Origin of the sequence: Enterococcus sp. AZ103 (genome assembly GCF_051714685.1) — a bacterium.
In the GTDB taxonomy this organism is placed as follows: domain Bacteria; phylum Bacillota; class Bacilli; order Lactobacillales; family Enterococcaceae; genus Enterococcus_A; species Enterococcus_A alishanensis.
Genome location: NZ_JBIOSI010000004.1, coordinates 1 through 43,979, shown reverse-complemented (window position 1 = coordinate 43,979; position 43,979 = coordinate 1). Strand labels below are relative to the sequence as shown.

Below are 43,979 nucleotides of genomic sequence, written 5' to 3'. Positions count from 1 at the left end.
TGAAACATTGTAACAAAATGAGATTCATAAAGAAGGTGATTAAAATCGCAACTAAAGCGTTGAGTAGTAAAAAAGAATTGTTACTAGCAACAATAGATCGCTTTGGTGTTATGACAAAAAAACAAATAAAGCATTTTATTAGCTATACAAATAAAAATTTGAATAATGCACTATTTGATTTAGAAGATTTAAAATTGATAAATGCCTATCAATTTAAAAATGCCAATGTCTACTATATTACAAAAAAAGGAAGTCGTTTAATTGGTTTAATCAATTTCGGCTATGTGAAATCGGAAAATAAGAATCCTTATTTTCCAACATTGGTACATGATTTATTAGTGGTTGATTGTGTGATTCAAGAATTGTCTGATATTCGCCAGTCGCTAGGTGATGAGGTGCCATTGAAAATAATCACAGAAAGAGAATTGTTGGCGAATAAATTCTTGTCTATTGATTTTTCACAACAAACCAAAAAACAAATTCGGCGTGTCAAAATGATTGAAACAAAGAGGATACCAGATTTTCTTATTGAATTTCCCTTGGAAGGGGAAATTCTTACCAATGCTTACGAGGTGGAATTAACTAGAAAATCCAAACAGGCTTTAATGGCTAAGCTTAATTGGTTACGACAAATGCAGGTACAAGGCAACTACAATCAAGTCGTTTATTTTTTTGAAAATTATTCTGTAGAAAGTTTTGTGACAACCAGTAGCCATCAATTAAATATGACAATCATATGTAAAACAATTCAATAGGAGGAAAAACATGTCATTCAGTGATGAAATCGATCAGATATTTTTTAATTTAGGTAATTCAGTAGATGAACGCTTCAAGGGAAATCGACAGAATGAACCTAAAGGTAAAGACCCCTATTTTGTCATTAAGCTATTCTTATTGATCATGTTTTTAACAGCATTAATCAATATCCCAGTTTTCCTTATGAGTGGGGTCTTTTTTGGTGTTTTTTTCTTTTTAAAGAAAAAAACACTTCCTTACACGCTGTCCTTTATCAGTTTTATAGGCTTTGTCGCAACAATTGTCACATGGGGTTATCGAGACTTTCTCCAATTTTTCGCTATTTGGCGAAAAATGTTGCCAAAGGTAGTAGGATTTGCGGAAGCTCACCTTCAAAAGGGGATTCCTTTTGAAGTCAATCGCCATACAATTGTTATGACGATTTTACTTACGATTACCTACGCAGGGATTAGCTACTATATGTTTAATCGCCTGAAAGTCAATTGGTTTACCCATGAAAAAGAAGAAAAGGAACAACACTATTTAGACAGCGATAAATATAAAAGAATTGAAAAAAATATGGAGAAGATACTACAAAAAACGCAAGAAGAATATCGCAAAAACAATATTCATTCCAATCTTTACCAGAACGTGCTATTAGGGAATGATATTCATGCAAAACCAGTCCTATTTCCCATCGCTAATTTTTTCACTCATACGCTTGTTCAAGGGACTACAGGAACAGGGAAAACCTACATGCTTTACAATCTGATGGAAGCAGGTTTAAAAGAAGGTCTAGGGGCTTTATTTGTAGATGGGAAAGGCGACCCAAAGACTGTCAGAGAAATTAAGAAGCTGACAGAAAAATATGGAAAAAAACTGTATGTTTTTTCTGACAAAGCCAGTGATTCTCCTGACGGTCATTTATGGAATTATAATCCCGTCATGTATGGGAAACCCACTGCTATTACAGATAGGTTAATGGCCGTAATGGATTGGAGCGAGTCATTCTATGAAAATGAAAGTAAAAATATGTTGCAACAGATTATCCTGTTTTTACAAGAATACATTGAAATAGAAAAGACCCATGAACATAGACCAGTTCAAGGGGAACCCTTAGCAATGAATTTAGAAACCATTCACCGATTTTTAGATTTACCTGAGTTAGCCAATTATCTTTTTAATGAACAATCAGAAGATATTATTGTTCGTAATTATGTTGTACCTGAAACAACGGAAGGCGAAAGCACCACAACGAAAGCAACCATTGTGAATCCCACAGAGAAAAAAAATACAGTTTATCAAAAATATATTCGCATGTTTTTCTATCGTGATGATTTAGACCCAGAATTTATTGAAACACTGAAAGAAGAACGTTCAAATCAATCTAAATTAATTCAAGGATTGCGGACACAGTTAGAACAGCTTATTTACTCTGACTTTGGACAACGTTTTACCTATAAAGAAAATCATACGTTAGATATTGAAAAAATTATCAAAGATGGTGACGTAGTTGTGTTTTCCCTTGATAGCAATAACTACAATAGTTTTATTCCAGTTATAGGACGATTTATTATTGCAGATAGCGCCTATGTCACAACAACTCTTTATGGAAATACAGAAAATTTCAAAGGGGTCTTAGGCATATTTGATGAGTTCGGCGCTTATGGAACAGACAACATTTTAGATATTTTATCACGAGCTAGAAGTGCGTTATTTGGTGCTATATTAGGCATTCAATCTATTAGTGATCTAGCCAATAAACGAAGGAACATTGATATTAAAGAACAGACCATTGATAACTGTAATCTCTTTATCTTAGGCAGAACAAACAGCGATGAAAATGCAGAAAAAATCGTTAATATTATTGGTACCCATAAGGATATTGACCGAACTGTCATGACGGAAAATCAACTAGGTAGTTTGACACGTTTTGAAACCAAAGGGGAACGTGGGACAGTGAGAAAGGTCAATAAATTCAATTTTAGTCCTGATGAAATAAAAGAGTTACCAAATTATCAATTTTATTATCTTAACAAAAATCTGAAAGAAAATAATAGGGGGAAAGTCTTCTCTAGGAATGTCTTTGAAGGGTTATAAATCAAGCGTCAGACACAAAGAAGGACACAATACACATGGAAGAAGAAATAGCAGAACTAGAAGCAAAATTGGAAAGCCGACAACTTGATCATTTTTACGCAGATAGTTGGGAGCAGGCAGTACAAATTTCTGAAGACATTGAAAAGATACAAGCTGAACTGAAGGCAGCAAAGGATCACTACAACAAATAATTGTTAGGAACTCTTTTTTTTCACCACCACACGCCGACCGCCTCCACTGTTTAGGTGGTGAAAAAAAAGCTGGCAAAGCCAGTAGTAGAAACATTTTAACTTGATTTTCTTGAATAAAATTGGAGGAAAAACAAATGCTAAAACAAAAGGAAATAACGATTCCCGATTTTGAAGATGTGACACAAGTTTCACTTCGGAAAGTCACAGAAATTTTTGAAATTGAAGACCATAATCTGATAGAACTCTATTCTACAGAAATTCAGTACATGGAACAGTACCTTCGAGCGATTTTTTACTACCCTGATTCATGGGAAAAAGAAATCATGGAAATCGGCTCATTACAATTGTTCAAAGATAGTGACTTCATAGATATATCAGAATTTCTTTCAGAAAAAGATAAACCGTATAATCTGTTGTCAAAAGTCCGTGAATCTACCCCACAAATCCTTATAGTTAATACTGAAAAACTATTAGAAAAAAATAACCTTGAATTATTGTCAGATATTGCATGTAGTGCAACTGAGTCAAGAGTAATCATATTTATGACTATTGGGACAAAAGCAGAAATTTTACCTTTTGTAAACTTCGCACAAGTGAGAAGTCAATCTCTATCAGACATTGTTCATTATAGGAAAATTCACGATTGTGACGTTTCTTTAATAGAGCAATTCTGTCGACGTTTCATTTATAACTTCCTGATTTAGTAATGGAAAAAACGGTAAATTTATGGTGAAAAAATTTTATGTAAATCATTAAATGTGGTATAATGAAATAGAAAAGAGGCGTTGCGGAAACAACACCCCTTTAGACAGCACCGTTAAAGACGGTGGCAAGTTAATACTATTCAAAAAGATAGCTCGTCGCTCGCCAAAGCAAGACGGCTATTTTTTGTCTTTATAATTCAGAATTGCAATAATGGTTGTGATTAAGGTAAGCGTAAAGCCACCAAAAGCAATCATTAATTGCAAACTATCTGAAATAGGCAAAAGGTTTCTCCTTTCTTTAGATTGAGTGGTTACATTCATATGCACCACCTCACTTTCGATTGGATAAACCACCGTCATTAAACTTTACTGTCACAGATATTATACCATATAAAACCAGTTAGAACCTTATTGAATAAGGATTTTAACTGGTTTTTTCTATGTAAAATAGACGAGTTTCTTCCTTCGCTCCAACCGCCACCGCCGCTACGTCAGAAACATTTTATGTGGAAAGGAACATTATATGAATCATTATTATTTAGAAAATCTCAATAAAGAAACATTCAAAATTGGAGAGAAATCGGTAACTATCGAAAATCCAAATGTTTATTTTCCAGAGATAAACACAGAAGATAAAACAGAAGAATTGGAATTTTTTCTAATAAGCAATTTGAAAAATTACAGACAAGCCTTTATTGAATTGGCAGAAGCTTCAAATCATGTAGAAGATCGCATAAAAAATCTGCAAGATTTATCGGAACAAAAAGAGATCATTCAACTATATCTTGTTAGGAATAAAGCAACAGTCATAGCTGAACAAACAGGAATTTCTCATACAACCATTCGTAAGCTTAAAAAAGATCCCACATATCTTAATCGTACAAATTTCGGGCATTTTGAAACCTTATTAGAGTTTGCCTACAAATCAGTAACAAAACCCTAGTTCAAAAGAGAAAGTCAAAAGCCAGTTCAAGGTCAAGACCTAAATTTCAACCCGATTTTCCTTCACTTCATTTTTACTTGAAAACGTATGGATCAATTCGTACAGAGCGCTGTCACCCACGGCGAAGCCAACTTCTACACGAAAATAACCTGAAATAAAAGGGGCGTAAATAAATTGAAACCCACAATTTTTTTACTACAGCACTCCCTTTTATTTCAGAACATTTTAGTGTTTAACGAAGTCACGCCGAGGATAACAGCAGTACGAAATGACCCATACAAACTTTTTTCAGTTGCAATAATTTTAAGTTTGAAAATTTGAAATTTAAAATCAAAACCTTCCCGCCTCCGGAAAAACGCAACCGAAATGGGTTTCAAAAAAATCATAATGAAAGAGGGAACTGGCATGACGACTTATATCAAAGAGGTTGAAACGTTGGAAGAATTAAAACAGGTTTATAAAAAGTTGGCTTTGAAGCATCACCCCGATTGTGGCGGAGATGAAGAAGTGATGAAAATTATCAATAATGAGTATGATTCACTTTTTGAAAAATTAAAACATATTCATAAAAATAAAGACAATGAATTTTATGAAAAAGAAACCACTGAAACCCCCGAAGAATGGCGAGAAATCATTTCGCAGTTGTTGAATCTGAAAATGCAAAATGTCCTTATCGAAGTGATTGGCTCTTTCTTATGGGTCACAGGGGAAACAAAACCCTATAAAGAAGAATTAAAGGCATTAGGTCTTAAATGGGGAAACAAAAAGAAAGCTTGGTATTTGTCCCCTAAAGGTTATAAGCGACATGGAAAAAAAGATTATGACATGAATAAAATACGCAATATGTATGGTAGCCAAACAGTAAAAAATTATTCGCAAAAACAACTAAATGAAGCATAAGGGGACTAAAATTATGAGTAGACCTTTAACAGTGATTATCAAGCAACAAGCAGAAGATGAACACCAAAAAATTAGTAGTGCAATCATTTTAAATGATTGCGACTACTTAAAAAATAAATATGGTTCAAAAGAAAAAGCAGAAAGTCGGCTACAAAAATTAGAGGAGTTCTTGAATTATGGGAAATGAGGTGCTTAGTATGAGTGAGACAGTACAAGAAATGACCGTCTATCAGTTGCAATCAGTTTTTCAGTATAAAGGTGTAGCTTTTCCTGATGTTAAGGAAGTCGTTACCTTAGACTTGTTAGAAGAAGAAAACGCCTTAGAGATTTTAGTGAATTATGAAGGGAGTGACACTCGCTTAATTATCGCAAAAGAGAGCTTAGAAAAAATGATTGACCTTGCTAGTGGTAAAGAACATTTTGGACATTGTGAAAATTGTCAAAAAATTCTCTATGAAATGCCCGAACAATACGGCGTAGGTTACTTATGTCACAGTTGCGCTTATCAAGAAATAAACGGTAATTAATAGCAACATTCACAAATAAAAAATTAGAAAAAGAAAGTAGGAAATAAACATGATTAAAGTTACAGGAGTAGGACGATTGACGAAAGACGCAGATTTAAGATACACAACAAAAGGGACTCCAGTAGCAAGCTTTACAGTGGCTTGCGACCGTTCTTATATTGGTAAAGACGGAAAAAAAGAAACAACCTTTGTCCGTTGTATTTTATGGGGCAAAATTGCGATATCTTTTTCAGAATATGCAAAAAAAGGCACATTGATTAGTTTTGACGGTGAATTAAGCACTCGTCAATATGAAGACCAACAAAAGACAACTAAATATGTAACAGAGGTGATTGTTGCTAGTTTCCAATATTTAGAAACGAAAGCAGCTGCCGAAAGCAGAAAAAATAATCAGTCTCAGCAACAAACACAAGGTAATAATGATCCATATAATGACGGTGCAATTGATATTTCAGATGATGATTTGCCATTTTAAAAACGATTTAAAAGGGGGAATTACCCCCTTTTAATTTTAACTTTCAAGTAAAGGAGAAAAACAATGATTTACTCAATAATATTTTTAGTCATAGTATTTATTTGGTTCATTCTAAATTTTACAAAGTGGAGTAGAGAAAATATGAGTGCCTCCGCTAGAATAATTGTATCCGTTCTATTTTGTATATTAGCCACAGCAAATCTATTCTTAAAATAATTGGGGAGAGAAGACATGAGAAAAAGAAGAGGTTTTTTAGGTGGTGCGATCCCCATTATTATTGCTCTTATTGCATGGGGTAGTCATTACTCAGACACAGAACAGACACCTGAAAATCAGACAAACACAATTAGCACCACAGAGATTAGTAATTCAACAATAAACCAAGACGTTGTTAATTTAGACTATGACGGCACGAATAAAGTCGTAACTATCAATAATAATCAACCAAACTTCAATCAGGAAGATTTGTCCCTGGCTAATGGCTTGTGGCAAAGCTTCTCGGACTTAGACAATTTGAATCGAGTTGGTGTTGCAAATGCGTTGTTAGGATATGATTTAATGCCCACAGAAGAAAGAGGCGATATTTCCTCAGTTTATCCGACAGGTTGGAATCAAAAAAAGCTATCTAATGGCAAATGGTTATACAATCGCAGCCATTTAATCGGCTATCAGCTGACAGGAAAAAATGATAACTGGAAGAACCTTTTTACAGGGACAGAACAAATGAATCAAGAAACCATGGTACAATATGAGAATCAAGTAGCAGACTATCTGAGACAGACGAAAAATCATGTACGGTATCGTGTGACGCCTTATTTCAAAGACAATGAGTTACTTTGTCGTGGGGTGCAAATGGAAGCGCAAAGTGTGGAAGATAGCACGATCAGTTACAATGTATTTATCCATAATGTGGAAGATGGTTATACGTTGGTTTATTCTACTGGTGATATTTTTTAACTTAAAATGGAAGTTGGTAATTTATGAATAAAAGTTTTCTTTTAGGTAGTCATGTTGAAAATAGAACAACAATAAAACAAAGTGGATATTTTTCTTATCAATTTGACCTGCCTTTTCAATTACCCATACAGAATGGAGTAAATATTGGCACTCATAGTGAACGAAAATTATTACTTAATAGAAATAGGATTATTGAAACTGATAATGGAAAGAAATATTTTTCTACAGTGGAAATAGTTTCGCTTTTAATATCACCCAATAAACTAGATATAACAAACGAATACTTAAAGAAAAAATTCTCAGAATCCATAGAATATTTAAATTATTTTATCTCATGCTTTATAAGAATTAAAGGTCCTGAATATCCCGAATTGAGAGAAATTACTAAACAAGATTTACCCAAAAAAATTAATTATTTTTATATGAGCACTCGCTCAGTAAAAGAAGAAAGAATGGTTACAGGTTATTATACAGTCAAATCTAAAGAATTAGGTCAATCAACTGGAAAAGTACTTGCTCGTCCACAACTCCATGACGTAGCTGACTATATGGAATTAGCAATGAAAGATCCTTTTTTTGAGATATTAAAATATTATGATAGAGCAAACTATGCACAACGACAAGGACATTATCAAGAAGCAGTTATTCATTTAGGGACATATATGGAAATGTTTCTTTACAAAATTACTGAATTTCTCATGATTAACGAACAAAAACCAGATATAAAAATCAATAATGTAATGAACAGTGATAATTTTGGAAATGTAATAGACACTCAATTTTCAAAGATATTTAATGAATATGGAATTGTATATGATCGAAAGAAAACAGGTAATAATCTTTACGATTACTGGAATATTGTATATAAATTACGTTGTGAGGTCGTTCATAAAGGAAAAAAAGTAGCTCATGAGGATACCTTAGAAGTATTTAAAATTTCTAGGTCCTTCGTAACTGATATCGTCGAGAATCTTCTAAATGAATTTTTTGACAAATCAATTTACGATTTTTCTCATTTCTTAACGTATACACCTAAACCTATATTAGATTATGAACTATAAACAAAAAGCGACTCCAAGAGTGTTACCCATGGGTATACCCAAAAGTAACACTTTTGATTTTTTCAAGAATTTTATTTTACTACACTTTTCTTTAGAGTCGAAAAATGTTTCTTTTGGGTGGTACTTATCTCATAGGTACGTTATTCAACATAAATCACGTTATACGTATTTAAAAAAATACTAACTCAAGGATTTTTTAAATTTCCTTATTTTTTTTGAAGCCCATTCATAATGACTAGAAGTGACAGAAACAAAATAACTACCTAACGTGCTACCGCCAACCCAAGGAAATGAATTTTTTGAAAATAGTTCTTCATTTGAAAAACCGTTAAGTAATTCCATAACTTGTTCATGACTTTCAATAAACTTAGAGAGAGCTTCTTCATAATTGCTGTCACTATTATTTTTTGTAAATTCTTCATTCATTGTCCCATATGTTCTCCAGTTATATTCTTCTTTAAGAAATTGTCTTTCATCTCCATTTTGATTTGATACAACCCAATTTAATAAGAGTTTATGCCACTCGTTTAGATGAATAAGGACATCGTGTATGTTTTTGTCGCGTTTCCAATGTGCGCCCTTTTCTTTGTCTAAATCAAAAGAAAAAGATATATTTAATTCTTCATCTGAAAGTGAATTTAGTAGAGAAATAAGTTTATTATATTGTTCATTACTTGATTTAATTAAATCATTTTTTGATGTCGGTCTTGCCATAGTTGATTCCTCCTCTATCTATGTTAATTATACCATTTCAAAAACAACGGAATTAATAATGTGGTTATAACACATGAAGCTAAGTTTAGAAATAGGATCACATATTTATTCTTAGGTTTTGACTTCACTAAGAATATCATATTTCCTAACGATATTGGTGCCAAAAAAATATAAAAATAGGAAACCATGATAGTAAATATAAGGGAAATAATTGAATTGTCTATAAAGGTATCAAATAAGTCACTTGATCTAAAATAAATGAATAAAAAAGTAAGAGAAATAAACAGATTGATACATCCACTAAAAAATTGAAATTTAGAAAAACTCACTCCTTTCTTTAAATTAATAAAGTGCATAATACCAAAAAAAACTAAACCAAAAATAAATGTATAAAAAATTGAAAAAAACATGAAGTAGCCCCCTTAATATATTTATTGATATAATAATTATCAACTAATACGTAAGGTAAGAGTCAATCTTTTTATATTTGCTTGACTCTTACCTTACGTATTAGTTTATTATAAAAATAAGTTAGCTAACTGAGAGGAGTAAACGTAAACACAGTGTTTAAAATAGGCGAATTTTCAAGACTGACAAATATGACCGTCAGAGCATTACATCATTATGAAAAGATTGATTTATTAGTCCCTAATAAAATTGATGAGGTTACCAATTATCGATATTATTCAACGGACCAATTAGAAATAGTTAATAGAATAAAAATACTACAAAGTATTGACTTGCCATTAAAATCAATAAGAGAAGTATTGTATTCAGACAATCCCAATCTACTAAATAAATATTATGAACTAAGAAAATTTGAAATCGAAGAAGAAATAAACAGTCTAAAAATCAAACAAAAACTGGTAGAAGATTATTCAAAAAGACAGAAAGAAGGCATAAACATGGCAAAATATAATGTTGAGATTAAAATGGTACCTACGAGAAAAGTGATGTCATTGAGAAAGGTTATCCCAACTTTTGATGATGAGAGTAAATTATGGGAAATGCTATATGCAGAATTTCAAAAACAGAATGTTAAAATGACCAATCCACCCAAAGGAATGTCACTTTATCATGATAAAGAATACAAAGACTCAGACATCGATGTAGAGGTTCAAAGCGAAATAATTGGAAACTATCAGGATACAAAAGATGTTAAATTTTTTGATACAAGCGAGTTTACAATGGCATCAGTTATTTTTAATGGTAGTTATGACCAAATGCCTGAGGTTAATCAAGCGATTGGCTTATGGATTAAAGCAAATGGATATGAATTATCTGGTCCAATGATTAATATTCCACATGTATCTCCTGCGCAAGAACAAAATCCTGAAAAGTGGGTAACAGAAGCTGGGTATGTTGTAAAAAAGATTGAGGAATAGTTATTTAACTATTTTGTTACCATAATTTAGCTTAACCCAAACAGCAAGCCCACCAAGCTTTTGGTGGGCTGCTTTTGTGAATTTTAATTGGTCTAGCTAGCATCACTTATCAGAATACCCACCCTTCAATATTCTTCTTTTTCTAAAGATTGTGATTCTTGGAGAGCTCTATTTTCACTTTTAATTATTTTATCCAACACTTTAGTTGTTTTTGAGATATTGATTTTAACGAGATTTTTTTTGTTTTCTCAAAGCTCCCAACGTTACACAAGCTCATTGTGTAACGTTGGTTAAAATAGCTGTATCCCACATGGCTCTAAGAGAATTGTGACATTTTTTGCAGATTTATTTTTTATATTCGCTTTTAACGTTACATATTATATGGTAAGTTGTATTTATGTAACGTTTATTGCGATCAGAATAAATTGTCACTATACCGTAAACATTGACAAATTTTATTGACTATTTCTCAGTTCTAATTATACTTTTGGGAAACGTTTAAAAAAGGGAGCGTAATTATTATGGAAGAAACTTACAATAAAGAAACAATCAAAAATTTTGACCCTATTCTTTTAAACAAAGTGATTCAAATGTTAAATCGTGGTTTCCCAATACTCACTATCGCAAGAGAGTTGAATTTACCAAGAAAAACCATTTACGCAATTAAAGAACGAAGCTACTAATGATTAGGTGATACATGATGAATAAAGAATTAAAAAAACAACAACGATTTCAATTATTAGCAGTAATGGAACTAAATCCTGATTGGATAGTCACAGAGAAAGATTTGAAAAAAATTCAAGACTTAGCTGAACCATTATTTCATGCTCGTCCCTCTTTTCCGTCAGTTAAAAATGATTGGGCTACTTTCAAACGTAGCGATTTTCTTTTTTTACTGTCTTTTGGTTATGATACAAAGGATATATCGAAAATATATAAAGTTGGGTCTCAAAGAGTAAACGTATGGAAAAAAGATCAGGGATTTTATGGGAAAGCAAAAGATGAAATGTTGGAAATGTACTCAGATGAAATTGTCAAAGTGAGAAAACAGAAAAATCTTTCTGATTATGGCATATCTAATTGAATGTTTGGTGGTGATAATATGCAAGTAACAGATAAAAATGCAATACGCAAAAAAATGCTAGTACTAATGAATCAAGACGATAATTGGATTGAAAATGAAGCTATCGCAAAGGAAGTGCAAAAGTTAGCCCAGCTGCTGACGGTACCTCCCCCACCTTTGCCACCACTTCCTAAGAATCATAGAGAAAGAGAAACACTGAGAAGGTCGGATCTTTTATTTTTGGTTTACCATGGTTATAATTCTACTGATATTGCTATTTACTACAACACTCCTACCACAGCGTTTTCTCGTTGGCGAAAAGCACAAGGTTTTTACGGATTAACACGAGTACAAATTTTGAAGCAGTTTTCAGAAGAAATTGATCTCATTAAAAAAAAGAGACAGTTAGCAGATTACGACATATATTTGTAGAAAATTGAATAGTTCTAAAAGAATGCTATTAACTCGATTAAATCGCTGTTTGTGGCATTTTTTATTTGCTTTAAAAATTTGCAAAGCAAACATATGTTCGGTATAATTTCAATGAAGGAGTGACCTTTAATGATAGATTATAGTAAAGAACCGCTATCCGATTATTTTCTAATCGACATAAAATCCTTTTACTCGTCCGTAGAATGTGTGGATCGTGGGCTTGATCCATTAACCACTAATTTAGTTGTGTTGTCTACTTCTGACAATGTCGGTGGTAATGGACTGATTTTAGCTTCCTCCCCAGTAGCTAAAGCGACAATGGGAATATCAAATGTATCGCGTTTTAATGATCTTCCCTACCCTTTACCTAAAAATCTGATTTTGGCACCACCTAGAATGAACTTGTATATCAAGCGAAATCTGGAAATTAATAATATCTTTCGGGACTATGTTGCAGACGAGGACTTATTGATTTACAGCGTTGACGAGTCGATTTTGAAGGTAGAGCATTCTCTTAACCTATTTACAGACAGACAGCTGACACGTAGTCAGAAGCGCCGACAGCTTGCTAAAATAATACAATCTGAGGTGAAGAAACAAACTGGTTTAGTGTGTACTGTAGGAATTGGCGACAATCCCTTGCTTGCAAAATTAGCACTAGATAATGAAGCAAAACATAATGATGGATTTATTGCTGAATGGAATTATGAAGATGTCCCTACCAAAGTTTGGGGCATTAAAAATATGACTGATTTTTGGGGTATTGGAAAAAAAATGAAGTTACGCTTTAGAGATATGGGGATCACGACCATAAAAGAGCTAGCTCATGCAGACCCTTGGACGCTTAAATCGAGATTAGGAATATTGGGTTTGCAATATTATTATCATGCTAATGGTGTAGATCGGACAGATATTGCCGTACCTCCCCCACCAACTCAAGAAAAAAGTTATGGTAATTCTCAAGTGCTGCCAAAGGACTACGTGAGAAAAGAAGATATTGAATTAATCATTAAAGAAATGGCTGAACAAGTGGCTATCAGGATACGAAAGCATAAATGTAAAACACAATGTATTCATGTAAGTATCCGCCCCTCTTTCTACGAGCAAGAAAAAGGATTTTCAAGACAGCTAGCTATACCTGCAACAGATAATACCAAAGAACTACAGGAGCAATGCCTTTATCTTTTTAGAAAGCATTACACTGGATATGCCGTAAGGAACGTGGGAATTACCTATAAAAAATTAGTTTGGACGGACGTTTTACAGCTAAATTTATTTGAAGACCCACAGGAACAAATCAATCATGAAAATTTAGATTTGGTGATTGATAAAATACGAAAAAAATATGGTTTTGAAGCAATTATTCATGCTTCTTCTGCTTTAGAAAATGCAAGAAGCGTAAAACGATCAAACGTTGTAGGTGGGCATTCAGGCGGCAATGGAGGTTTAGATAATGACAATTGAATATCAAGATCGAGGCGTCATAAAATACAATGGATTCTATTTGTCAGATCATACAGAAAGATTAGATAAAGAGAAAGAATCTAAGAAAGTAAATTCTAGGAAAATGCAGATGGATAGTGACGAAATCGGGACTATCCTAACAGAAGCAGCACGTAGCAACTTAGAAGTTGCAATTCAAAAGGAAGAACGAGATTTGAATGGTAACTATCCTGATGATATTTCAGGTAAGATTAACGGCTATGATGAATTGGGAATTTTTGTTGGAGATCAAAAAATTAATTACGATGAAATTAGACATATTGAAATTATTGCATTCAAGAAATGGAGTTCCCTATCCTGATGAACATTATTAGACAATATGAATTTGGATTGATCGACTTAGATGAATTAACGGAGATTATTTGGGGTTGTGGAGAAAGAACAATTGCTGAAGTTGGTGAAGATTGTTTTTGTTTTTATTTAAATTTAACTATTGGAAAAAATCCATATAGCTACTATATCAGTTATCAAGCCACTCTATTTTGAGTGGCTCTAATTTTGTATCTTTGTATCTTTATATCTTTGTATCTTTGTATCTCTTACTTCTATTGATTCAGGTTTTTTAATATTCTTTGCTCTCGTTCTGACATAGTATTCTTTATATAATATTCAATTGCTTCATCAACTAACTCATAATTTTTCATACTTTTCATTGTACAAACTGCTTTAATCAAATTCAGTGTTGAAGGTGAAACTTTTATATTTTTTCTCGTACTTCCGATTTTACCTTTTTTAATAATCTCTTTTTCCGCATTTCTTGTTGTATCTGCTTCATTTTCTACAATAACTGATTTTGGTACCTTTCTATCTATCAAAGCCATTTAATTTAATTTCCTTTCCTATTTTAGTTAATTTTCCTTCTAATAAAAATTTAGGAGTATACAAGTAATTTTCTATATCACCTTTAGTTTCATAGATATTAATACGTTCCTCTAATTCACAAAAAATATCAGCAAAAAGTGCAACCATTTTTTTATCGTGAAAATCATCAAACTGAAACCCTAAACGTGGGTACCATTCTAATCTAGCATGGTTTTGGATGATAGTGTTAAATACGTTATCTCTTCCAAAAGTTTGTATAGTTTCGTCAACTAATTTTTGATGCATAGGTCTTTTCTGTTGTAGTAATGCTGGTAGAACACCTGCAACTTGAATAGGTACGTCCTGTCCGAAATCGTCTACAAGTGTTTGTACGTAATCAAAAATTAGTCTCTGGCTACCTTCAAATGAGAACTGTTGAGTCTCTTGTACAACTACTAGATAATCACAAGCCACCATAGCATTATCAACTTTCAGATCAGTTGAAGGTGGAATATCAATAAAGATATAATCGTAATCACTTTCTATTTCTGAAAGTAAATTTTTAAAGTAAAAAGTTCTTTCTCTTACAGTTTTAAATTCTTCTGTTAAGAATTCGGTAAACAAACGCATATCGTAACCTGCAGGAATAATGTCTAGATTTTCAGAGAGTTTTAAAATGGCCTTTTTCAAATTTCCAGATTCTAATGCAGTCATTAACGTATAGGGAAATTTTTCAACTTGGAATGATTTAGAAAGAAAAGACGTTGCATTTCCTTGTAAATCGAAATCTATCAATAATGTTTTCTTGTTCATTAGCAAAGAAGATACTAAAGCAACCATGCAAGTATCAGTAGTTTTTCCTACTCCTCCTTTTTGCTGTCCGAATATAATTGTTTTGGATTGGTGTTTATTTGCTACCAATGAAAAACCCTCCTTGTAATTTATTTGTAATAAAGATAAATGTATCTTTGTATCTATTTAAAGAATACCACAAAAAGATACATATTGTAAATATAAAATTGTATCTTTTTATCTTTTTATCTTTAGATACATTTGTTAGTATACTGAAATTGCTAATATGACAATAAAATTAGTTCAAAATTACAAGAAAAATTTATCTATGTATCTTTTTATCTTTAGATATATAGATACATAGATAGAAATATCTTTAGATACATAGATACATGTATCTATGTATCTGTTTAATGCGAAAAATATCATGAAATTAGGCTTTACAGCAAGATAAATATTCTTTAAAATAATTAAGTGTGTAAAAGATACATTTTCTTTTAAATAAAGTCTAAGACTCTACTATCAAAAATTTATAGACTAAAGGACGTTTTAAAATGAATCAATTTAAATATTTTAGTAACCAAAGAATCTATAACGATATCTATTTTCAATATCCAAAAGTTTTTATTTATGGTGATAAATATAAAAATCTAAGCGATGGTGCAAAACTCGCATACATGCTTTTAAAAAATGAACTGACAAGTGCCATTCATCATAATCTTGTTGATGAAAATGGCTATATATATTTTGAAATGACTTCAAGCTATTTAGCAATACTAATGAATTGCAGCGAACGGAAAGTCGCTAGGGTAAAAAGTGAACTTGAAGAAGCAAATTTGTTAATGCAAGTAAAAATGGGATTTGATAAAAATTCAGGAAAGAACAAGCCTAATCGTTTGTATTTAGCAGAGCTAGAAGTCACTGATCGAGACGTTTATTTAATGAACAAAAACGCTGAAACCCTTGATAATAGCGGACATGCCAAAATGGCAGGTCGGTCTAAGAGTGTCGAAAATGCCCAAAAACCTGATACAACAACCATACAAGAAAATAAAAAAACATCAAAAACGGCTGAAACCCTTGATAATAGCGGACGTGCCAAAATGGCAGAAAATGTATATAAATATAATAACCAAGACACTAATAGACACTTAAAAGACACTGACAAAGACGAATTACAAAATCAAATTTTTCTTGATAATTTTGTGGCTTCCTGCCATACGTCACAAGTACCTACTTTTATTCCTGACAAAGTTTTGCAACTCATTGCGACTTTCTCGCCAAGCTATGAAGTTGCAAGTCAAACAGTTAAAACGATCCATAATGCCAAATACAAAGCACAAGAACAAACTGGCATTATGATTGTTTTTGAAGAACTAGAACAACAAGGGATTAATGCAGAAGCTGGATTATATCAAACATTGCTAAAGGCTTATCAGAAAAATAAAACAGAAAAAGTAAAGGATATCCAAAACCTCATTTTTGTTTATGTACGTAATTGGTTTATTGAAAAACCAATAGCTCTTATTCAACAAGATCAAAACCAAGAATCCTTGCCAGACGTAAGTATGGACAGCTGGCTGTAGATTAAAAAATAATTAAAATATACTTGTTAAATAACGATTGTTTCTAATGTTTTTTGTCTGTCATTATTGTTGTATAAGTATTAATATTATGATAAAATAATGATAGAAAGTGATTGTTAGGTTGTTATTCATTTGTTTGTTGGTAAGAATAGTCTGTTTTACACAAAAAAAATGAGAAAAACGATATTTTAAATCGGTTTCCTCGGTGAAAATGAAATTTTTAGTTTGCAAAAAAGATTTTGTGTGGTATTCTTGTGGCAAATGAACGACTGAAATGCAAAAATTGAAATAGTTTTTGTATTGCAAATATAATCGCTTGTGGTGGACGTAACTTGTTTACCACAAATAGCAGAGCCCTTACTACCTCTACCAAACAAGGATTGGCGTCCTTGAATGGATCATAGAAGTAGCAAGTGCCGATACGTAGATATCGGGTTACGCTCCGCTTTGTTACAGATTGCTCTGCAACAGTCTAAATAATATCATATTTACAGGCTTTAGAATACTTTTTTTAGATATTTCTTTAGGGGTTCTTGTAAGAAATCAGAAAGTTTCAAAGGCAAAATTTATGATTTTTTAGATAAGCAGAATAGGATGTAACAAAGTTAGGAGGCTGACACGATAATGTGTCAGCCTCTTTTTGTGGTCATGGAATAAAATTCATGTCTAGCATAAGCGATTATATTTTTTGAGGGAGAAGTTTTGTCAGTCAAAATTTTTAATAAACTCGCAACGATTGATAAAACTTTTCGCTTGACAGTTATGTAATTCACTTGACAAAAAGAACGTATGTTCGATATAGTGTGGATTAAGCTTGATATGAAAGCAATCATAATATTCATTTTTTAAATTTCTACTGAAAGGAAAAAGGGTGTTGGTATGCGAAAACAAATTGGGATTGCTGATATTAGCCGTTTTGGAAAAAGATTAACTGTTTATGAACCGCCGTCAAAAGTTGAAGATCAAAACGGTACCTTTTCGAAAAAAAGACGGTGTGTTAAATATTTTGTAAAGGGCTGGAATGCTGAAAAAGTAGAGGACTATTACATTGGGGCTAAGAAACATGAAAATATTCTTGAAACAGTCTCAATCAAAGATATCTATCCACGAATTAAGCATGTCTATGATGAAAACCGAGTATTAATTGCTAGAAGAACAGCATTAGGACAGCCTTTACTACTTACAGGGAAAGGCTTCAGTAAATACATTAAAACAAAGTAGAGATCCAAAATAATATTTTCTCTTTTTTCGTTTGCTTGAAAAATTTGTGGCGAAATTGTGGCACTTGGAGAGTAAAGAATTGAATAGGAGTAGGCTTAGGCGACGTACAGCATAAAATAATCAGTATTGATTTCAGGCAGTATTCGTCTTTGGAAAGGGGTTTCGGTTCCTTTAGCAAACGCAACTATCCAGGACTTTTCGACAATGAACACTTGCAATGAAAGTAAGTGGTAAACACCAAGGAAAGCAATTTTCAAAGCAATACATAGCACCCTGCCTAATCAGAGCAGCTACTAAGGGGGGAGGGTTCACGCACAATCAATGAAAAACTTGATCAGGTTTCCGGTAATGGGGAAACGCATAGTATCCTAGAAACATTTAGAGGGGTTCATGTCGTATGCTGCAAATACATTAGAGCACTTGCCATGACGTTACGAAAGTAATCGAGCATTTACCGTTGTTCTATAGGGTTCTAGTTACGGACGCCAAAAAACTAGTCGAAATTATTTATGTATGATTTACAGTTTTCAACAAACGAAAAAAGAGAAAACACGTTTTATTTAGCAACAAAAGATTTCTTGTAAAGGGGTGAAATAGCCAATGAGGGATTGGGTAGTACAAGTTTTAAGAGTTGATGGTGGCGTTCGTTTTGAATCATTGACTCATGGAACAGAGAGACAAGCAAAGCTGTTACTAGCAACTTTTGAACATAAAGCAGGGTATTCATTTAATCATTAGGAGGAACAGGAATGAGAAAAAAGTTTAGTTTAGGTGAAGTAAAAAAACGATACAAATTGTATAAATCAGGGAAGCGTTGGCTTGTAGCAGCAACCGTATTTGTCGGTCTGTTAGGTCTAGGGAGTGTCTCACAGGCAGACGAAATAAGTTCCACACAAACACAAGATTCAGCTGTAGCCACAGTAGAAAGCACCATAGACAGTGTGTCTGATTCTGATGTGTCTGACGTACCAATCACAGAAGGTGAAAATCCACAGCCTAGCGAAGACGAAATCGCAAATGCAAACGGCGGAAACATTATTCAACCTAGCGAACAGTTCCAACAAGAACAAGAAGCTAAAGCCTATCAATCGAGAGCGGTCGATCAATTACCAATCTATCAAGCTTACAATCCAAACAGTGGAGAACATTTCTTTACCCAAAGCAAAGCTGAAAAAGACGGATTAGTTAAGGCAGGTTGGAGAGATGAAGGAGTCACCATGTACGGTTCCTCCTCAGGAAATGCCGTTTATCGTGTGTACAATCCCAATACTGGCGAACACCACTACACCACTTCAAGCTCAGAAAAAAATGGTTTAGTAAAAGCAGGTTGGAAAGATGAAGGTACTTCATGGTATGCGCCTTATGATGGGGCAGCTGTTTATCGGCTATTAAATCCTAATGCGAAAGGTATTGGCTCACATTACTATACGACAAATACCTCAGAGCGAAAATGGCTGATGGATTCCGGTTGGAAGAGTGAAAGTATTGCATGGTTTAGTGTTGGTTCAAGGAGCAAATTAGATAAATTAGTTGATTGGTTTTATGTTCGGCAAGATATTGGTATTACTTACAGCATGTTGATTCCTCAAAGAAATGGTCCAAAGCAATATGACTGCTCAAGTGCCGTGTATTCAGCATTAATTGAAGCAGGCTATTTACCACAAGGAACAACACTAGGAAATACCAGTACCTTATCATGGTTAAATGGCAGCGTCCTTACTGAAATTTCAAGAAGTGAAGTTCGTAAGGGAGACATTTTTATTTCAGGTGATCAAGGCAATTCAAACGGTGCAGCAGGTCATACAGGCGTTGCTTCCAGTAACACAACAATTGTTCATTGTAATGGAGCTGATAATGGCATAAGTGAAACACAGATTGAAGGGCGGACAGGCCCTACACCGACAAAGTGGTATCGCTTGAAATAATTTCATTTTAAAATGAAATTTTGTTATAATTTAATAATTAGAACGCTTCAAACTGTTAACAACGATATCAGCAAATCTTCCAACAATTAAGCAAAAATTGGGGATTCAGCTAGAAGGAGAAAAAAATGAAAACAAGAACAGTATTAGGAAACGTTGTTTTAGGTATAGGAGCGGTATTGGCAGTGGGAGTATTTGCCAGTACCAATCCACAAGAAACAGAGGCAACAACATTGTACCGTGCATACAACCCGACGTCAGGGGAACATCTATTTACGACTAATACGATTGAAATTCCGTATATTTCGCAATTCGGTTGGAGAGACGAAGGGACAGCATGGGCTATACCAAGTTCTGGTGAACCAGTTTATCGTATGTTAAATCCCAACACAGCAGATCACCACTACACATTAAGTGCCAATGAACGAGACAACTTGAAAATCAAAGGTTGGCGCTATGAAGGGGTAGCTTGGTATTCAGGCGGAAAAACAGAAGTATTCCGTATGTACAATCCTAATGCAAGAACAGGGACGCACCATTTTACAACAAATGGGCAAGAATGCGACTATTTAGTTCGCAAAGGTTGGAAATATGAAGGCGTAGCTTTTTATAGTGGGACTGATGAAAAACCAGTAGAACCAGAAAAACCAATTACTCCACTAGATGAAATTGGTAATAGTGGTATTCTTGAAAAAAGTCTCATTGAAGCAGGGAAAAAAGGGGACATCATGAGAAATGATGAAAATTCTGAATATTATGACGGCTGGTTTATAGTAAATGAAGGCTCTACAGATAAAGTATGGGCATTTAAGTCTAGAGAAGTTCGTATGAGTAATGGTGAAACTTGGTATACTATAGATTTTTATATTGATTATGTGTAGGGAGAAACTTTATGAAATTAAATATACGGTTAATATTAATCGGTGCTATGTTCTTAAGCTTTTCAATAATCGGTTCTAAAGTTAGTGAAGCCGAGATAACAATGAGTGAAGAAAATATTCAAATAATGGATAGTGATGAGTCCTCTGTAACGGAATATTCATTGTCGGCAGAGGAGAAAACATCGAGTAATTCTACTATTCCAGTGTATAGAGTTTATAATCCTAACTCGAATGAACATTTACACACACTAAGTCAAAATGAAAGAGACTCATTAATAAGTATCGGATGGCGTAATGAAGGTATTAGTATGCAGGTGAGCAATACTGGTACGCCGGTGTATAGAGTTTATAATCCAAATTCAGGAGAACATTTTTATACTATAAATTCTTCCGAAAAGGAAAGTTTAGCAAAAAATGGGTGGCATAATGAAGGAATAGCATGGAGTTATGATCCAAATGGAACACCTGTATATCGAGTGTATAATCCCAACGCTAAAGATGCAGGAAGTCATCATTATACAATGAATATAGCGGAAAAAGATAACTTAGTAAAAAATGGTTGGATAGATGAAGGGACAGCATTTAATTCTAATGGTGATGAAATTCCTGTCGCTTCTTATGTTTTGCTAAACTCACCTTTTATTGATCAAAGAAAAGCAGGATACCCGATGGGGTGTGAAGCAGCTTCATTATTAGAAGCATTACAAACAAAGGGATATGCTAGATCATACAATTTAGGAAACTTTATTAAAGAAATGCCTATGTCCCCTAATAATAATCCAAATAATGGATTTTCAGGAAAGCCAGATAATGTAGTATCGGGTGTGTATCATTCAATATATGCAAAACCTTTAGCCGATTGGGGAATGCGATATGGAAATGTTTCTGATATTACAGGTAGTTCCGTAGAAAATTTAAAAGATCAATTAAGGACTGGTAATCCAGTAGTAGTTTATGTCACCTTAAATTTTGCTTCACCACAGTATGGTAACTATTGGTTTGGTTCTGCAATTAATAATGCACACATAGTTACGTTAGACGGCTTTAATGAAAGCAATCAAACATATCATGTTTCAGATCCTAACAAAGGACAATACTGGGTGAACGCACAATCATTTGAGGCAAGCTACAATTTGAGAAAATCAGCAGTAGTAATAAAATAGAGATATTTTAAAGCACTTAGAGAAAAACTCTAGGTGCTTTTTTATATAAATAAATATTGGAAATGGAGGAAACACAATGAAAAAAGGTAGAATTTTAAGAACCAAACTGGCGACTATTGCAATGTTGCTGTCAGTTGGGGCAAGTACCTTTGTAGCACCAGTGGCTTCTTTAGCGGAAGCGACTACACAATCAACGACTGAAACTGTAAAGGATTCAAGCGCTGGTAACTCTTCAAAAGAGGAGAACAAAAATAAAAAGGAAACGGAGGAATCTAAATCTCAACCAAACAATAGTGGTGAGAAAGAAGTAACTGCGGAAGAACCAACTGTAGAAGGTCAATCATTAGAACGTGTTGGCAATCAAGCCTTTACATCAGACCAAATTCAACAATTGTCAAAACGAGATGGTATGGAAAAGTATAATACGTCCGGTCTAAGCAATGATGAAATCGAACAGCTAGGACTTGCTATATTTGGTGAAAATCAACCAGCTGGTGCGTCAGTTGCAATGAAAAATGATGCAGGTGAAAATGTTAATATCCCATTTAACATAATTAATATTAATTCAAGAGCAATCGGGTCTTCAAAACGTTTCAATATGAGTTATACGTTGTCAGGAAATGGAACTACAACGACATATCCTTATATGGCACATCATTATGTGGACGGCAAATTTGCTTACTGTATGGATCCTACTTATATATTCAAGCCTGGGAATAGCTATTCGCCAACCACAATGGATATTACACAGGAAGTTTCAAAAAATGTTAATGATGTTATGAATTTTGGAGCTCATGATGATAGTGATGATGTTGCTGCTGGATACACTCAGTTATTAGTTTGGTCAAGAATTGGTTGGAACGTAGACTCTGTTGGCGGAATAGGCACATTAGATGGTTTTAAATCTTATCAAGCAGAAGTTGAAGCAAAAATGCAAAAGTATTACGCAAAACCGTCATTTGATAAACAAACGGTTAAAGTAAAAGCAGGTCAGAGTGTGACTTTAACTGATACGAATAATAATATCGACAGTATGAAATTAGAATCAACTATCAAAAATTCAGAAATTACTGTAAAAGGTAATCAGCTGACAATAAAAGCAAACAGTGATACCCCAAGTGGACAAGTAATATTCAAAAAACAATCGCCGCTAGCCGATACGCCACTAGTATGGGTTTCGGAAGGAAGCCAATCTGTAGGGACTGGGGGAAGTGTTGATCCATCAACAATAATTGCTTCAGTAAATGTTGAAGTTATTAAAGAAGGAAAACTTACCTTAAAGAAAACTGATGAAAACGGCAAAGCAATTGCTGGTGCAAAATTCAATATCACTCCAACATTGCCAAATGGCAAAAAACAAGCAACAAAAGTTTACACAACTGACGCAAATGGTAATTTTGAAACACCTGTTTATGAAGAAGGCACAAAAATTGATTATGAAGAAATCGCAACAATCGCAGGACATTACATTGACCCTGCAACTTCTAAAGGAACAATTGTCATTAAAGACGGTGGAAATGAACTTGTGGTGAAAAACCCAACAGTGAAAGTTGCTTTAGACTCACAAGCAAGTAATGTTGATGGTGCGCAATTTGTTAATCCTTTAAAAGATCAAAAATTACGTGATGAAGTCATGATTGACGGTCAACAGTTACCAGAAAATGCACAATTACGCTTAACAACTGATTATGTTGAATTTGGCACTGGTAAACAGTTAGGCGAAGAATCGTTGAAGAAGACAGAAGAATTTACTGCTAAACAAGCAAAATTTGTTCATAATGTTTATTACGATTTTAATGCTGAAGGCATGAATGGTAAAAAAGGTGTATTTACAAATGAATTAGAATACTACAACCCATCAATTAAAGAATGGGAAAAAGTAGCTTCTCATAGTGATTTAAACAATGAAGCAGAATCTATTCAATTTGTAGAGCCTAAAATCCACACTGAATTTTTCGCTTTTGACAACAAAAACAATGCGATTAAAAATCCTGATCCATTAGCTAACACAAAAGGCTATGATCGCGTGTACTATGAAAACTTAATTTCTGATCAACCTTACACTGTTGATTTATCTATCATGGATAAAGAAACTGAAAAACCATTTACTGACCCAATGGGTAAAGAAGTAACTGGAACACTAGATATTGTAGCTGGTAAAGATGGAGAAGTAACTTCTAAAATCCTTGCAAAAGACTACTACACAGCAACTAAAGAAACTAACGACAAGGCAGACACTGAAAAAGACACAGATAAAGCAGACAAAGAAACTGCTAATTCTGGTTCAAAAGTTGAAGCTAAAGCAACTGATACAACTGAAAAAGACGCAACTGAAACCGACGATACAGCCGCTAAAGAAGAAAATGACACGGCTACTGAATTTTCTAAATTGGAAGAAGTAACTTTATTAGAGGGTTACGTTGACGTACCATTCGAAATTGACTTGTCTCAAGCAGCTGGCAAAGTATTAGTTGCTTATGAGTCTCTTTCTTCTAAAGGTACGGAACTAACAAGCGAAAAGAACATTGACGAAGTGAAACAACAATTAACTGTCAATGTCCCTGAAACGCCTGTTAAACCAACAACACCAACTAAATCTATCCCTCAAACATGGGGATCATTAAGCGATATGCAAAAAGTTTTAGCTGCTGTCGTAATGCTTGCAATTGTTGGAGCAATTGCAACTGTATTATATCTTAACCGCAAAAAAGAAGTAAAAGAATAAGCGGGAAGGCTATAAACAAAGAACCAAACTTTCTCTCTAGGTGCCTGTAAAGGCGCCTAGTGTCTATCATGTGTCTTTTTTCTTGTGTCTCATTCTAGTTTTCAATTGGGAGGAATACGTGAAAAAATTTTTAAGAATATTACCTATTTTGTGGTTTATTGTGGGGCTAGTCTTTGCAGGTCTTTGTTTTTACGGTTACTCTTTGTTGAAAACAACAGATAACGACATAAGCATGACGCACCAAATACAACCAAAAAAGGAAACAAAAAAAGCAACAGAAGAATTAAACGATCAAGCCAATTTTGACCCGGATTCAATTAAACCAGTGTCACCTAGTGAGTATGCTAAGGCACAACTGAACTATGAAAAAATTGTTAATCAGTGGGGGATTGGTGCCATTTACATTCCCAGTGCAAATATAAGAACTAAAATATTGGCAGGAATGAGTAATCAAAATCTAATGGTGGGCGTTGGTACTTATTATCCCGACCAAGCTTTAGGCAAAAGGAACTACGTTTTGTTGGCCCATAACCTTGTAGAAGGCGGAGGCGCTTTAGGACGGATTTCTAACACACAATTATCCGGAGTTATTTATGCCACCGATTTTACAAATGTTTATGAATATTTTGCAACAAAAAACGAAGTCGTTAATCAAGCCAATGGTGAAGTCTTAGACCTACCAAATGAAGAAGAAAAAGCAAAAATTACTTTTATACGTTGTGAAGGTGGAATGAATACGCCTAATCGAGCAGTGGTGCAGGGTGAATATGGCAAGTCTTATCCAGCTGAAGAAGCCACGCCCGAAGTAAAAGAAGCATTGGGATTGTACAAAAAAGTTGATACAGGATCAAATGCCACAACTGAAACAACGGATAATCAACATCCAAACAGCAATTTAAAAAACAGTAATAATAAAAAGAATCAGTTCAAAGAGGGCAAGGAATCACGATACAATGGATTTCAGCGCTTTTGTATTGTTTGCTTCCAACTGATGAATGACGGGCATTGGTTTATTCCACTAATGATTGGCTATTTTTGGATATTTATTTTTCTAATCATTTTTAGTCACGTTCTATTGAAACGTACGTGGGGTTAGTTATTGAAGTATAGGCCAAAAATATTATGTTTATTTTAAGTACATGAAATATAGAAAAGTGGTACAATAAAACCGACCTCTTCATAAATGAAAAGGTCGGAATGTTTGATTAAAGATTATAGATTACAAAAAATGCTACCAAAGCAGAAATAATGAGTACAGCAATAAAGTTGATAAACATTACTAGCATAACAAAACCTGCAATGGTGGACGTAACTCCGAAACCAAACCTAACGACATCTGACATTCCGTAATAGCTATTAAAAAAAGGAATGCCTACATTTTTTAGAAGGAAAAATCCAACTAAGAACAGGATAGCTGTTATAAATAGTGCAGTTGCCCCTACAGTGGTTCTTTCTAGGAAACCAAGGTTATCAAAAGTGTTTGGATTTACCAAATGAAAGTTGGACATAATTTTATTCACCTCCTTTTTTTGTGAGAGATGTGAGTTGCACTTGTTAGAGCAAGTGTAATAAACATCTCTCACTTTTATTATATTATAACATGGTTTATCTTCTTAATATATTCACTACCTCCGTGTAAAACGATTTTTCAATGAATTTATTATTAAAAAAACATTAAGAAAGTTTGGATAATTATGTGGGAACAGATACAAAAAATATTGAATGAAAGAAATATGACTCAATATAAACTAGCAAAAAAGATGAATATTGCAACTGGAACAATATCAGATTTGAAATTGGGAAGAATCAAAAAGCCAAGTTTTGAATTTGCTTGTAAAATTGCTGACGCACTAGATGTGACAGTAGATGATTTACGAACAGACAGAAAGGAAGATAAATCATTTGAAGAAATTTAGTAAGATTTTATCAGCGCTTTTGATATCAGCACAGACATTCATGTCAGTACCATTGAATGTTTTTGCAGAAGAACATGAGGCGAAAGATTCAACAGAGCAGGTAGAAAAAGATAAAGCAACTACTGAAAACAGTTTTGAAACCACTACGAGTAGTGAAAGTTCTACTAGTTCGTCTAGTAGCACAGAAAGCAGTACACCGCCAAGTAGTAGTGAAAGCTCAACGGTACCAAGTACCAAGCCGTCAGAGGATACCACTACCTCTAGCAGTCAAACAACACCTAGTAGTGAGGAGCCAAAACAGGAAACTCCTAACACTGCACCAGAAGCACCACAACAACCGCAAGAAACACCAGCACCGGAAACTACGGTGAATCAACCAGCTACTAACGATCTAACGCAATATGTACCATCTGCCACAGTCACAAATGACGGGGCGGTTCATTTTGAAAAAGATGAGTCAGTAGACAGCTTTATTCGTAAAATTGGCGAGTCCGCAAGAAAAATCGGACAAGAAAAAGATTTGTATGCCTCAGTCATGATCTCACAAGCAATCTTAGAATCAGCGTCAGGTCAAAGCACATTAGCTCAAGCGCCTAACTATAATTTGTTCGGCATTAAAGGAACCCATAATGGTAAAAGTGTTTCTATGGCTACCCAAGAAGATTTCGGGAATGGCAATCTTTACAGTACCCAAGCAGGCTTTAGAGTCTATGAAGATTATGAAGATAGCTTCAATGACTATGCCACCTTGTTAAAAGAAGGCATTTCAGGGAACAGCGAGTTTTATTCAGGCGTTTGGAAAAGTAATGCGCCAACGTATCAAGACGCAACGGCATTTTTAACAGGAAAATATGCCACAGATACGCAATATAACCAAAAACTAAACGGTTTAATTGAGACTTACGATCTAACTGAGTACGACAAAGAAGTACAAGGGACGCCAGTGAGTGCTACTGGCTACGCTGTACCAGTCAATAACTATACGATTTCTAGTCCATTTGGCAATCGTGGCGGTGAGTTTCACCGAGGATTAGACATGGCAGCTAGTCAAGGTGAGCCGATTCATGCCAGTAAAGCAGGGACAGTCATTAAAGCAGAGTTCCACTATTCGTGGGGCAACTATGTTGTGATTCAACATGACGACGGTATGACTACTTTATACGCTCACCAACAACAATATGCAGTAAAAGCAGGGGATCACGTAGAACAAGGTCAAATCATTGGTTACGTGGGTTCAACAGGAAACAGCACAGGGGCACATTTACATTTAGAAATTTGTAAAGACGCAAGTTTGTCTCAGTCAATGTTGATTGATCCTGCCAGTGTCATTTTCTAAAAAATAAAATAATAGTAGAAAAGCTATCTAGCAATGATTTTGTTAGGTAGCTTTTTTTGTGAAGGGAAAGAAGAAATGGGGGGCAAAGAACAAAGTTTAATACTGCCAATCAATGAAAAAAGGAAAATCACGCTTATTTTTTCAGGAAGAAACTACTTAAAATCAATTTGGCTAAAAGCTGAAAAGTACAAGGAATTAGTCATGGAGGGTGAATTAAATGCCACTCGCTTACTAGATACAGAGAGAGTGGTTCTCGAAAATAATGGACGATTTATACTTGTGAAAATTAAAAGTGGGCGTCGTATCTATGACGAAAAAACTGTAGAAGATTCTATTCAACGTGTCGGCTACTATTCTATGACTGTCATACCAGAAATGAAGATTCACCGTGATCACATTGAAGCCTATTTAAATCAAAATTATAGAAAATAGTAAGTCGTTGATAGATGGCGTGAGATTTTGTTGAAGGAGTGATTTTATCGAATTCGTTAAGGCAGTTATCGGAATGATTGCATGTATTTTCTTGCTAGCTATTTTAGTTCCAATGACTAGAGATATTATTGAAAATGCAAAAATCAGTGAAGAATTGGGCGATAGCAACAAAGTAGAATACGTCATTACTGATAAAGAAGAAATTCAAGATGTCTACTCTATTGAAAGCTCAAAGGAAATTACTAGTGAAAAGAGCAACTCTTTATTAGGTAGATTTTTCTTTAGTGAAGAAAAGTCAATCACTAAGAAAAATTTGAAAGACCTTAACCTGTATTATTTCGTCAATACGGAAAATGGTTTGTTGAAAAAAAATCTTTTTGAAACCGTACAAAAAGATGGTGAAAATGTATTTTTCAAAGAAATTCCTGAATCAGATAAAGCTTTTATTGAAGTGAAATCAGCTCAATTTAAAAATAAAGCTCGTGAAAAAGAGCGGAAAGAAAAGGATATCGAACGAAATATATATATTTTGAATTTTCCGAAAGAAGAACTGGAACTACTGAAAACGATTGATTTTGATAAGGAGGAGCATTGATGTTCCAAGTAAATGTAATATTAACGATTTTGACCGCACCTGCAATGATTATTACAATCCATCAATTTGCAAAAAAGAAAAAATTCATATCGGATAAGGAATTGGTGAGATACGAGAAAAAAATATTTTTACCAGCAAGTCTAATTTGTGTAATCATGTGGATTACGCCAAGTCAGGTATTAAAATTTTTGTGTGTGATTTCCGGCTGTCAACTAATGGGAGTAGCAATAGGTATAGCAATATGGTACTTCATTACTCACCCGCCTAAAATGCAAAGAAATGTAAAAAAAGAACGAACTGGTACTAGTCACTAATCGAAATACTTTATTTAAATCAAGAGGGTGTAATTTTGAATAGAAGTGATAATTTCCTCATAAAAAAAAGTATTTTTTTCATAGACAAATATTTTTTTCCTAAATTGAAAAGGGTCTACTTCATTAGAGCTTTAATTGGGGTCATTGTTTTTTGGATTTATGAGTTTGAAATATTATTTGGGAGTGTTACCCAGTACAAAAAAATGATGTCAGATTTAAAGATACAAATTAATAATTCAGAGGTAGCAAATGAACAGTTAGAGTATTTCTTTCACAATCCACTATTCATAATGGCTATGATCGGGTGGCTAATTTTTAGCTTCATTATAGGTTACTTCATAATGACGATTGCGCAAGTGATTATTGACATAATAAGAGGGAATGTCTTTAAAGATTTTGATTCCAGTAAAAAGGTTTAAGAATCAATTCGACAATTGAAAGAGTTTGCCGAATTATATGACCCAAAGATTATTTTTTGTTAATTAGGAGGGAGGAAAGAAAATGAAACTAAAAGAATTATTGAAAATTTTACCAGATGAAGCCGATGTAACATTTGAAATTGTAGAAGAGACTTATCCAACAGGTATTTTAGCTAAAGAAATTTTAGCAACTTTTCCACGAGCAGCAAAATATGAGGTAACACTATTAGATGCAGGCATTAGTACGTATGAGGGAAAAGATACTCCTACACTGTGCATTGAAGTTAGCAACAGAAACTAGTCAAGTAAAGAAATTACCGAAAAAGAGAAGGAGAAAAAACAGATGGAATATTTTGAAATTAATGATCCCTATTTTGCGATTATTGCTGCAACTGATGAAGATGAATGCTTAGATTATTATAAGAAAATAGTATCTGATGTTGAAGACGAAGAAGAATTTTATGAATCATTACAAATTCTTGACATGAATACAGCTATTAATAAGCTAGCAGATACTTGCGGTGAAGATAGTCCTACTGTTCCAATTGGTATTGAAGAAGCAAAAAAACAAATACTTGAAAGTGCTGAATCACATGAACCATCAGTTTTAGCATTAGACGGGTCATTAGTATAGTAGGCAATCGAAACAAATAGTGGAATAAGGAGGATACAGGATGGGAAGATCAGAAATTACTGAAGAATTAAGTAATTTGGTGAGAAAGAAATTATCAAATACAAGTAATTTTTGGGCTGAAGAAGTTGAGTTGGACTTTGGAAAGTACCGTGTTGATTTTATTGGATTTAAACCTCATGATATTTTACGCCTTGGAATGGGACCAGTAGCTATTGATAAAGGTATTTTTAGCTTTTATGAGGTCAAATCATCGATGGCAGATTTCACCTCTGGTTCTGGAAAAAATTTTTTTGGTGATGAGAACTATCTAGTTTGTGAACGAACTTTAGCAGATCAATTACATCAAAAAGGAATGCTGCCTCAAGGTGTCAAAGTATTAGTACCTAACAAGCCGAAAACAGCCTTAATTGTTGCATTTGATACATCTAATTGTTTTGGTAAATGGGAATCAAGGACTAAGACATCCAGCGAGTTACTGTGGAATATGATAAGTGCTCGGAAAAGTAATAAGGTGGGTAACTCTTAATCATCTGTGAGGAATTCTTTGAAAAAGAAAATGACGAAAAAGTCCGTTAACGACGGAGATAATGGAATTAGAAAATAAAGGAGTTATTAAGTATGAAAGAAAATATTCCTTATATAGAGCCTTCTCAGAAAGACAAAATTAGATATTTGAAAAGGCAAAAGATTACAGATATAATCCTTATCTTGTTTTGCATTATTATGGTTATTGGCAGTCTTTTAGAACTTCATTCTTACGATAAAGGAACAAGGGGATTTCTTATAGTTGAGGGAATACTGATATTACTATTAGGTGTAGTGCTGTATAGTTTAGTTGTTGCTGTAAGAAAAAAATATGTTCTAAAAGATGGAAATTTGTTGCGCTTAAAGATTAAGCTAACTAAAAAACAATACTTGAAAAGAAGAGTGCAATTATTGAAAAGTAATAGAAATTTTTGGATTGTTCAAACGGCTAATCTATTGTTTATACTAAAAAGTATGGCAAAGTATTTTTTTAAAATCATCATTTACGGAATGTTTTATTCTCTCATAGGGTGGGTTATCCTACTTCTTTATTCTGATGGCACGATAGATTTAGCTAATGAGCAGACTTATTTAAGAATATTACAAAATATTGGCATTCTTTTAATGATTTTTTTATTGGTAGGTATGTCGTTTGTATTGGCAGTGAGACAAAAAGTAATAACAGATTTGCAGAATTATTCTCAACAATCTATCTCGCTATTTATATTGCTTCTATTTTCTTCCATAGCGCAATTTCAGGAATTTATAGATACATATTTTATCTCTATTTTTCTGTTTTCTCTCAGCATTTATCTATTGTTTACAATAATCTTTCATTGCTTCATGAAGAAAATAAAAAAAGTTGCATTAAAAGAAAATGATGAGGAAAAATTATTTGGAATCGTAAAAGATGAGGTTGTATCAAGCACTGACTTGGAGGAATCAAAAGTATTAAATGCTATAAAACCAGTCGAAGCTTGGGAACAGTTTATATACGTTAATGAAATTACTAAAGATCAAGTCTTCTATCACATAGGAGTAAACGGTTCAGAGGGGTTAATTACAGACCAACAAATCATGCGAACGAGTATAGAGATCACTTACAAAGTTAAGTATTCTATGATTACCTTTAAATTTTTTTTGAGTGATGAAATGAATACAAAAAATATGATGGGTTCAGCGGAATCGTACAGAGAGGTGAGGGAATGAAATTGAAAAAACTAAATCATTCAGAACGATATTTATTAGATTCTTTAGATAAAAAAGTAAAACGTTTAGAAAGTCATTATCATGAAGTGAATCAATCTATTGAAAAATTGCTAAAAGAGCCAACCGAAGAAAACATTAAAAGGACAATAGTTCTTGTAAATTATCAAGACAGTTTTTCCTATAGATTTTTCCCAAGTTGGAGTCAGAATCTAAATTTTGAAGAAATAGAACATTCCATTACCGATTCTAGCAGGTTCTTAATATTTTAACTGCTTTTTAAAGGGAAATATAGTGTATCAAAAAGGAAGTGATATATTATGAATGACTCAAGATTCCAAAAGCTCCAAGAAGAAGTTTTAGAGAAAAAGTCCCAAGAGAAGATTAACCAATATCAAAAAGAACTAGAAAAATTGAATAAAACCGAACAACTCTTATTAGATTCATTAGATAAAAAGGAATATGTTCGATCATTTTATTATCGGTATCATATGAATAAAGGAGATTTTTATTGTTTTCTAGGACTCTTAGTGGCAACACTTATTGTCTCTTTAATAGGGGTCATTAGTAGTACAAAATGGATAATAACAGCTATAGTTTTTTTATCAGGTGCGGGTGCTACTGGTATTCAATTCTATATGAAAACCGAAACATTTACAAAATTTGACAAGTCAGGTATTTACGAACAACTCTTAGTGATAAAAAAAGAACAAAGGAATCTAAAGAAGAAATTGGACTTGGAAAGCACGCCTAAAGATTCACCGAATATACTAAAAATTACGAGCAATGAAGAAGACACAAGCGATTAAGCTTGTATTTTTTTTACTCAAAAAGAAGGGAGAATGTAATGGCAAAGGACTTTTCATCAAGGAAAAAGGTGTCTATTCAAGACTTTCAAGAAAAAGTGGAAGAACAGGAACCACCGAAAAAAAAGAAAGAAAAGAAGGGAAAGAAACAAGCGAAGCCTAAAAAGAAAGGGAAGATCGCCAGTTTCTATAAAGAAAAAATAGTCTCAGTCATTGTGTGGGGCTTTATTGGGTTGTTGGTGGTGGGTTGTATCACCTTCTTATTAAAAGAGGTGAAGGTCTCTAATCAGCTAAAAGACCTCCAGCAACAAGTCCAAAAACAAAATGAAATCATTAAAACAGTCAATCAAAATACGGAAAATAGCGGGAATTTTGACGTGTTTAATCGGTCTTTTATCATGAAATTTTATAACACGAAAGACGACCAACAAGCCTATCAAGAGGCTTTAAAGAAATATTTTCCAGTAGATACCACCATTCCAATGAATAATCCTGCAAAAAGCAACAAAAAAGTATTGTCTATTCAATTGTGGGAAAAGAAAAAACAAGACGGTTTTTATCAAGTGAAATATCTTATTGATTATCAAATCGACGAGGAAAAGGGACAAGAATTATTTTGTTATAACGTCAAGGAGAAGAAAGGAAAATATCTTGTTCAGACGATCCCTTATAAACAGGTGCCAGCTGTTATGACCAATAATAAAATTGCGAAAGCTACCAGTTTACCAGAATCCAATGAGGAACAGATCGACACGAAAGATAAAACTGCTGTCAATAATTGGTTAAAGGACACCTTCTTTCCTAAGTACATTGAAACTAGCGATAAAGAAGTAGTGAAATACATGATGAAAAATCCCGAAGTATTGGGAGGGGTTATGACCTTTAAAAACATTCAAGAAATGGATGCTTATCCAATGAAAGGGGGGAGAATAGATTGTTATGTGATAGTGACTGTCACAGACAGGGAACTATCACAAGACTATAACAATGCCTATCATCTCATTATCAATCAAGATGATAACGATCAGTTTGTTATAGAGAGATTGACCCACGATACTAAAAATTAGGAGGAAATAGTGAATGAAATTTATCAGTGGTTTGGAAAAGATTAACTATGTAGCAACTACAGCACCAACAGGAGACGGATTTAAGAATTGGATTTTACAAATTGGTGGAAATTTTTTAATTGCTGGTGTAGCGATTTTTTTACTGGTGAATTTTGCCAGACAGTCAATTGGAAGAATTATAGGAGTCGTCGTTCTAGGGGGCTTTTGTGCATGGTTTTTAAACAGTCCAGATAGCTTTTTAGGTGTCTTACGAGGCATTGCAGAATTATTCGGACAGTAGAAAGCAGGTGAGAATATGCCACCATTAAACTACCGTACTATTTTCAAAAAACCGATTATCATAAATAGTATTGCCGATTTTATATTGCCTTTTTCAATTGAATTGAAGCGAGCTTTATTAGCCGTACCAGCCCTATTACTTCTATGGGTACTGAATCGCTTTGTTTTAAACTACGTGTTTCCTTTGATTCATAATATGACCATTTCTTTTATCTACTATGGTGTGGGTGTCTACTATTTATCTGGTTGGTTCGCAGATGAATACACGGTATTTGACAATAAAAATTTGATGATGTTTTTGAAGAACTATATTAAATATTTTACCAAAATCAAAGTAGGGAATCGGGTGCTAACAGACAATCAAATTATCACCAATCTTGAGCCAAACATTCGCTTTTCTAAAGCGAAAATCTAATCACAGGAGGTGAGCCTTTGGTCAAGTATAAAAACCCCATTGACAGCATACATGAAAATCTTTTGTTTACGAAAGATGGTGAGTGCTGGGCGTATTATAGCTTTTCCCCGAAAAACATTCATGCAGGTAACGAAGACAAGCTAAACCAGTATAAACGTAGCTTTGAAATGTTACTGGTGCGATTGGCAAAATATAAAGATTTACATTTATCTATGTTGCCAGTGGAAATGAATTTACAAGAGCGTTTTGACATTTTGGAACAGGACTATGATCCTGATATGTTAGATGTGGGACATTATTATAATCAACGAGCAATAACGGTTTTACGTGATGAGTTAGGAACAATCACGCAAAGCCGTTTTTATTTAGGGGTAAAAATCAAGAATCCCATTTTTCACACGAAGGATAGTGGATTAAAAGGAATCGCAACCATTATTCGTCAGATTAATCGACGGGTCATGAAGACATTAGGTGTCGGCATGATGACCAGTGAAGAAAAAGAAGCTTTTGAAGAAAAGGAAAGTGACGTAAGAGACTTATTTTACGGTATCGCCATCAATCCTTTACCAGAAAAAGAGCTACGGTATATTTGCCGATATAACTTCATTAGAGGGCTTCCTCATGATTACCTAACAGAAAGTAATAAGACGAAAGAAAACATTTCAGACACCTTATTAGACACTGCAAGACAGCCTAGATATATCCGTATTGAAGGGGAATATGGGGAGAGTTATTGTTCCTTTATTCCCATTGAAAAAACGAAAAAAGATATTGCCAACATGGATATTTTTAGAACAGCACAGGATTTCCCTTTTCCAGTAGAAGTCCAAATGAAACTAAAGGTCTATCGAAAAAGTGACGTACAGCGAAAAGTTTCCATGACAGGAAAACGGTTCTCTGAAACAGACGGAGAACTTTCTGAACGTGACGAACAAGACGAAGAACTGATCACAGGAAAAAGCGATTTGAACCAGTTGAGAAATGAACTAAGCAACAAAAACACGCCATTTTTCAATTGGGTAGCATGTTACGTGGTGACAGGAGATACAAAAGACATTTGTGCTGAACGTGCCAAAGAAGTGAAGCTTAGTTTAGAACAGGAGTACCACATTGTTGGCACGCAACCAATCGCCGATCAATTGGATTTGTTTTACTTGTATTTACAAGGGGCAGATTTTAATACTATGACGGAAAATTGGATACAAAGTACCTTGCCAGTAGCCATTGCCGAGTTACAATTTGGCATTTCTCAACGGTTAGGGACGTCGATTGGTCAGTATATTGGACGGATTACCAACGGTATTTATCCTGATTTAATGAGTGCCATTCAAGGGAGCCGTTTTATTGTATTGAATCATGTCTTTTTAGCGAATGAAGGGATTGCAGGTGCAGTGACTGACAGTCCCCACACCTTGATTTCGGGACAAACAGGGAAAGGAAAGTCTTTCCTAATGAAGATTATTTTTAACTATTTATCTTTCCTAAAAGGGAAAGTTTTAATGATTGATCCAAAAAGTGAGGTTAAGAAATGGTATCAAGAAGTCTTAAAAGACGAAGAAATACGGAAGAACTATCCAATGTTTGTCAAACTTATGGAGAACATTCATTATGTGACGTTAGACGCTGACAAGCCAGAAAATCAAGGGGTCTTAGACCCTTTGACTTTCCTAGAAGGGACAAAAGCGAAGGACACTATTTTATCTATGTTAAAACAGGTTTTTATTATTCCAGAAATACGAATTGAAAATGAAATCATGCGAATTATAGATGAACTCATGTTAGAACGCTCAGATGGTAAACAAGTTGGTTTATATATGTTATTGAAACGCTTAGAAAATTCCGATGATGAGGATTTCTCTAGTTTTGGAGAATTTATGCGTCGCAGAGTAGAGGGTTCTATTTTGGAATTGGCTTTTTCCAATGGTAAAACAAAGGGATTAGATATGTCTAATAAGGTTACCGTACTACAAATTGAAGGTTTACAGTTACCTGACCAAGAGTTAGCAAGAGAAGATATGACGGATCAAGACAAAATGAGTCTAAGCTTAATGATTCCGTTAGCGAAGTTTTGTCAAACCTTTGGCATGGCAGATAAGAATGAAAAGACCACGATTTTCTTTGATGAAGCATGGACAATCACCAAATCTCATGGAGGGAATCGACTTGTCAATGAGTTATTGAATGTAGGACGTTCTTACAACAATCAATTATATCTAGTCACCCCTAGTATAGGAGACGTCAATCAAGCTATTAGTAACTTTGGTATGATGTATTGTTTTGATGAACCACAGGAGCGAGAGAGAGTCCTTGAATTTGTGGGATTAGAAGATACTGAATACAACAGAGAATTAATGGCAGCTATGCAAAAAGGACAATGTTTCTACAAAGATATATATGGTTCGGTAGGTCAGCTAAGTATCGACTGTCCTTTTGATGAGTGGACGAAAGCCTTTAAGACCGTTGAAAAGAGTCACTCGGCAGAAATGGAAAGAAACTTTGCGTCTTAATCAGAAAGGAGAGGGCGAGTATCCAGAAAAAAATTGAATTTAAGCGAACCTTTCTTGTGATTTTTCTTTCCGTCTTGTTTGCCACATTCTTAAATTTTGGGACAAGTAACATCACCCTTGCAGAAAAAGATCAAATTGGTTTTGAAGTAGGGAAAACGTGGGGACAGAATCAAATAGAGTTAGAAAAAAGCTATAAGAAAGCTGAATCCACTAAGAAAAAATCAGTGAGTAAGGGAGGCGTGGAATTAAAAATCAAACAATTTCCCATGTCTCATTATGAAGCTGTCGCCAACACTGGCAGTATCGCCCCTTATAACGGCAGTTTGTTGGCAGGGGCAAACGGTATTTTCGCTTTGAATAAGTTTATCGTCAATGGCTTTGATACAGGTATTGAAATATTACAGGGAACAGACTTTTTAAGTAGTCAAATTAACACAGTAGGTCGATATACCAAGCAAATATGGAAGGCGTTAGTAGATAATCTATTAAGTACGGTTTTTGCCATATTTGTGATTTTCTTTATTACCACCATCTTTTTTAAATTAGATGTGATTGGTGGGATTAAAGCATTGGCGTCATTTGTGGCTGTTTTTGTCTTAGGGAGTCTATTCTTAAATTTTGGCACACCTATTTTTTCGATGGTGAATCAAACCAGTGTAGCTTTTGAACAAACCATATTAGCTGCTGGCACGTCTCTTGTGGGACAAGTTGAATTGGGAAAAGGAGAATCCACCAAAGATACTACTGCAAGTATCATGCGGAACACTATTTTTGATGTAGGGGTCTATCGTCCTTATTTATTAATGAATTATGGGACGACAAACATTAATGAAATTGAAGATGGCGAGAAAAAAGTCGATGAATTACTCAGTTATAATCAGACTGCAAAAGGAATCGGAAAGAAGAAAAAAGCCGTCATAGAAGAAGCAAAGGAAAATGCTTTTATGGATAAGGAAGGTATCGGGATTTACCCGAAAATCGGTTACGCCATATTTGCCTTGGTTTGTACGATTGGAGTAGGTATTCCATTGTTAGCCATATCCTCTATTAGCTTGTTGTCTCAGTTAATGGTGGTGATCCTATTCTTTATACTGGTGGTGAGTTTCTTTGTCAGTCTCATACCGAAGTTCCAAGACAGTTGGTTTAAGCCCTTAACAGGTCTCATAGGTGCCATTTTCGCAAAAGGCTTAGCAGCCTTTTTTATTATGCTTGTTTATGTGGTGATTACCACCATTAATAACGCCATACCCCCAACTAGTGTTGGTAAGTATGCCAGTAATGTGGTGTTACAAATTCTTGTCTTAAATTGGCTCATGAAAAACCGTGGCATGGTGATTTCTATGTTGGTGAATCGTCAGCCAATGGGTATGGCAAATGTCATTACAGGTCAAAATGTGCAACAAAAAGCTCAACGAGCAGGTAGAGGCATTGTGCGAGATACCTTAATGATGAAACGATTGTTAGGTGGGAATAAAAATCCTTATCCAGTAGGCGTACCTGATGGCAAGAAAAAGCCAAATGGGACAAATGAAAAAATTCCTACTAACAAGAAACCTTCAGGAAACCGAAACCCTAGCGAGGTGGTTGTGCCAACAAACAAACAAGCACCAAATAACCAACAAAGACCACCATTGGAAACCAGTTATGAAACGCCAAAACAATTAGAAACTACCAAGAAGACACCAAATCAGACACCTTATCCGCAAACCTTGGTGATGCCTTCTAATGCCAGAGGTGGTGGAGAAAATCAATCTCCACAGGCTAACAACGCCAATCCGCCACGAGTGGTTTATGTCCCACCTTCACCAGCTAGAGGGGGAATCGACAGTGGAGAGAGTCAAGAAGAGCAACAAAATCACCCAGTCACTAAAAATAGACCAGCAAGTAATCGTGTGACTTCTAGTGCTAGGAAATAGCGAGGTGTTGCCATGAATAAAAAAGCAGGTTCTTTAAAGTGGATAGTGGGTTTATTGACTGTTATTGGTTTGATGTTTTCACTGATACTTGGCGGTGGTTCAGCTACAAACCAATGTGATAGTGAAAACAGTCAAAATGCCGATACCAGTATTCAAGTAGATAGTAAAAGCAAAGAAGAAAACGCCAAAGTCATCTATGACTATGTGGGATCTCATATAGAAGGGGCGACACCACAGGGATTAGCAGGAATGTTAGGCAACTTTGAACAAGAATGCGGTTTAAATCCTTCCGCAGTGGAACGCCACAATGATCCCCTTAGTGGTCATGGATTGGCACAATGGACGGCAGGGCGAACAACGAATCTTAAAAACTTTGCCAGTGAAAAAGGCAAAGAGTGGTCAGACCTGGGATTACAGTTAGAATTTCTTCTCCATGAATTAAACGGCTCTGAAAAGGGCGCTGTCAGTGCCTTAAAAGTAGATAGTGTAGAAGAAGCCACAGAACAATGGCAAATAAAGTTTGAAAGAGCAGGAATCCCCGCAATGGGGAATCGTTTAACTTTTGCCAATAAATGGTACGCCAAGTTAGGCAGTAGCGATCCCGCAGCTAGTAACGCATTACTGACGGCAAGTGATGGGGAAGCTATCTCAAGCACCTTAGAGTGTGGGTCAAGTGTAGGTGGGGCAGACGGCGATATTGTGGCAAGTGCCAGAAAATATATTGGTTGGTTCCATTATCCGAATCCCATCGCCCATAATTTAGCCATGATTGGTGGCGATCCACGAAATCCCGATAAAGAAGGACGCACCGACTGTTCAGGTTTTGTGTGGCTGGCTTTAGAAAATGCCGATTACAAAGTGCCACCAAATATGGGGTGGTTTACTGGTTCCATGACGGCAGACGCTAGAGGAAGTCACCAATGGTTGAATGAAGTATCAGAAGGAGAAGCCGACGCAGGGGACATAGTGATTGTGAACCAAGGAGGCGGTGCTGGTGCCAATGGTCATACAGCCGTTCTTGCCGAAAAATGGCGAGGAAAAGACACCAAAATTATTCAAATGGGCGGCAACGGCAACATTACCAATGAAGACACCTTCAATAATTCATTTTTAAGTTTATTGAATGGTGGGGACATTTGTTTTGCCAGACCCATTAAAAAGTAGACCCATCAGAAGGGAGTCATTATGGCAGTTGTAAAAAAAATCTTGGTGGTGATACTGATTGGACTATTAGGTGGGTCTGTTTATTTTAATATTCAAGCCCACCAAGAAATCCAATCAAAGGAAGCCACCATTTTAAAACAGAACAAAGCCACAAAAAAAAATCTTCAATCATTGGCGACAGTGAAGGAAGAACTCATTGAAACACAATCAAAGGTTGAAGAAAAAGAGGTAGCGATCAATAATGGCGATCCCTATGCAGAAGTGAATAAAAGCTATCAAGATGTGACAAAAAATGTCTTTGATATCTTGTATAACTTTACACCAGAGAATTTCAAAGATCGTCAGGCAGAAGCGAAGAAGTATTTATCTAGTGACGTGTACGACAGTTTCTTTCATACCAATAGCCAATACGGCGATTCAAATACCGTCACGTCAGAGTTATTAGATTTAACTATTTACAACCAATCAGTACAGGGAACCACCTTAAATGGCTTAGTGGTTTTAGTCTTTCAAAGTAATGTGGCAGGGGCAGAACCAATCAAAAATAGAGCCATTTATCAAGTTTCATATGATACAAACGAAAATGTGTTGACCGCTATGAATATGGTGACAACAGGTTTGTCAGGTGATTTGCTTGAATAGGCAAAAAAGACTTGTCGTAGTGGGGTGTAGTCTGTTTTTGGTTTTCGTGTCTATGGTGTGTCTCGCCATGAATGGCGAACGTATCTTAAGTCAGATGAAGACACCGCAAGCTATTTCAGCAGAAGTAGCCGAAAAGCAGATACTATTTTTCTATCGCCCCGATTGTGACGATTGCCAAAAGATATTACCAATGATCACACGTCATAGCTTATTTAAAAGAAATGTGACGTATATCAACATGAATATCAAGAAGAATAGACAATATATTCAGACGTATCATTTAACACAGGTACCAACTTTCATTAATGGAGAGAACCGTTATGAAGGAATCAATAAAGAGCAAATAAAAAAAATATTATCGGAGGAATTACCATGAAAAAAATTATTTTAGGCACATTGTTTTCAGCAACCCTTTTAGTTGGCGGAAGCCAAGGAGTAGCTTTAGCCGAAGAAGTTACAGCAGTACAAGGAGGAGAAGCACCAAAAGTAACACAGCCAGTGGCAGTAGCCGAAACACCAGTTGCCGTCCAAGCTTACACCTTACCGATTCAACCAGTGGCTACCTATACAGCGATTACGACTTATGACGACGTAGTAGACCCAACTGTACCACCAGAAAGCGGTGGAGAAACAGGTGGAGGTGAAACACCAACTGACCCAACCACGCCACCAGAAGGCGGTGGAGAAACTGGTGGGGGTGAAACGCCAACTGACCCAACTACACCACCAGAGGGAGGCGGAGAAACTGGCGGAGGTGAAACGCCAACTGATCCAACCACGCCACCAGAAGGAGGCGGAGAAACTGGCGGGGGCGAAACACCAACTGACCCATCTACACCACCAGAAGGCGGTGGCAATGGTGGAGGTGAAACCACTGATCCAAGTACGCCACCAGAAGGAGGCGAGGGTGAAACTGGTGATAAACCAGAAAAACCAAGTAAGCCAACAGATAATGGCAGTGGTGGGAATGGCGGAACCACTACACCAACAGACAATGGCACTAATAAACCAGTCACAACCAATCCAACGCCAACGGCACCAGTGGTAACAGAAGGCGGACAAACCATTGTTTCTACTGATAATGGCAATCCAGTTGTGCAAAATTCAGATGGTACAACGAAAACAGTGACACCTGAATCTGTCGGAGCAACCAAACAAACCGATGGCTCTTTGGTAGTAAAAGATAGCAATGGCGAGGAAAAAGTTTTACCAAAAACAGGTAGTGCCAGCAATCAATGGACGGCAATTATGGGTAGTGCCTTCATGACATTATCTGCCATTGGCGTATTTCTAAAGAGAAAATTCAGCCTTTAATTTAGTGGCATTTTCTATCGAAAAAGTCCGCATAAAAGAACGGTGGAAAAGAAGGCGTTTGCCATGGCAAAAGTGGCAGACGGCATGGCAAACAAAGTACAAATACTATTAAATGAGCCTTTCTAATTTAGGCAGACTGGCAATTTGCCAGTGGCAAACTATGGCAAACTGTCATAAAAGAACAAACGAAAAATCAAGATAATCTATGCCAATTATTTACTGGCAAGGTGATAGGCAAATTTTAAATGCCAGTGGTGAAGCTTGCCATTGGCATTTTCTATCGAAAAAGTCCGCATAAAAGAACGGTGGCAAAGTAGGCGCTTGCCATGGCAGACAAAGTACAAATACTATTAAATGAGCCTTTCTAATTTAGGCGGACTGGCAATTTGCCAGTGGCAAACTATGGCAAACTGCCATAAAAGAACAAGCGAATAGCCAATAGCACTTATGCCAATGAATCATTGGTAAGGAGTTAGGCAAATTTTAAATGCCAGTGGTGAGTCTTGCTATTGCCATATCCCGTCTAAAAACCCCGCATAAAAGAACGGTGGCAAAGTAGGCGCTTGCCATGGCAAAAGTGGCAGACGGCATGGCAGACAAAGTACAAATGCTATTAAATGGGCGTTTAAAATTTAGGCGGACTGGCAATTTGCCAGTGGCAAACTATGGAAGAATGCCATAAAAGAACAAATAGAAAAAAGTAGGTGAGACATTGGCTGACGTAAGACTTTCAAATTTTGCCAAGAAATTGGGTATGACTTCACCTGTATTGAGAGACCTTTTTACAGAGGAGGAGAGTTTGCGAGTAATTATAAAAAAAAATGACCGTCCCTTTCTTACTGATGAAGGACAAAATTTAATCATGCAGCGTGTAGGAAAAGAGCCTGTTTTAGTAGAAAAGGAAGATGAGCCGTCAGGAAAAGAAGATGATCTAATAAAAACGATTCAAGAAACGCTCAAAGAAAAGGACAATCAGATTGAGAGGCTACAAACCTTATTAAATCAACAACAACAACTGAATGCCAAGGACAAAGAATTGTTCGCAGAGTTGAGGCAACAACCATTAATTGAAGATTCTAGTAGCCAAGATGAAATTGATTCTTTAGAAAAAAAGGTGCAGGAGCAACAAATTTACATTGAACAACTGGAAAAGGAAAATCAAGCACTTGAAGAAATGAATCAAGAATGGTCAGATCAGTACGACAAATTAGAATATACCTATCTAATGAGTCAAGAAAAAAAGAAGAAACGCTTTGGCAAAAAGAACAAAAATTAAATAGCCTTCGGCGTTGCCGAAAGGCGAAAATGGTTCTTTTTTTTCTCTTTTCTTAGGGGGTCAAACAGGGGGTCAGATAGGGGGTCACCGGTGACCCCCTACCACTGCCAAAAAACGGCAGTCTTACAACATTTTCTAATATCCTCCGACCGAGACCTCAATCAAACAACGTAAACTTATTTTTGATTGAGGTCTCGGTCGGAGGATAAAGAAAAAGTAAGTAAGTAGAGTAAGTAATAAATAACATAATAATAGAGGGAGGAGGAAAGAGAGAAGAAGAAAAGAGAAAAAAAGAAGAAAAGAAAAAAGCAACAACCCCCTAAATCCCCCACCAAACCTTGGGGGACTGAAAGTCAAAAGCAAAGTCAAAACCGCCCCCTTTAAAAAGCGGGCACGTAAATTTTGGAAGTAACTAGTAAAGATCGCTAGTTACGG

Annotated in this window: 52 protein-coding genes; 47 read left to right on the top strand and 5 right to left on the bottom strand. The window is 35.1% G+C overall.

Annotated elements, in window-relative coordinates; translation table 11 throughout:
* The 4 genes from ID741_RS19750 to ID741_RS19735 all read left to right on the top strand — a co-directional run.
* Positions 1-755, top strand: a 755-nt coding sequence (locus ID741_RS19750) for a hypothetical protein (RefSeq protein WP_438721367.1), incomplete at its 5' end; no start/stop codon positions are given.
* A gap of 10 nt (positions 756-765) precedes the next feature.
* Positions 766-2,835 carry a type IV secretory system conjugative DNA transfer family protein gene (locus ID741_RS19745; protein WP_438721366.1) on the top strand — a complete coding sequence of 690 codons (2,070 nt, stop codon included), beginning with the start codon at positions 766-768 and terminating at the stop codon, positions 2,833-2,835.
* 35 nt (positions 2,836-2,870) lie between these two features.
* A complete protein-coding gene (locus ID741_RS19740) occupies positions 2,871-3,026 on the top strand; it encodes a hypothetical protein (RefSeq protein ID WP_438721365.1) in 156 nt (51 codons plus the stop codon).
* 134 nt (positions 3,027-3,160) lie between these two features.
* A complete protein-coding gene (locus ID741_RS19735) occupies positions 3,161-3,730 on the top strand; it encodes a hypothetical protein (protein ID WP_438721364.1) in 570 nt (189 codons plus the stop codon).
* A 177-nt stretch (positions 3,731-3,907) separates the two neighbouring features.
* Here the strand turns inward: ID741_RS19735 and ID741_RS19730 are convergent, their stop codons facing one another.
* The gene (locus tag ID741_RS19730; protein ID WP_438721362.1) at positions 3,908-4,051 is read right to left on the bottom strand and encodes a putative holin-like toxin; all 144 of its coding nucleotides are present in this window, start codon (positions 4,049-4,051) and stop codon (positions 3,908-3,910) included.
* Positions 4,052-4,253: 202 nt separating this feature from the next.
* Between ID741_RS19730 and ID741_RS19725 the strand changes: the two genes are divergently transcribed.
* The 7 genes from ID741_RS19725 to ID741_RS19695 all read left to right on the top strand — a co-directional run bounded on the left by ID741_RS19725 (position 4,254) and on the right by ID741_RS19695 (position 8,593).
* The gene (locus ID741_RS19725) at positions 4,254-4,673 is read left to right on the top strand and encodes a hypothetical protein (RefSeq protein WP_438721361.1); all 420 of its coding nucleotides are present in this window, start codon (positions 4,254-4,256) and stop codon (positions 4,671-4,673) included.
* A gap of 405 nt (positions 4,674-5,078) precedes the next feature.
* Positions 5,079-5,573, top strand: a complete 495-nt coding sequence (locus ID741_RS19720; protein WP_438721360.1) for a molecular chaperone DnaJ — start codon at positions 5,079-5,081, stop codon at positions 5,571-5,573.
* Positions 5,574-5,586: 13 nt separating this feature from the next.
* Complete coding sequence (locus ID741_RS19715; RefSeq protein ID WP_438721359.1) at positions 5,587-5,760, top strand: hypothetical protein; 174 nt, start codon at positions 5,587-5,589, stop codon at positions 5,758-5,760.
* 10 nt (positions 5,761-5,770) lie between these two features.
* Positions 5,771-6,100, top strand: coding sequence for a hypothetical protein (locus tag ID741_RS19710; protein WP_438721358.1), 330 nt, complete (start codon positions 5,771-5,773; stop codon positions 6,098-6,100).
* Positions 6,101-6,149: 49 nt separating this feature from the next.
* On the top strand, positions 6,150-6,575 hold the full coding sequence (gene ssb, locus ID741_RS19705; protein ID WP_438721357.1) for a single-stranded DNA-binding protein: 426 nt from the start codon (positions 6,150-6,152) through the stop codon (positions 6,573-6,575).
* Between the two features lie 231 nt (positions 6,576-6,806).
* Entirely contained in the window at positions 6,807-7,532 is a 726-nt protein-coding gene (locus ID741_RS19700; protein ID WP_438721356.1) for a DNA/RNA non-specific endonuclease, read from the top strand.
* 23 nt (positions 7,533-7,555) lie between these two features.
* Entirely contained in the window at positions 7,556-8,593 is a 1,038-nt protein-coding gene (locus ID741_RS19695) for a hypothetical protein (protein WP_438721355.1), read from the top strand.
* Positions 8,594-8,773: 180 nt separating this feature from the next.
* On the opposite strand, the gene ID741_RS19690 is transcribed toward ID741_RS19695, so the two are convergent.
* Positions 8,774-9,307, bottom strand: coding sequence for a ClbS/DfsB family four-helix bundle protein (locus ID741_RS19690; RefSeq protein WP_438721354.1), 534 nt, complete (start codon positions 9,305-9,307; stop codon positions 8,774-8,776).
* A 563-nt stretch (positions 9,308-9,870) separates the two neighbouring features.
* On the opposite strand from ID741_RS19690, the gene ID741_RS19685 reads away from it, so the two are divergent.
* The 7 genes from ID741_RS19685 (at position 9,871) to ID741_RS19655 (ending at position 14,176) form a co-directional block, all read left to right on the top strand.
* Positions 9,871-10,692, top strand: coding sequence for a MerR family transcriptional regulator (locus ID741_RS19685; protein WP_438721353.1), 822 nt, complete (start codon positions 9,871-9,873; stop codon positions 10,690-10,692).
* Between the two features lie 521 nt (positions 10,693-11,213).
* A complete protein-coding gene (locus ID741_RS19680) occupies positions 11,214-11,375 on the top strand; it encodes a helix-turn-helix domain-containing protein (RefSeq protein ID WP_438721352.1) in 162 nt (53 codons plus the stop codon).
* Positions 11,376-11,392: 17 nt separating this feature from the next.
* Positions 11,393-11,776 carry a hypothetical protein gene (locus ID741_RS19675; RefSeq protein WP_438721351.1) on the top strand — a complete coding sequence of 128 codons (384 nt, stop codon included), beginning with the start codon at positions 11,393-11,395 and terminating at the stop codon, positions 11,774-11,776.
* A gap of 18 nt (positions 11,777-11,794) precedes the next feature.
* Entirely contained in the window at positions 11,795-12,187 is a 393-nt protein-coding gene (locus tag ID741_RS19670; protein ID WP_438721350.1) for a hypothetical protein, read from the top strand.
* Between the two features lie 129 nt (positions 12,188-12,316).
* Entirely contained in the window at positions 12,317-13,651 is a 1,335-nt protein-coding gene (locus ID741_RS19665) for a Y-family DNA polymerase (RefSeq protein ID WP_438721349.1), read from the top strand.
* On the top strand, positions 13,641-13,991 hold the full coding sequence (locus ID741_RS19660) for a hypothetical protein (RefSeq protein WP_438721348.1): 351 nt from the start codon (positions 13,641-13,643) through the stop codon (positions 13,989-13,991). Before ID741_RS19665 ends, ID741_RS19660 begins: the two co-directional genes overlap by 11 nt.
* On the top strand, positions 13,991-14,176 hold the full coding sequence (locus ID741_RS19655; RefSeq protein WP_438721347.1) for a hypothetical protein: 186 nt from the start codon (positions 13,991-13,993) through the stop codon (positions 14,174-14,176). The genes ID741_RS19660 and ID741_RS19655 overlap by 1 nt, the downstream gene beginning before the upstream one ends.
* Positions 14,177-14,235: 59 nt before the next feature.
* Here the strand turns inward: ID741_RS19655 and ID741_RS19650 are convergent, their stop codons facing one another.
* Positions 14,236-14,511, bottom strand: coding sequence for a hypothetical protein (locus tag ID741_RS19650; protein ID WP_438721346.1), 276 nt, complete (start codon positions 14,509-14,511; stop codon positions 14,236-14,238).
* On the bottom strand, positions 14,495-15,412 hold the full coding sequence (gene prgP / locus ID741_RS19645) for a ParA superfamily DNA segregation protein PrgP (protein ID WP_438721345.1): 918 nt from the start codon (positions 15,410-15,412) through the stop codon (positions 14,495-14,497). The genes ID741_RS19650 and prgP overlap by 17 nt, the downstream gene beginning before the upstream one ends.
* A gap of 425 nt (positions 15,413-15,837) precedes the next feature.
* On the opposite strand from prgP, the gene ID741_RS19640 reads away from it, so the two are divergent.
* The 8 genes from ID741_RS19640 to ID741_RS19605 all read left to right on the top strand — a co-directional run bounded on the left by ID741_RS19640 (position 15,838) and on the right by ID741_RS19605 (position 25,877).
* Positions 15,838-16,869 carry a replication initiator protein A gene (locus ID741_RS19640; protein ID WP_438721344.1) on the top strand — a complete coding sequence of 344 codons (1,032 nt, stop codon included), beginning with the start codon at positions 15,838-15,840 and terminating at the stop codon, positions 16,867-16,869.
* Between the two features lie 879 nt (positions 16,870-17,748).
* The gene (traE, locus tag ID741_RS19635) at positions 17,749-18,090 is read left to right on the top strand and encodes a type IV conjugative transfer system protein TraE (protein ID WP_438721342.1); all 342 of its coding nucleotides are present in this window, start codon (positions 17,749-17,751) and stop codon (positions 18,088-18,090) included.
* A gap of 600 nt (positions 18,091-18,690) precedes the next feature.
* Positions 18,691-18,828: a hypothetical protein gene (locus ID741_RS19630; RefSeq protein WP_438721341.1), complete on the top strand. Its 138-nt coding sequence runs from the start codon at positions 18,691-18,693 to the stop codon at positions 18,826-18,828.
* Between the two features lie 11 nt (positions 18,829-18,839).
* The gene (locus ID741_RS19625) at positions 18,840-20,015 is read left to right on the top strand and encodes a peptidoglycan amidohydrolase family protein (RefSeq protein ID WP_438721340.1); all 1,176 of its coding nucleotides are present in this window, start codon (positions 18,840-18,842) and stop codon (positions 20,013-20,015) included.
* 125 nt (positions 20,016-20,140) lie between these two features.
* Complete coding sequence (locus tag ID741_RS19620) at positions 20,141-20,893, top strand: hypothetical protein (RefSeq protein ID WP_438721339.1); 753 nt, start codon at positions 20,141-20,143, stop codon at positions 20,891-20,893.
* 11 nt (positions 20,894-20,904) lie between these two features.
* Positions 20,905-22,056 (top strand): C39 family peptidase, encoded by a 1,152-nt coding sequence (locus ID741_RS19615; RefSeq protein WP_438721338.1) that lies wholly within the window; start codon positions 20,905-20,907, stop codon positions 22,054-22,056.
* A gap of 76 nt (positions 22,057-22,132) precedes the next feature.
* Entirely contained in the window at positions 22,133-24,781 is a 2,649-nt protein-coding gene (locus ID741_RS19610; RefSeq protein ID WP_438721337.1) for a VaFE repeat-containing surface-anchored protein, read from the top strand.
* 118 nt (positions 24,782-24,899) lie between these two features.
* On the top strand, positions 24,900-25,877 hold the full coding sequence (locus tag ID741_RS19605) for a sortase domain-containing protein (protein WP_438721336.1): 978 nt from the start codon (positions 24,900-24,902) through the stop codon (positions 25,875-25,877).
* A gap of 109 nt (positions 25,878-25,986) precedes the next feature.
* On the opposite strand, the gene ID741_RS19600 is transcribed toward ID741_RS19605, so the two are convergent.
* The gene (locus ID741_RS19600; protein WP_438721335.1) at positions 25,987-26,289 is read right to left on the bottom strand and encodes a hypothetical protein; all 303 of its coding nucleotides are present in this window, start codon (positions 26,287-26,289) and stop codon (positions 25,987-25,989) included.
* A 186-nt stretch (positions 26,290-26,475) separates the two neighbouring features.
* Here ID741_RS19600 and ID741_RS19595 point away from each other — a divergent pair, with 186 nt between their 5' ends.
* The 21 genes from ID741_RS19595 to ID741_RS19495 all read left to right on the top strand — a co-directional run bounded on the left by ID741_RS19595 (position 26,476) and on the right by ID741_RS19495 (position 43,544).
* On the top strand, positions 26,476-26,697 hold the full coding sequence (locus tag ID741_RS19595) for a helix-turn-helix domain-containing protein (RefSeq protein ID WP_438721334.1): 222 nt from the start codon (positions 26,476-26,478) through the stop codon (positions 26,695-26,697).
* Positions 26,684-28,033 carry a peptidoglycan DD-metalloendopeptidase family protein gene (locus ID741_RS19590; RefSeq protein ID WP_438721333.1) on the top strand — a complete coding sequence of 450 codons (1,350 nt, stop codon included), beginning with the start codon at positions 26,684-26,686 and terminating at the stop codon, positions 28,031-28,033. Before ID741_RS19595 ends, ID741_RS19590 begins: the two co-directional genes overlap by 14 nt.
* A 75-nt stretch (positions 28,034-28,108) precedes the next feature.
* Positions 28,109-28,465: a hypothetical protein gene (locus ID741_RS19585; RefSeq protein ID WP_438721332.1), complete on the top strand. Its 357-nt coding sequence runs from the start codon at positions 28,109-28,111 to the stop codon at positions 28,463-28,465.
* A 73-nt stretch (positions 28,466-28,538) separates the two neighbouring features.
* Positions 28,539-29,060, top strand: a complete 522-nt coding sequence (locus ID741_RS19580) for a hypothetical protein (RefSeq protein WP_438721331.1) — start codon at positions 28,539-28,541, stop codon at positions 29,058-29,060.
* Positions 29,060-29,374 (top strand): hypothetical protein, encoded by a 315-nt coding sequence (locus tag ID741_RS19575; RefSeq protein ID WP_438721330.1) that lies wholly within the window; start codon positions 29,060-29,062, stop codon positions 29,372-29,374. Before ID741_RS19580 ends, ID741_RS19575 begins: the two co-directional genes overlap by 1 nt.
* A 501-nt stretch (positions 29,375-29,875) precedes the next feature.
* On the top strand, positions 29,876-30,094 hold the full coding sequence (locus ID741_RS19570; protein WP_438721329.1) for a hypothetical protein: 219 nt from the start codon (positions 29,876-29,878) through the stop codon (positions 30,092-30,094).
* Positions 30,095-30,136: 42 nt separating this feature from the next.
* A complete protein-coding gene (locus ID741_RS19565; RefSeq protein ID WP_438721328.1) occupies positions 30,137-30,427 on the top strand; it encodes a hypothetical protein in 291 nt (96 codons plus the stop codon).
* 40 nt (positions 30,428-30,467) lie between these two features.
* Positions 30,468-30,953 carry a hypothetical protein gene (locus ID741_RS19560; RefSeq protein ID WP_438721327.1) on the top strand — a complete coding sequence of 162 codons (486 nt, stop codon included), beginning with the start codon at positions 30,468-30,470 and terminating at the stop codon, positions 30,951-30,953.
* A gap of 92 nt (positions 30,954-31,045) precedes the next feature.
* Positions 31,046-32,161, top strand: a complete 1,116-nt coding sequence (locus tag ID741_RS19555; RefSeq protein WP_438721326.1) for a hypothetical protein — start codon at positions 31,046-31,048, stop codon at positions 32,159-32,161.
* On the top strand, positions 32,158-32,430 hold the full coding sequence (locus ID741_RS19550) for a hypothetical protein (RefSeq protein ID WP_438721324.1): 273 nt from the start codon (positions 32,158-32,160) through the stop codon (positions 32,428-32,430). The genes ID741_RS19555 and ID741_RS19550 overlap by 4 nt, the downstream gene beginning before the upstream one ends.
* A 48-nt stretch (positions 32,431-32,478) precedes the next feature.
* Positions 32,479-32,967 carry a hypothetical protein gene (locus ID741_RS19545; RefSeq protein ID WP_438721322.1) on the top strand — a complete coding sequence of 163 codons (489 nt, stop codon included), beginning with the start codon at positions 32,479-32,481 and terminating at the stop codon, positions 32,965-32,967.
* Between the two features lie 38 nt (positions 32,968-33,005).
* Positions 33,006-34,031 (top strand): hypothetical protein, encoded by a 1,026-nt coding sequence (locus ID741_RS19540; protein WP_438721321.1) that lies wholly within the window; start codon positions 33,006-33,008, stop codon positions 34,029-34,031.
* A gap of 13 nt (positions 34,032-34,044) precedes the next feature.
* Positions 34,045-34,311: a TcpD family membrane protein gene (locus tag ID741_RS19535; RefSeq protein ID WP_438721320.1), complete on the top strand. Its 267-nt coding sequence runs from the start codon at positions 34,045-34,047 to the stop codon at positions 34,309-34,311.
* A 15-nt stretch (positions 34,312-34,326) separates the two neighbouring features.
* Positions 34,327-34,725 carry a TcpE family conjugal transfer membrane protein gene (locus tag ID741_RS19530; protein ID WP_438721319.1) on the top strand — a complete coding sequence of 133 codons (399 nt, stop codon included), beginning with the start codon at positions 34,327-34,329 and terminating at the stop codon, positions 34,723-34,725.
* Positions 34,726-34,742: 17 nt separating this feature from the next.
* Entirely contained in the window at positions 34,743-37,232 is a 2,490-nt protein-coding gene (locus ID741_RS19525) for an ATP-binding protein (protein ID WP_438721318.1), read from the top strand.
* Positions 37,233-37,288: 56 nt separating this feature from the next.
* Positions 37,289-39,148, top strand: a complete 1,860-nt coding sequence (locus ID741_RS19520) for a CD3337/EF1877 family mobilome membrane protein (RefSeq protein ID WP_438721317.1) — start codon at positions 37,289-37,291, stop codon at positions 39,146-39,148.
* A gap of 12 nt (positions 39,149-39,160) precedes the next feature.
* Entirely contained in the window at positions 39,161-40,312 is a 1,152-nt protein-coding gene (locus tag ID741_RS19515; protein ID WP_438721316.1) for a phage tail tip lysozyme, read from the top strand.
* A gap of 21 nt (positions 40,313-40,333) precedes the next feature.
* Positions 40,334-40,954, top strand: coding sequence for a hypothetical protein (locus tag ID741_RS19510; protein WP_438721315.1), 621 nt, complete (start codon positions 40,334-40,336; stop codon positions 40,952-40,954).
* A 67-nt stretch (positions 40,955-41,021) separates the two neighbouring features.
* Positions 41,022-41,330, top strand: a complete 309-nt coding sequence (locus tag ID741_RS19505) for a thioredoxin family protein (RefSeq protein WP_438721314.1) — start codon at positions 41,022-41,024, stop codon at positions 41,328-41,330.
* Positions 41,327-42,268: an LPXTG cell wall anchor domain-containing protein gene (locus ID741_RS19500; RefSeq protein ID WP_438721313.1), complete on the top strand. Its 942-nt coding sequence runs from the start codon at positions 41,327-41,329 to the stop codon at positions 42,266-42,268. Before ID741_RS19505 ends, ID741_RS19500 begins: the two co-directional genes overlap by 4 nt.
* A gap of 799 nt (positions 42,269-43,067) precedes the next feature.
* Positions 43,068-43,544, top strand: a complete 477-nt coding sequence (locus tag ID741_RS19495; protein WP_438721311.1) for a hypothetical protein — start codon at positions 43,068-43,070, stop codon at positions 43,542-43,544.
* Positions 43,545-43,979: the final 435 nt, after the last annotated feature.

Coding starts and splice junctions, on each gene's coding strand:
- ID741_RS19500 (WP_438721313.1), top strand. CDS start 41,327: ATGAAAAAAATTATTTTAGGCACATTGTTTTCAGCAACCCTTTTAGTT.
- ID741_RS19655 (WP_438721347.1), top strand. CDS start 13,991: ATGAACATTATTAGACAATATGAATTTGGATTGATCGACTTAGATGAA.
- ID741_RS19550 (WP_438721324.1), top strand. CDS start 32,158: ATGAAATTGAAAAAACTAAATCATTCAGAACGATATTTATTAGATTCT.
- ID741_RS19680 (WP_438721352.1), top strand. CDS start 11,214: ATGGAAGAAACTTACAATAAAGAAACAATCAAAAATTTTGACCCTATT.
- ID741_RS19565 (WP_438721328.1), top strand. CDS start 30,137: ATGGAATATTTTGAAATTAATGATCCCTATTTTGCGATTATTGCTGCA.
- ID741_RS19695 (WP_438721355.1), top strand. CDS start 7,556: ATGAATAAAAGTTTTCTTTTAGGTAGTCATGTTGAAAATAGAACAACA.
- ID741_RS19615 (WP_438721338.1), top strand. CDS start 20,905: ATGAAATTAAATATACGGTTAATATTAATCGGTGCTATGTTCTTAAGC.
- ID741_RS19560 (WP_438721327.1), top strand. CDS start 30,468: ATGGGAAGATCAGAAATTACTGAAGAATTAAGTAATTTGGTGAGAAAG.
- ID741_RS19660 (WP_438721348.1), top strand. CDS start 13,641: ATGACAATTGAATATCAAGATCGAGGCGTCATAAAATACAATGGATTC.
- ID741_RS19570 (WP_438721329.1), top strand. CDS start 29,876: ATGAAACTAAAAGAATTATTGAAAATTTTACCAGATGAAGCCGATGTA.
- ID741_RS19600 (WP_438721335.1), bottom strand. CDS start 26,289: ATGTCCAACTTTCATTTGGTAAATCCAAACACTTTTGATAACCTTGGT.
- ssb (WP_438721357.1), top strand. CDS start 6,150: ATGATTAAAGTTACAGGAGTAGGACGATTGACGAAAGACGCAGATTTA.
- ID741_RS19715 (WP_438721359.1), top strand. CDS start 5,587: ATGAGTAGACCTTTAACAGTGATTATCAAGCAACAAGCAGAAGATGAA.
- ID741_RS19725 (WP_438721361.1), top strand. CDS start 4,254: ATGAATCATTATTATTTAGAAAATCTCAATAAAGAAACATTCAAAATT.
- ID741_RS19700 (WP_438721356.1), top strand. CDS start 6,807: ATGAGAAAAAGAAGAGGTTTTTTAGGTGGTGCGATCCCCATTATTATT.
- ID741_RS19620 (WP_438721339.1), top strand. CDS start 20,141: ATGAAAACAAGAACAGTATTAGGAAACGTTGTTTTAGGTATAGGAGCG.
- ID741_RS19745 (WP_438721366.1), top strand. CDS start 766: ATGTCATTCAGTGATGAAATCGATCAGATATTTTTTAATTTAGGTAAT.
- ID741_RS19650 (WP_438721346.1), bottom strand. CDS start 14,511: ATGGCTTTGATAGATAGAAAGGTACCAAAATCAGTTATTGTAGAAAAT.
- ID741_RS19580 (WP_438721331.1), top strand. CDS start 28,539: ATGATTGCATGTATTTTCTTGCTAGCTATTTTAGTTCCAATGACTAGA.
- ID741_RS19515 (WP_438721316.1), top strand. CDS start 39,161: ATGAATAAAAAAGCAGGTTCTTTAAAGTGGATAGTGGGTTTATTGACT.
- ID741_RS19640 (WP_438721344.1), top strand. CDS start 15,838: ATGAATCAATTTAAATATTTTAGTAACCAAAGAATCTATAACGATATC.
- ID741_RS19710 (WP_438721358.1), top strand. CDS start 5,771: ATGAGTGAGACAGTACAAGAAATGACCGTCTATCAGTTGCAATCAGTT.
- ID741_RS19675 (WP_438721351.1), top strand. CDS start 11,393: ATGAATAAAGAATTAAAAAAACAACAACGATTTCAATTATTAGCAGTA.
- ID741_RS19625 (WP_438721340.1), top strand. CDS start 18,840: ATGAGAAAAAAGTTTAGTTTAGGTGAAGTAAAAAAACGATACAAATTG.
- ID741_RS19575 (WP_438721330.1), top strand. CDS start 29,060: ATGTTCCAAGTAAATGTAATATTAACGATTTTGACCGCACCTGCAATG.
- ID741_RS19540 (WP_438721321.1), top strand. CDS start 33,006: ATGGCAAAGGACTTTTCATCAAGGAAAAAGGTGTCTATTCAAGACTTT.
- ID741_RS19665 (WP_438721349.1), top strand. CDS start 12,317: ATGATAGATTATAGTAAAGAACCGCTATCCGATTATTTTCTAATCGAC.
- ID741_RS19530 (WP_438721319.1), top strand. CDS start 34,327: ATGCCACCATTAAACTACCGTACTATTTTCAAAAAACCGATTATCATA.
- ID741_RS19730 (WP_438721362.1), bottom strand. CDS start 4,051: ATGAATGTAACCACTCAATCTAAAGAAAGGAGAAACCTTTTGCCTATT.
- ID741_RS19690 (WP_438721354.1), bottom strand. CDS start 9,307: ATGGCAAGACCGACATCAAAAAATGATTTAATTAAATCAAGTAATGAA.
- ID741_RS19735 (WP_438721364.1), top strand. CDS start 3,161: ATGCTAAAACAAAAGGAAATAACGATTCCCGATTTTGAAGATGTGACA.
- ID741_RS19555 (WP_438721326.1), top strand. CDS start 31,046: ATGAAAGAAAATATTCCTTATATAGAGCCTTCTCAGAAAGACAAAATT.
- ID741_RS19670 (WP_438721350.1), top strand. CDS start 11,795: ATGCAAGTAACAGATAAAAATGCAATACGCAAAAAAATGCTAGTACTA.
- ID741_RS19585 (WP_438721332.1), top strand. CDS start 28,109: ATGGGGGGCAAAGAACAAAGTTTAATACTGCCAATCAATGAAAAAAGG.
- ID741_RS19545 (WP_438721322.1), top strand. CDS start 32,479: ATGAATGACTCAAGATTCCAAAAGCTCCAAGAAGAAGTTTTAGAGAAA.
- ID741_RS19740 (WP_438721365.1), top strand. CDS start 2,871: ATGGAAGAAGAAATAGCAGAACTAGAAGCAAAATTGGAAAGCCGACAA.
- ID741_RS19535 (WP_438721320.1), top strand. CDS start 34,045: ATGAAATTTATCAGTGGTTTGGAAAAGATTAACTATGTAGCAACTACA.
- traE (WP_438721342.1), top strand. CDS start 17,749: ATGCGAAAACAAATTGGGATTGCTGATATTAGCCGTTTTGGAAAAAGA.
- ID741_RS19630 (WP_438721341.1), top strand. CDS start 18,691: ATGAGGGATTGGGTAGTACAAGTTTTAAGAGTTGATGGTGGCGTTCGT.
- ID741_RS19505 (WP_438721314.1), top strand. CDS start 41,022: ATGAATGGCGAACGTATCTTAAGTCAGATGAAGACACCGCAAGCTATT.
- ID741_RS19720 (WP_438721360.1), top strand. CDS start 5,079: ATGACGACTTATATCAAAGAGGTTGAAACGTTGGAAGAATTAAAACAG.
- ID741_RS19595 (WP_438721334.1), top strand. CDS start 26,476: ATGTGGGAACAGATACAAAAAATATTGAATGAAAGAAATATGACTCAA.
- ID741_RS19610 (WP_438721337.1), top strand. CDS start 22,133: ATGAAAAAAGGTAGAATTTTAAGAACCAAACTGGCGACTATTGCAATG.
- ID741_RS19510 (WP_438721315.1), top strand. CDS start 40,334: ATGGCAGTTGTAAAAAAAATCTTGGTGGTGATACTGATTGGACTATTA.